Origin of the sequence: Microbulbifer sp. JSM ZJ756, from assembly GCF_044383805.1 — a bacterium.
Classification (GTDB): Bacteria; Pseudomonadota; Gammaproteobacteria; order Pseudomonadales; family Cellvibrionaceae; genus Microbulbifer; species Microbulbifer zhoushanensis.
This window is the reverse complement of the sequence record NZ_JBISER010000005.1, coordinates 230,686-288,356: the sequence shown is the minus strand read 5'-3', so window position 1 is coordinate 288,356 and position 57,671 is coordinate 230,686. Positions and strand designations below refer to the sequence as shown.

General features: G+C 61.3%; 44 protein-coding genes (2 of these 44 only partly in view). 29 read left to right on the top strand and 15 right to left on the bottom strand.

Features of this window, described 5'->3' with window-relative positions; translation table 11 throughout:
- From rlmH to ACH6CX_RS10590, 12 genes are all read left to right on the top strand, one after another.
- Positions 1-452, top strand: the 3' portion of a protein-coding gene (rlmH, locus tag ACH6CX_RS10645; protein WP_233006070.1) for a 23S rRNA (pseudouridine(1915)-N(3))-methyltransferase RlmH. 25 nt of this gene lie to the left of the window's left edge; only the last 452 of its 477 coding nucleotides appear in the window; its start codon lies beyond the left edge, outside the window; the stop codon is at positions 450-452.
- 129 nt (positions 453-581) lie between these two features.
- The gene (gene mrdA, locus ACH6CX_RS10640) at positions 582-2,471 is read left to right on the top strand and encodes a penicillin-binding protein 2 (RefSeq protein ID WP_233006069.1); all 1,890 of its coding nucleotides are present in this window, start codon (positions 582-584) and stop codon (positions 2,469-2,471) included.
- Complete coding sequence (gene rodA, locus ACH6CX_RS10635) at positions 2,464-3,609, top strand: rod shape-determining protein RodA (RefSeq protein ID WP_233006068.1); 1,146 nt, start codon at positions 2,464-2,466, stop codon at positions 3,607-3,609. Before mrdA ends, rodA begins: the two co-directional genes overlap by 8 nt.
- A 91-nt stretch (positions 3,610-3,700) precedes the next feature.
- Positions 3,701-4,690, top strand: coding sequence for a lytic murein transglycosylase B (gene mltB / locus ACH6CX_RS10630; protein WP_233006067.1), 990 nt, complete (start codon positions 3,701-3,703; stop codon positions 4,688-4,690).
- A gap of 178 nt (positions 4,691-4,868) precedes the next feature.
- Positions 4,869-5,750: a septal ring lytic transglycosylase RlpA family protein gene (locus ACH6CX_RS10625; protein WP_305080411.1), complete on the top strand. Its 882-nt coding sequence runs from the start codon at positions 4,869-4,871 to the stop codon at positions 5,748-5,750.
- A 90-nt stretch (positions 5,751-5,840) separates the two neighbouring features.
- On the top strand, positions 5,841-7,004 hold the full coding sequence (locus ACH6CX_RS10620) for a D-alanyl-D-alanine carboxypeptidase family protein (RefSeq protein WP_370636792.1): 1,164 nt from the start codon (positions 5,841-5,843) through the stop codon (positions 7,002-7,004).
- 182 nt (positions 7,005-7,186) lie between these two features.
- On the top strand, positions 7,187-7,468 hold the full coding sequence (locus ACH6CX_RS10615; protein ID WP_237064066.1) for a YbeD family protein: 282 nt from the start codon (positions 7,187-7,189) through the stop codon (positions 7,466-7,468).
- Positions 7,468-8,184, top strand: coding sequence for a lipoyl(octanoyl) transferase LipB (gene lipB, locus ACH6CX_RS10610; protein ID WP_396675387.1), 717 nt, complete (start codon positions 7,468-7,470; stop codon positions 8,182-8,184). Before ACH6CX_RS10615 ends, lipB begins: the two co-directional genes overlap by 1 nt.
- Positions 8,177-9,175 (top strand): lipoyl synthase, encoded by a 999-nt coding sequence (lipA, locus tag ACH6CX_RS10605; RefSeq protein ID WP_233006063.1) that lies wholly within the window; start codon positions 8,177-8,179, stop codon positions 9,173-9,175. The genes lipB and lipA overlap by 8 nt, the downstream gene beginning before the upstream one ends.
- Before the next feature lie 366 nt (positions 9,176-9,541).
- The gene (locus ACH6CX_RS10600) at positions 9,542-11,707 is read left to right on the top strand and encodes a prolyl oligopeptidase family protein (protein WP_396675386.1); all 2,166 of its coding nucleotides are present in this window, start codon (positions 9,542-9,544) and stop codon (positions 11,705-11,707) included.
- A gap of 215 nt (positions 11,708-11,922) precedes the next feature.
- The gene (locus ACH6CX_RS10595) at positions 11,923-13,653 is read left to right on the top strand and encodes an AMP-binding protein (protein ID WP_233006061.1); all 1,731 of its coding nucleotides are present in this window, start codon (positions 11,923-11,925) and stop codon (positions 13,651-13,653) included.
- Between the two features lie 205 nt (positions 13,654-13,858).
- Complete coding sequence (locus tag ACH6CX_RS10590; RefSeq protein WP_237064062.1) at positions 13,859-15,688, top strand: DUF885 domain-containing protein; 1,830 nt, start codon at positions 13,859-13,861, stop codon at positions 15,686-15,688.
- A 73-nt stretch (positions 15,689-15,761) separates the two neighbouring features.
- Here the strand turns inward: ACH6CX_RS10590 and ACH6CX_RS10585 are convergent, their stop codons facing one another.
- Positions 15,762-16,511: a 4'-phosphopantetheinyl transferase gene (locus ACH6CX_RS10585; protein WP_233006059.1), complete on the bottom strand. Its 750-nt coding sequence runs from the start codon at positions 16,509-16,511 to the stop codon at positions 15,762-15,764.
- Positions 16,512-16,692: 181 nt separating this feature from the next.
- Positions 16,693-16,992, bottom strand: a complete 300-nt coding sequence (locus ACH6CX_RS10580; protein ID WP_233006058.1) for a DUF1540 domain-containing protein — start codon at positions 16,990-16,992, stop codon at positions 16,693-16,695.
- A 182-nt stretch (positions 16,993-17,174) separates the two neighbouring features.
- Here ACH6CX_RS10580 and ACH6CX_RS10575 point away from each other — a divergent pair, with 182 nt between their 5' ends.
- Positions 17,175-20,630 (top strand): PAS-domain containing protein, encoded by a 3,456-nt coding sequence (locus tag ACH6CX_RS10575; protein WP_396675385.1) that lies wholly within the window; start codon positions 17,175-17,177, stop codon positions 20,628-20,630.
- On the opposite strand, the gene ACH6CX_RS10570 is transcribed toward ACH6CX_RS10575, so the two are convergent.
- Together ACH6CX_RS10570 and acs are read right to left on the bottom strand one after the other, a co-directional pair.
- Positions 20,596-21,306, bottom strand: coding sequence for a response regulator transcription factor (locus ACH6CX_RS10570; protein WP_233006056.1), 711 nt, complete (start codon positions 21,304-21,306; stop codon positions 20,596-20,598). The genes ACH6CX_RS10575 and ACH6CX_RS10570 overlap by 35 nt on opposite strands.
- Before the next feature lie 209 nt (positions 21,307-21,515).
- On the bottom strand, positions 21,516-23,474 hold the full coding sequence (gene acs, locus ACH6CX_RS10565; RefSeq protein WP_237064059.1) for an acetate--CoA ligase: 1,959 nt from the start codon (positions 23,472-23,474) through the stop codon (positions 21,516-21,518).
- Positions 23,475-23,725: 251 nt separating this feature from the next.
- Between acs and ACH6CX_RS10560 the strand changes: the two genes are divergently transcribed.
- Genes ACH6CX_RS10560 through ACH6CX_RS10550 form a run of 3 tightly spaced genes read left to right on the top strand, consistent with a single transcriptional unit; the run spans position 23,726 to position 27,144 of the window.
- Entirely contained in the window at positions 23,726-25,057 is a 1,332-nt protein-coding gene (locus ACH6CX_RS10560) for a DcaP family trimeric outer membrane transporter (protein WP_237064058.1), read from the top strand.
- A gap of 53 nt (positions 25,058-25,110) precedes the next feature.
- Positions 25,111-25,428: a DUF4212 domain-containing protein gene (locus tag ACH6CX_RS10555; RefSeq protein WP_233006053.1), complete on the top strand. Its 318-nt coding sequence runs from the start codon at positions 25,111-25,113 to the stop codon at positions 25,426-25,428.
- A 9-nt stretch (positions 25,429-25,437) separates the two neighbouring features.
- Positions 25,438-27,144 (top strand): sodium:solute symporter family protein, encoded by a 1,707-nt coding sequence (locus ACH6CX_RS10550; RefSeq protein WP_233006052.1) that lies wholly within the window; start codon positions 25,438-25,440, stop codon positions 27,142-27,144.
- A 131-nt stretch (positions 27,145-27,275) separates the two neighbouring features.
- Here the strand turns inward: ACH6CX_RS10550 and ACH6CX_RS10545 are convergent, their stop codons facing one another.
- From ACH6CX_RS10545 to ACH6CX_RS10535, 3 genes are all read right to left on the bottom strand, one after another.
- Positions 27,276-27,791, bottom strand: coding sequence for a GNAT family N-acetyltransferase (locus ACH6CX_RS10545; RefSeq protein WP_237064056.1), 516 nt, complete (start codon positions 27,789-27,791; stop codon positions 27,276-27,278).
- 49 nt (positions 27,792-27,840) lie between these two features.
- Positions 27,841-29,829, bottom strand: coding sequence for a choline BCCT transporter BetT (locus ACH6CX_RS10540; protein WP_233006050.1), 1,989 nt, complete (start codon positions 29,827-29,829; stop codon positions 27,841-27,843).
- Positions 29,830-29,934: 105 nt separating this feature from the next.
- Positions 29,935-31,920, bottom strand: coding sequence for a choline BCCT transporter BetT (locus ACH6CX_RS10535; RefSeq protein ID WP_233006049.1), 1,986 nt, complete (start codon positions 31,918-31,920; stop codon positions 29,935-29,937).
- A gap of 116 nt (positions 31,921-32,036) precedes the next feature.
- Between ACH6CX_RS10535 and arfB the strand changes: the two genes are divergently transcribed.
- The 4 genes from arfB to ACH6CX_RS10515 are packed head-to-tail and all read left to right on the top strand — an operon-like array spanning position 32,037 to position 34,562.
- Positions 32,037-32,453 (top strand): alternative ribosome rescue aminoacyl-tRNA hydrolase ArfB, encoded by a 417-nt coding sequence (arfB, locus tag ACH6CX_RS10530; RefSeq protein ID WP_237064055.1) that lies wholly within the window; start codon positions 32,037-32,039, stop codon positions 32,451-32,453.
- Positions 32,454-32,505: 52 nt separating this feature from the next.
- On the top strand, positions 32,506-33,561 hold the full coding sequence (locus ACH6CX_RS10525; RefSeq protein ID WP_233006047.1) for an Ldh family oxidoreductase: 1,056 nt from the start codon (positions 32,506-32,508) through the stop codon (positions 33,559-33,561).
- A gap of 9 nt (positions 33,562-33,570) precedes the next feature.
- Positions 33,571-33,972: a GFA family protein gene (locus ACH6CX_RS10520; RefSeq protein ID WP_237064054.1), complete on the top strand. Its 402-nt coding sequence runs from the start codon at positions 33,571-33,573 to the stop codon at positions 33,970-33,972.
- Positions 33,973-33,983: 11 nt separating this feature from the next.
- Entirely contained in the window at positions 33,984-34,562 is a 579-nt protein-coding gene (locus ACH6CX_RS10515) for an HD family hydrolase (protein WP_233006045.1), read from the top strand.
- Positions 34,563-34,599: 37 nt separating this feature from the next.
- Here the strand turns inward: ACH6CX_RS10515 and ACH6CX_RS10510 are convergent, their stop codons facing one another.
- Positions 34,600-35,226, bottom strand: coding sequence for a DUF2799 domain-containing protein (locus ACH6CX_RS10510; protein ID WP_233006044.1), 627 nt, complete (start codon positions 35,224-35,226; stop codon positions 34,600-34,602).
- A 313-nt stretch (positions 35,227-35,539) separates the two neighbouring features.
- Between ACH6CX_RS10510 and ACH6CX_RS10505 the strand changes: the two genes are divergently transcribed.
- Positions 35,540-36,982, top strand: a complete 1,443-nt coding sequence (locus ACH6CX_RS10505; RefSeq protein WP_233006043.1) for an amidase — start codon at positions 35,540-35,542, stop codon at positions 36,980-36,982.
- The gene (locus tag ACH6CX_RS10500) at positions 36,979-38,175 is read left to right on the top strand and encodes a pyridoxal phosphate-dependent aminotransferase (RefSeq protein ID WP_233006042.1); all 1,197 of its coding nucleotides are present in this window, start codon (positions 36,979-36,981) and stop codon (positions 38,173-38,175) included. Before ACH6CX_RS10505 ends, ACH6CX_RS10500 begins: the two co-directional genes overlap by 4 nt.
- Here ACH6CX_RS10500 and ACH6CX_RS10495 read toward each other — a convergent pair.
- Both ACH6CX_RS10495 and ACH6CX_RS10490 read right to left on the bottom strand, forming a co-directional pair.
- A complete protein-coding gene (locus tag ACH6CX_RS10495) occupies positions 38,141-38,611 on the bottom strand; it encodes an STAS/SEC14 domain-containing protein (RefSeq protein ID WP_237064052.1) in 471 nt (156 codons plus the stop codon). The genes ACH6CX_RS10500 and ACH6CX_RS10495 overlap by 35 nt on opposite strands.
- A 264-nt stretch (positions 38,612-38,875) precedes the next feature.
- Positions 38,876-40,852 carry a S8 family serine peptidase gene (locus tag ACH6CX_RS10490; protein WP_305080409.1) on the bottom strand — a complete coding sequence of 659 codons (1,977 nt, stop codon included), beginning with the start codon at positions 40,850-40,852 and terminating at the stop codon, positions 38,876-38,878.
- An 815-nt stretch (positions 40,853-41,667) separates the two neighbouring features.
- Here ACH6CX_RS10490 and ACH6CX_RS10485 point away from each other — a divergent pair.
- Positions 41,668-44,259, top strand: a complete 2,592-nt coding sequence (locus tag ACH6CX_RS10485; RefSeq protein WP_233006040.1) for a TonB-dependent siderophore receptor — start codon at positions 41,668-41,670, stop codon at positions 44,257-44,259.
- Positions 44,260-44,362: 103 nt separating this feature from the next.
- On the opposite strand, the gene ACH6CX_RS10480 is transcribed toward ACH6CX_RS10485, so the two are convergent.
- From ACH6CX_RS10480 to can, 4 genes are all read right to left on the bottom strand, one after another.
- Positions 44,363-45,136, bottom strand: a complete 774-nt coding sequence (locus ACH6CX_RS10480) for a glycerophosphodiester phosphodiesterase (protein WP_237064050.1) — start codon at positions 45,134-45,136, stop codon at positions 44,363-44,365.
- Between the two features lie 146 nt (positions 45,137-45,282).
- Positions 45,283-45,795 (bottom strand): flavin reductase family protein, encoded by a 513-nt coding sequence (locus ACH6CX_RS10475; RefSeq protein WP_233006038.1) that lies wholly within the window; start codon positions 45,793-45,795, stop codon positions 45,283-45,285.
- Between the two features lie 137 nt (positions 45,796-45,932).
- Positions 45,933-47,597 (bottom strand): FAD-dependent oxidoreductase, encoded by a 1,665-nt coding sequence (locus ACH6CX_RS10470; protein ID WP_233006037.1) that lies wholly within the window; start codon positions 47,595-47,597, stop codon positions 45,933-45,935.
- Positions 47,598-47,736: 139 nt separating this feature from the next.
- On the bottom strand, positions 47,737-48,393 hold the full coding sequence (can, locus tag ACH6CX_RS10465; protein ID WP_233006036.1) for a carbonate dehydratase: 657 nt from the start codon (positions 48,391-48,393) through the stop codon (positions 47,737-47,739).
- Positions 48,394-48,859: 466 nt separating this feature from the next.
- Here can and ACH6CX_RS10460 point away from each other — a divergent pair, with 466 nt between their 5' ends.
- Entirely contained in the window at positions 48,860-49,381 is a 522-nt protein-coding gene (locus tag ACH6CX_RS10460; RefSeq protein ID WP_237064048.1) for a GNAT family N-acetyltransferase, read from the top strand.
- 50 nt (positions 49,382-49,431) lie between these two features.
- Here ACH6CX_RS10460 and ACH6CX_RS10455 read toward each other — a convergent pair whose 3' ends face one another.
- On the bottom strand, positions 49,432-50,658 hold the full coding sequence (locus ACH6CX_RS10455) for an MFS transporter (protein ID WP_237064046.1): 1,227 nt from the start codon (positions 50,656-50,658) through the stop codon (positions 49,432-49,434).
- 284 nt (positions 50,659-50,942) lie between these two features.
- Here ACH6CX_RS10455 and ACH6CX_RS10450 point away from each other — a divergent pair, with 284 nt between their 5' ends.
- The 5 genes from ACH6CX_RS10450 to ACH6CX_RS10430 form a co-directional block, all read left to right on the top strand.
- Positions 50,943-52,778, top strand: a complete 1,836-nt coding sequence (locus tag ACH6CX_RS10450; RefSeq protein WP_237064044.1) for an IucA/IucC family siderophore biosynthesis protein — start codon at positions 50,943-50,945, stop codon at positions 52,776-52,778.
- Positions 52,779-52,938: 160 nt separating this feature from the next.
- Positions 52,939-53,907, top strand: coding sequence for a GNAT family N-acetyltransferase (locus ACH6CX_RS10445; protein ID WP_237064043.1), 969 nt, complete (start codon positions 52,939-52,941; stop codon positions 53,905-53,907).
- Positions 53,908-54,013: 106 nt separating this feature from the next.
- Entirely contained in the window at positions 54,014-55,723 is a 1,710-nt protein-coding gene (locus tag ACH6CX_RS10440) for an IucA/IucC family siderophore biosynthesis protein (protein ID WP_237064041.1), read from the top strand.
- Between the two features lie 12 nt (positions 55,724-55,735).
- A complete protein-coding gene (locus ACH6CX_RS10435) occupies positions 55,736-57,046 on the top strand; it encodes a lysine N(6)-hydroxylase/L-ornithine N(5)-oxygenase family protein (RefSeq protein WP_237064039.1) in 1,311 nt (436 codons plus the stop codon).
- A gap of 235 nt (positions 57,047-57,281) precedes the next feature.
- Positions 57,282-57,671 carry the 5' portion of a hypothetical protein gene (locus ACH6CX_RS10430; RefSeq protein ID WP_237064037.1) on the top strand. The gene runs 333 nt beyond the window's last position, so 390 of the gene's 723 nt are visible here — the first part of the coding sequence; it begins with the start codon at positions 57,282-57,284; the stop codon falls past the right edge of the window.

Below are 57,671 nucleotides of genomic sequence, written 5' to 3'. Positions count from 1 at the left end.
GCGGAAAGATGCCGGGCTGGGTGCAGGAGGGCTACAGCGAGTATGCCCGCCGCCTGCCGCGGGAGATGACCCTCGAGATGGTGGAAATCCCCCTGGGGCAGCGGGGCCAGAAAAACTCGCCGGCGCTGGTCGAAAAGGCCCGGCGCAAGGAGGGGGAGTCCATGCTGGCCGCACTCGGCCCGAGAGAGCATGTGGTGGCGCTGGACGTGAAGGGCAAGCCCTGGTCCACCGAGCAGCTGTCCCGCCAGCTGGCGGACTGGCAGATGCTGGGGGAAAACGTCAGCCTGCTGGTCGGCGGCCCCGACGGGCTTGCTGACGAGGCGCTCGCGCGGGCCCGCCAGCGCTGGTCGCTCTCGCCCCTGACACTGCCGCACCCGCTGGTGCGCGTGGTGCTCGCGGAGCAACTATATCGTGCGTGGACCCTGCTGACCGGTCATCCCTACCACAAGTGACCCGACAACCGCGGCTGGCCTGTCTGGGCAGTGATGACCACTGCCCATTAATCGCTGGTCAGTTGTGATAATGTATGCAAAATAGACAATTTTTGCGCCACTTAGCCTGAGTATCGCCAGCGAATTCCCATGGTCGAAGATCTGCAACTCAAAGACCGCCACACCGAGCAGCGGCTGTTCCGCCATCGTATGCTGGTGGCGCTGGCGGGTGTGGTGGCGTTGCTTTCTGTGTTGGTGGCGCGCTTCTATCACCTGCAGGTGGTCAATTACGAGGACTACCGCACCCAGTCGGACGAGAACCGTATCCAGGTGCGTCCGGTGCCCCCCACCCGCGGCCTGATCTACGATCGCAACGGCACCATGCTGGCGGACAACCGGCCCAGCTATACGCTGTCCCTGGTGATGGAGCGGGTCTCCGACCTGGATGCGTCCCTGGAACTGATCGGTCGCCTGGTGCAGCTCGACGAGAGTGACGTCAAGAAATTCCGCGACCGCCTGGAGCGCCGTCGGCCCTTCCAGCCAATCCCCTTGCGCTTTCGCCTGTCCGAGCAGGAAATTGCCCGCATCAGTGTCAATGAGTTTCGCCTGCCGGGGGTGTCGGTGGAGGCGGAGCTGGTGCGCTATTACCCCCTCAAGAAGCTGTTTGCCCACAGTGTCGGCTATGTCGGGCGTATCAACGACCGGGAGCTGTCCAGCTTTACCGAGGAGGACGTGCGGCGCTACCGCGGTACCCAGAGTATTGGCAAGGTGGGGCTGGAGCGCTCCTATGAGGATGTGCTGCTCGGGGAAGTGGGCTATGAGAATGTGGAGACCAACGCCCGCGGCCGGGTCCTGCGGGTGCTGGAGCGCCACGATCCCAAGCCTGGCAGCGAGCTGACCCTGCACCTGGACGCCCGCCTGCAACAGGTGGCCACTGAAGCCCTGGGCGATAACCGCGGTGCTGTCGTGGCCCTGGATGTGAAGAATGGCGGTGTCCTGGCATTCGTCAGCCAGCCGTCCTTTGACCCCAACCTCTTCGTGACCGGCATCAGCTTCAAGGATTACCGGGCCCTGAGTGATTCCCTCGATGTGCCCCTGTTCAACCGTGCCCTGCAGGGCCAGTACCCGCCGGGGTCGACGCTCAAGCCGATGATGGGCCTGGGTGCGCTGGCCGCCGGTGTGATTGACCGCGAGACCGAGGTGAAGGACCCGGGATTCTACCGGCTGCCCAACGACACCCGGCTGTACCGGGACTGGAAGCGCTGGGGGCACGGGGAGAAGATCGACCTGATCCAGGCCCTGACCGAGAGTTGTGATGTCTTCTTCTATGACACCGCACACCGCTGGAGCATCGACGGTATGCACGACATCGCCACCCGCTTCGGCCTCGGCGCGAGGACCGGGATCGACCTCCCCATCGAGCGGCCGGGCCTGTTCCCGTCGCGGGCCTGGAAGCGCGGCGCCCGCGGCATGCCCTGGTTCCCGGGGGACAGCCTGAACGCCGTCTTGGGCCAGGGCTTTGTGCTGGCCACGCCGCTGCAGCTGGCGGTGATGACCGCCACCATGGCCAACCGCGGTACGCACTTCAAACCGCAGGTAGTAATGGCGATTGACGGTGTCGAGCAGCCGCCGGAAGTGCTGCACCACGTCGAGGCCAGCGAAGAGAACTGGGACCTGATTTTTGAGGGCATGGAGTCGGTGGTCTATCACCAGAAGGGTACCGGCAAGAAGGCCGGTGCTGACCTGGATTTCCGCGTCGCCGGCAAATCCGGCACGGCGCAGGTGGTGGGCATCGCCCAGGGGGAGCAATACGATTCCGAAGCATTGAAAGAGCGTCACCGGGACCACGCCCTGTTTATCGCTTTTGCCCCGGTGGATGATCCGCAGATCGCTGTGGCGGTGCTGGTGGAAAATGGTGAGACCGGTGGCGGCGTTGCCGCGCCGGTGGCGCGGGAGCTGTTTGCCGACTGGATATCGCGCCCGCTCGAGGAAACAGCACGCGCCCACACGAAAACCGGGGAGGAGGTGACCAGTGGCTAGTCGCGATTTCATGCACCGGCTGCCGGATTCCCACAGCAGCCTCAGCCGCCCGGTCAGCCTGTCGCGCCGCTGGCATATCGACGTACCCCTGCTGGTGCTGTTGTTGATTCTATGCGGTACCGGCCTGGTGGTGCTCTACAGTGCCTCCGGGGGGGAGTTTCACCATGTGCGCCGCCAGGCGATCTTTATGGGGGTCGCCTTCGCCGGCATGCTGGTGGCCGCCCAGATACCACCGGATATGTACCGGCGCTGGTCGCCCTGGTTGTATGTCATTGGCTGCTGCCTGCTGGTGGCGGTGCTCTATGTGGGGGTGGGGGCCAAGGGCGCGCAGCGCTGGCTGGAGATTGGCGGTTTCCGCTTCCAGCCCTCGGAGGCCCTCAAGCTGGCGGTGCCAATGTCGGTGGCGGCCTTCCTGCACAAGCGCACCCTGCCGCCATCACTGATCAGCATCGCCGGCGCCCTGGCGATTGCCGCCATACCGGCGGCGCTGATCGTCCAGCAACCCGACCTGGGTACCTCGATCCTCATCGCAGCCTCCGGTGTGTTCGCCCTCTACCTGGCCGGCCTCAGCTGGCGCATGATCGGCGGCGCATTGCTGGCGCTGCTGATGGCAGCCTGGCCGATCTGGCAGTGGGGCCTGCGGGATTACCAGCGCCAGCGCATTCTCACCCTCTTCAACCCGGATGCAGACCGGCTTGGCGCCGGCTGGAACATCTTCCAGTCCAAGGCTGCGATCGGTTCCGGCGGCATCTACGGCAAGGGGTATATGCAGGGAACACAGTCGCAGCTGGATTTCCTGCCGGAGAGCCATACCGATTTCATCATCGCGGTACTCTCCGAGGAATGGGGCATGCGCGGTGCTTTGTTGCTTCTCCTGCTATACGTGCTGATCATTGCCCGGGGGATCTATATTAGTTTTATGGCCCAGGATGTATTCGGGCGATTGTTGGCGGGGAGTATTACGCTGACTTTCTTTGTCTATGTGTTTGTGAATATCGGCATGGTGACCGGATTGCTGCCAGTGGTGGGGGTGCCCCTGCCGCTGGTGAGTTACGGCGGCACTTCAGTCATCACCCTGATGGCGGGCTTCGGTATCCTCATGGCCATAGGCACGGAAAGGCGACGGGTGTCGTTTTAGTGCCGTCAGCTGCCATCATTGTGGGTGGTCTGCTGTAGTAAATAAAAACTTGGACGTAGAGAAGCACTATATGAGAACAGGAGCGGTTGTTTTGAAGTGGACCACAGGATTACTGGCAGGGATGGGGCTCGTGCTCGCCGCATGCGCGCAGGAGCCCGGCCATGCGGACAACCCGGAGGCGCAGGCCTTTGTCGATTACATGGTGTCCGAACACGATTTCGACCGCGAGGAAATGTCCCAGCTGATGCGCGAGGCCAAGCGCAAGGATTCGATCCTCAAGGCTATCCAGCGCCCGGCGGAAAAAGCCAAGCCCTGGTATGAATACCGCAAGCTGTTTGTCACCCCGCGGAGCATCAGCGGTGGAGTGGATTTCTGGGACAAAAATGCCAATGCACTGGCCGAGGCGGAAAAGCGCTACGGCGTGCCGGCGGAGATGATTGTCGCCATTATCGGCATCGAGACCCGCTACGGTGGCAATATGGGCGGTTATCGTGTGCTGGACGCCCTGGCGACCCTGGCCTTCAACTATCCACGCCGCTCCAAGTTCTTTACCAAGGAGCTGGAAAACTTCCTGTTGCTGACCCGCGACCAGAACATGGATCCCCGCGAACTCAAGGGCTCCTACGCCGGTGCCATGGGCTTCGGCCAGTTTATGCCCTCCAGTTACCGCGCCTATGCGGTGGACTTCAACAACGACGGCAGCGTCGATATCTGGCGCGATACCGAGGATGCCATCGGCAGTGTCGCCAACTACCTGGCCCGCCATGGCTGGTTGCCGCTGGAGCCGGTGACTGTGCTGGCCAACCCGCGCCCGAATGCGGACATGACCATCGTCAACGACTCACTTGAGCCCAAGTGGACCGTCGGCCAGCTGGCGGAGAAGGGGTTCCCGGCGACTACCCAGGTCGAGGACGATATGGTGGCCAATGTTTTCTCACTGCAGACCGAAAACGGTAAGCAATTCTGGATCGGGCTCAAAAACTTTTACGTCATAACACGCTACAATCGCAGCCGCCTGTACGCCATGGCCGGTTACGACCTGGCCCAGGAAATCGTCAAGGCGCGCGGCGGCCGTTCCTGATCGCGCGAGTGCCGAATGGCCCCGAATCCCGCTTCCTTCCGCCTGGAACTCGCGGGATTCGTGTATTTAGACTGAACCAAATAACCAGAAAAGAATCAATTTGACCTGATTTTCTTCTTTGCCTGTTCAAATCCAATAACTAGTGGGTGTGCGGTTGGGCACCGTATGTGGGGGGACCATGATTCTTACCAATTCGCGAATTGCGGCGATGATTGCCGTGCTGGCGCTGGCGGCGTGTAGCCACCAGGCCCAGAAGCCAACACGCAAACCGGTTCCGGGCCCGGCGCCGGATACGGTCAAGGACAGTGGTCCGCCGCAGCCAGTGGATATGCTGGCGGCGCCGGAACCGACCCCGGTCCGGGAGCCCATCGGTAAGGCGGGCAACAAATCCCCCTATGTGGTGAACGGTGTCAGGTATTCGGTGTTGCGAGGCGTCAAGGGCTATAGTGAGCGCGGCCATGCGTCCTGGTATGGCACCAAGTTCCACGGCCGTCGTACCGCCAATGGCGAGGTGTACAATATGTACGCCATGTCCGCGGCGCACAAAACCCTGCCGCTGCCCAGCTATGCCAAGGTAACCAACCTCGAGAACGGTCGCAGCGTGATCGTGCGGGTCAACGACCGCGGACCGTTTGTGCCGGGCCGCATCATTGATCTTAGCTATACCGCGGCACAGAAGCTGGGGTATATCGACAAGGGGGTGGCCCGGGTGGAAGTGACGGCCATCGACCCGCAGACCCTGCCGGCCGCGAATGAGACGCTGGTCCGTGAAAAGGATGTGGCCGCCAGGGAAGCCCTGGCCCAGGATGCCAGCTTCAAGCTGCCTGATAATACTTTCCTGCAGGTGGGCGCGTTCAGCGACGCCACCCAGGCTAATCGCATACGCGGGCAGGTATCGGCTGTGGTCGACTATCCTGTATCGGTCAGTCCGGTTCGGGCTGACGGCACAACGCTCTACCGGGTGCGTATCGGGCCCATTGCCCAGCAACGCGCGCTGGTGGCGCTGCGCGAGTCGGTCGAGGAGAACCGTCTCGGCACCCCCCAGGTCGTTTACGACTGAGCGGCATATGGGCCCAGTGGGGGTCGCCGCGAACAGCCGGGCCGGAAGAGCGGCCCGATTTGTATGGATATCCAACTGACATGAGGAATAATGAGACTTTCAGCCATGCTTAAGCGCCTTTTTGCCAGCCTGCTACTGACGTTGACCACCGGCGTAGCCGTTGCTGAACAGCCGCTGATTCCCGCGCCGCCCCAGCTGGCCGCGACCGCCTACCTGCTGGTTGATGCCCACACCGGGCAGGTGCTGGTGGAGCACAATGCGGACAAGCAGGTGCCGCCGGCCAGCCTGACCAAGATGATGACTGCCTATATCGTCTCGGAGGAGATCGAGAAAGGCAGCATCAAGGAAACGGACCTGGTCCCCATCTCGGAGAAGGCCTGGAAGAAAGGCGGCTCCAAGATGTTCGTCAAGGTCGGTGACAAGGTGCCGGTGATCGACCTGCTGCGCGGTGTTATCATCCAATCCGGTAACGATGCCAGTATCGCACTGGCGGAATACGTGTCCGGCAGCGAGGAAGTGTTTGCCGAGGTGATGAACCAGCAGGCAGAGCTGCTGGGGATGCGCGATACCAGCTTCAAGAATGCTACCGGCTGGCCGGCCGAGGGGCATATGACCACGGCGCGTGACCTAGCGACGCTGGCACGGGCACTGATCAATGATCACCCCGAGCACTACCAGATCTACTCCGAGAAATATTTCAGCTACGCCGGTATCAACCAGCCCAACCGCAATCGCCTGTTGTGGCGCGACAATGCAGTGGACGGTATCAAGACCGGCCACACCGAGGCCGCCGGATTCTGCCTGGTGGCATCCGCGCAGAAGCGGGGCATGCGCCTGATCTCCGTGGTACTGGGAACCGATAGCGATGACAAGCGCGCTGCCGAGTCCCAGAAACTGCTGGCCTACGGCTTTCGCTACTACCAGACCCACAAGGTATACAGTGCCGACGATGTGCTGCAGAGCGAGCGTGTCTGGGGTGGCAAGGAGCCCCAGGTGGGCATCGCGGTGGAGAAAGATGTTTTCGTCACCATTCCCCGCGGTGGCGAGGAGAGCATCAAGGCTGACCTGATCATCGATGGCGAGCTGGAGGCACCGATCAAGAAGGGCCAACAGCTGGGCAAGGTGGTCGTGACCCTTGATGGTGAAACGGTCGCAGATGTTCGTGCCGTTGCCGCGGAAGAGGTGGAGCAGGCCGGGTTCTTCAAGCGTATGTGGGATGCCCTGAAACGCTTCGTGATGAGCTTCTTCGAATAACTCTCCTGTCCGCCCCCTGTGCCCCTGATGCGGGGCGCGGGGGCGGACATTTTCGCCGCCAACTGTGCGGTTCCCGCCAAATCCTGTGATCCCTGTCCACTCCACTCCCGGGGCTGTATAATCGCCGCCCGGCCGCTACTGTGTTTATTTAATGTGCAATTATGCGGCCCGGAGAGAGTGCAATGAGCCAAGATCAAAGCCAGCAGCCCCCGAAGATCGAATTCCCCTGTGAAGACTACCTGGTCAAAGTGGTGCGGGATTCCGATGATGAGACCCATGAATTTGTCCTAGAGGTGATGCGCCGCCATGCGCCGGACCTCGATGAGGACCGCGTCACGCTGCGGGAGAGTCGCAACGGTCGCTTTACCTCGATGACTTTCTATATCCTCGCCACCGGCGAGCCCCAGCTGCAGGCCCTGTTCGATGAGCTGAAGGCCCACCCCTCCGTCCATATGGTGATGTGATGACCAGGGTTTGTAACCTCGGGCGCCGCGACTACGAATCCGTCTGGCGCGCCATGTCCAGCTACACCGATCGGCGCGACGAGAACAGCGCAGACCAGATCTGGTGTGTCGAGCACGAGCCGGTATTCACCCAGGGCCAGGCCGGCAAGGCCGAGCACCTGCTCAATACCGGGGATATCCCGGTGGTGCAGGTGGATCGCGGCGGGCAGGTGACCTACCACGGCCCGGGACAGCTGGTGGTCTATCCGCTGCTGGACCTGCGCCGGATCAAGGTGGGAGTACGGGACCTGGTCTCGGGCCTGGAGCAGGCGACAGTGGCCATGCTGGCCGAGTACGGTATTGTTGCGGCACCCCGTGCCGATGCCCCCGGTGTCTACCTCACGGATGGGCCGCGGGCGGGCAGTAAGATTGCCTCGATCGGCCTGCGCGTGCGCCGCGGCTGCAGTTTCCACGGCATTGCCATCAATATTGATATGGACCTGGCGCCCTTCCTGCGGATCAACCCCTGCGGCTACGCGGGCATGCAGATGGTGCAGATGGCCGAGCTGATTCAACCGACACCTGCCTGGTCGCAGATAGCGGATATTTTCGTGCGCGAACTGCTTCGTGCACTCTCGCTGCCGGCAGCCGACTGGCAACCGGTAGACGAGCAAATTTTTGCGCGTGCAAGCGCCCCTGAAAAGGGCAAAGAGGAGCAGGAAACGAGTAATGGCTGACGATTCCAGAACTGAGAAGCCCGACCTGGTACCGGTAAAACGGACCCGCCGACTGAAGCAGGGCGAGAAACTGCGGGATGGCGAAAAGGTTGAGCGCATCCCGGTCAAGGTGATTGCCAGTGACCAGGTACTGCGCAAGCCGGACTGGATCCGGGTGAAGGTGCCGGCTTCGAAGGAAGTGGACCGGATCAAGAAAATCCTGCGTTCGCAGAAGCTGGCCACCGTGTGTGAGGAGGCCAGCTGCCCGAACCTGCACGAGTGCTTCAGCGGTGGTACCGCTACCTTCATGATCATGGGCGAGATCTGCACCCGCCGTTGTCCTTTCTGCGACGTCGGCCACGGCAAGCCCAATCCGCTGGATCCGGAAGAGCCCAAGCACCTGGCCGAGGCCATCGCGGCCATGAGCCTGCGCTACGTGGTGATCACCTCCGTGGACCGAGACGACCTGCGCGATGGTGGTGCCCAGCACTTTGCGGAATGCATTCGTACTGCCCGTGAGCACTCCCCCAACCTGCAGGTGGAAATCCTCACGCCGGATTTCCGCGGCCGGATGGATGTGGCGTTGGATATCCTTGAAGCCGAGGCCCCGGATGTGTTCAACCACAACCTGGAGACGGTGCCGCGCCTCTATCGTGAGTCCCGCCCGGGCGCCAACTACAAGTGGTCCCTGAAGCTGCTCAAGGAATACAAGAAACGTCGCCCGGATGTGCTGACCAAGTCCGGCCTGATGGTGGGCCTGGGTGAGGAAAAGGAAGAGATTTTCCGGGTACTGGATGATATGCGCGAGCACGACATCGATATGCTCACCATTGGCCAGTACCTCCAGCCCAGCAAGGAACACCTGCCGGTACAGCGTTACGTGCACCCCGACGAGTTCGAGGAATACCGCCGCTATGCGGAGCAGATCGGCTTCAAGCATGCGGCCTGCGGTCCCCTGGTGCGCTCCTCCTACCACGCCGACAAGCAGGCGCACGGCGAAAAGGTGGGCTAGGTCCCACCGCCGGCGTCTCGATTGAGGGCGGTGCCCAACCGGGCATCGCCCTTTATTTTTCCCCGCTCCATCAACCATGCTGCCGAGCTGTTCCATGGCTGCAGGTTTCCCCCGCACACACTCTCCCTTTCAGCTGTTCACTCCGGAATAACGGTTGACAGATTCCTTTGTCAGACGGCGGGCTGGCGGGGTATGCGGCTGCCAGTTGCTGTTTTCCCGGGTAAATATCCTGTCGCCCGGGGGCGGCTTGCTATTTATTGCCGGAAGCGGTTTGCTGTTTCCCTTGCTGTGGTGACGGAAGTCGCCGTAGCTGGAGGCAGGTTGTCCTGCCGGAATGTCCAATAAGAAGACGCGAGAAACTTACGCATGAGAAAGCTTACCTCACTGGCTGTTGTCGGCCTCCTCGCTGCCTGTTCCGGGGAGTCCCCGGGGGAATCACAGGTCTCGGCAAGCGAGAGCGTGGCGAACAATCCCATCGCCGATATTGTTTACCCGGAAACCAGGGAGGGCGAGGTGATCGATACCTATTTCGGTGCTGAAGTGGCAGACCCCTATCGCTGGCTGGAGGATGACCGCAGTGAGGAAACCGGGGCCTGGGTTGAGGCGCAGAACGCTGTCACCTTTGATTACCTGGAAAGTATCCCCTATCGCGAGACACTGAAGCAGCGGCTCGAGTCCCTGTGGAATTATGAGAAAGTGGGGCGCCCCTTCACCGAGGGGGAATACACATACTTCTATCGCAACGACGGCCTGCAGGACCAGTACGTGGTATGGCGCCGCAAGGGCGAAGGCGAGGCCGAGGTCTTCCTCGACCCGAATCAGTTCAGCGAGGATGGAACCACATCGCTCGCTACCCTGAGCTTTTCCCGGGACGGCTCTATCGCCGCATATGCCATCTCCGAGGGCGGCAGTGACTGGCGCAAGATCATTGTCATGGATGCCGAAACGAAAGAGGTCCTCGAGGAGCCGCTGGTGGACGTGAAGTTTTCCGGCATCTCCTGGAAAGGCAATGAGGGGTTCTACTATTCCAGCTATGACAAGCCAGAGGGCAGTGAGCTGTCCGCGAAAACCGACCAGCACAAGCTCTACTATCATAAATTGGGCCAGCCGCAATCCGGGGACCGCCTGGTTTTCGGAGGCAAGCCAGAACAGAAGCGCCGCTATGTTCAGGGTTACGTGACCGAGGACGACCGCTTCCTGGTTATCTCCGGGGCCCGTTCCACGTCCGGTAATGATCTTTTCATCCGCGACCTGACAAAGGAGTCGGCCCCACTGGTACCGGTGCTGGAGGATTTCGAATCAGATACCTACGTGATCGATAATGTCGACAGCAAGCTTTACCTGGTGACTAATCGCGATGCACCGAACAAGAAGATTGTGACTGTTGATGCGTCGGTTCCCTCCCCTGACAACTGGGTGGATTTTATTCCCGAAACCGGGAATGTACTGACTGCATCCACTGGCGGTGGCTACCTCTTTGCTGAATACATGGTCGATGCGTTGTCGAAGGTCTACCAGTATGACTACGATGGCGAGCGTGTGCGCGAGATCGAGCTGCCCGGGCCGGGAAGTGCCTCTTCCATCAGCGGTAAGCGTGAGGACGATGTCCTCTATTACTCGTTCACCAACTACAAGACACCCTCAACCATCTTTGCGCTGGATGCGGATGAAGGTGACTCCACTGTATTCCGGAAGTCCGGTGCGGACTTTGACAGCGATCGCTACGAGTCCACCCAGGTGTTCTATACCTCCGCGGATGGCACACGTGTGCCCATGATGATCACGCACAAGAAGGGGCTCGAGCTCGACGGCAAGAACCCGACCATCCTGTATGGCTATGGCGGCTTCAATATCAGCCTGACGCCATCATTCAGTATCGCCAACGCAGCCTGGCTGGAGCTGGGCGGCGTGTATGCGGTGCCCAACCTCCGAGGTGGCGGCGAGTACGGCAAAAACTGGCATAAGGCGGGCACCAAGCTGCAAAAGCAGAACGTGTTCGATGACTTTATCGCTGCGGCCGAGTTCCTGGTCGAGAAGAACTACACATCCAGCGATTACCTCGCCATTCGTGGTGGGTCCAATGGCGGGCTGCTGGTTGGTGCGGTTATGACCCAGCGACCGGACCTGTTCCGGGTCGCCCTGCCGGCGGTGGGCGTGATGGATATGCTGCGTTACCACACTTTCACCGCCGGTGCTGGCTGGGCCTATGATTACGGCACTGCTGAGGACAGCAAGGAGATGTTCGAGTACCTGAAGGGTTACTCGCCGGTACACAATGTGAAGGCGGGCGTGGAGTATCCGGCCACCCTGGTCACCACCGCAGACCATGATGACCGTGTAGTGCCGGCTCATTCCTTCAAGTTTGCCGCAGAGCTGCAGGCCAAGCAGGCGGGGGCGGCCCCGACACTGATCCGTATCGAAACCAAGGCCGGCCACGGGGCGGGCACCCCCGTTTCGAAGAGCATCGAACAGTACGCGGATATCTTCAGCTTTACCCTGTTCAATATGGGGATGAAATCGCTGCCAAATTAAGTTCACTTTTAAAGTGTTATCTGGAAGCCCGGCATTGCCGGGCTTTTTTTGCCCGGGTAAGTCACCCGCTGCCCGGCTGGGGCCTGCCGAACAGCTGCGACAGGCGCAAAAAATTATGCTTATACTAGCTTCTGGTCCTGGCAGAGGGACCGCAAAACAGCGATGAGGTAGCCGCAGAGTCACAACAAACACAATAACGATTGTGAGGTGCCGGTATGACCCCTGAAGAGAAGTACGCTGGCCTGCAGGGCCGGCAGCCCCTGGATATCCTCTACCAACGGGAGCGGGAGCAGCCCGACCGCATATACCTGCGGCAGATGCAGCAACGCCAGTGGCGCGAATACACCTGGGGCGAGGTCATGGACCGGGCTCGCCGTATTGCTGCATTCCTCGGTGAGCGGTACCAGCCCGGTGACCGGATCGCGATTCATGCCAAGAACTGCGCTGACTGGATCATCGTCGATATTGCCATCATGCTGGCGGGTATGGTCAGTGTCCCGCTATACCCGGGCCAGTCCACAACATCCATGCGCTATGTGCTGGAGCATTCCGAGTCACGGCTGATTTTCTGTGGTGCCAGTGACGACAATGAGGCCCTGAAGGAAGTCGCTGCGACCCTGCCTTCTGTAGCAATCCAGCGTTGTGAGATTGACTGTGATGAATCCCTGGAGCAGCTGGTGGCCGAGCACCGGGCCATAACCGACTGTCCCCTCTATCCCGATGACCAGGTCTTCACCATCATGTACACGTCGGGTACCACGGGTAACCCCAAGGGAGTCATGCATACCTGGTCGGCAATCTCTTTCGCCGTGCCGAATATGGTGCGTGGCTTCGGTTTTGATGAAAGTGACCGTTTTTTTTCCTACCTGCCGCTGGCGCATGCCGCCGAGCGGATCGTGGTCGAGTTCCACAGCCTTTATGCTGGGACCCCGGTACACTTTCCCGAGTCCCTCGATACTTTCCTTGCAGACCTGCAGCGTACCCGCCCGACCATGTTTTTCTCGGTACCGCGCCTGTGGGCCAAGTTCAAGGAAGGGATCGACGCAAAGATACCGCCACGCATCCAGCATCTGCTGTTACAGCTCCCCGGGGTCAATCGCTGGTTCCGCAACAAGGTGCAAAAGGGACTGGGGTTGGACCAGGCGCGAATGCTGGTAACCGGCGCTTCGCCGATTTCCATCGATTTGCAGAAGTGGTACCACCGCATGGGCATGATGGTCACTGATGGCTATGGCATGACCGAGAATTTTATTTATGGCTGCATTACCCACATGGGGGAAACGCCGGTTCCGGGCACAGTGGGCAAGCCGTTCTGGGACTGCGAAGTGAAAATATCCGAGCGGGGCGAAATCCTGTTTCGCAGTCGCGCACTGATGAAGGGCTACTACCTGGAGCCGGAGAAAACCGCCGAAGTGCTCCGGGACGGCTACTATCACACCGGTGATGAAGGCTATATCGACAGTGATGGGCTGCTGCACGTTACAGGCCGCCTGGCCGATTCCTTCAAGACCAGCAAGGGCAAGTTTATCCAGCCTCCCGAGCTCGAGGGCCGCTTCGGTGATAACCCGCTGCTGGGGCAGGTATGTGTTTTGGGGCACGGCATGGACCAGCCGGTAATGCTGGCGACCCTGTCCGAGCTGGCAAAAAAAATGGATCCGCACGAGTGTGCGGAGCAGCTGTCCCGGGACCTGGAAGCCGTCAATGAAACGCTGGCCTATCATCAGCGCATACGGGCGATATTCCTGGTCCGGGGCGACTGGACACCGCAGAATGAACTGGCCACACCCACGCTTAAAATCAAGCGTAAGGCCGTGGAGGCACAGTATCGTCCCTGGATCGAGGCGCACCCGACCGCCACCGGGGTGGTCCGGGAGCCGGTTGCTGCCCCGGCCGAACGTTCGCCCCGGGACAGTGGCTTCGAACGACCGGCCACGGACATCGACTAGCAAGGGCGTCCCGCTGTGATTCACTGGCGGGATCAGTGTATTCTCTCTGTGACTATAAAAAGAATCCGGTCGCAATTCCGCATCGTGGTGGTGTGAGTCCGATGGGGCATGAAATAGGCGTGTCCTGATATACAAGACCTGGATCGCTACCGGCTGGCCCCTGTGCCGAATGCGTGGCTGATCGAAAAGAACAGAGAGCCTTACTGTGAAAATCCTGAAAATAATCGGCGGCAGCCTGCTGGCACTGGTAGTGGCCGCCGGCTCCCTGGCTGCCCATGAATGGTATGCCGAAAAACCTTTCTCATTCCGTGTCTTTGTCGATCGCCAGCTGGTGAAAGTCGCGTTCGACAGCCCGGAAATGCTCACCTCACTGGGTTTCCTGGAATCCCTCGGGATCAAGGGGCACAACGCGGAGCTGGACGAGATCAGCACGGCAAAAACCGAGGCCATGTTTGCGGACTTCCGCCAGTTCCGGAAGACGCTTGACCGCTATGAGGGCCTGGACGAACAGCAGCAACTGACCCGGGAAATTGCCATCTACCTGGCCGATATGGTGACCGAGGCGGAAAAGTTTCGCTATCACACCTACCCGGTCAACCAGCTGTTTGGCGTTCAGAACGGCTATCCCAGTTTTATGGAGGCCCAGCACCAGGTACACGAGTTGGAGGACGCGGAGAATTACCTTTCGCGCCTGGAGGCTGTGGAAACCAAATTCGCCCAGTTACTGGACGACCTCCGCATTCGCGAGGACCGCGGCATCATCCCGCCGCGCTTTGTGATTGAACGGGTACTCGACGAAATGCGTGGATTTGTGAAAACGCCGGTGGAGGAGAATATTCTCTACACCTCACTGGCGAAAAAGATGGATGAGTCCACTGCCATCGCTCCCGCAGAGGCAGGTGCCATGCTCGAGAAGGCCGAAGCGCGGATCGAGTCCCATGTGTATCCCGCATACCAGGGATTGATCAGTTACTTCGCCAACCTGTCTGACCGCGCCGGCACCGACCATGGCTACTGGCACCTGCCGCAGGGGGAAGAGGCTTACCGGCTGGCCCTGAAGATGTTCACTACCACCGATTACAGCGCGGACGAAATTCACCGCCTTGGGCTGGCAGAAGTTGAGCGGATCCAGGGGCAAATACTGGAGATCCTGGCACAGCAGGGCATGGACACCTCCGACGGATTTACCGCGGCCATAGATGAGTTGAATGACCGTCCCGAATTTTATTACGAGGACAGCGATGCGGGGCGTCAGCAGATCCTGGCTGATTACCAGGAGATCCTGGATGAGATCAGTGCGGGCCTGGATGACGCTTTCCGCGTGCGTCCCCAGGCCGGGCTGGAGGTTGTCCGCATTCCCGAGTTTAAGGAAAAGACCGCGCCCGGTGCCTATTATCAACAGCCGGCACTGGATGGCAGCCGCCCGGGACGGTTTTTTGCCAACCTCTATGATATCGAGGCAACGCCAAAATTCGGAATGCGCACCCTGGCCTACCACGAGGGCATCCCCGGGCACCACTTCCAGATCGCGATTGCGCAGGAACTGGAAGGTATGCCGTTGTTGCGCCGTATGGCGCCGTTCACGGCCTACACCGAAGGCTGGGCGCTGTACGCCGAGCGGGTGGCCTGGGAGCTTGGTTTCCAGGACAACCCCTACGACAATGTCGGTCGCCTGGTAGCGGAGCTGTTCCGGGCGGTGCGCCTGGTGGTGGATACCGGCATTCACCAAAAGCGCTGGACGCGGGAGCAGGCGATCGAATATATGCTGGCAAATACGGGCATGGCAGAGAGCGATGTCACCGCGGAAATCGAGCGCTATATCGTCATGCCCGGCCAGGCGACAGCCTACAAGATCGGCATGATCAAGATCCTGGAATTGCGCGAGCAGGCCGAGCAACAGCTGGGTGATCGTTTTGATTTGCGCGACTTTCACGATGTGGTGCTGAAGAACGGCGCGGTGCCGCTGGATATTCTCGAGAAAATCGTGAACCGATATATCGCGGACACCCTGGCATCGGGCAGCGCAGCAGCCTGATCACTGGCCTCTTCCAGAACCGGGAGCCGGGGCAGCAGTTCCCGGTTCCGGTTTGGCATCCCGCACCCGGTGGCTAACCGGCTGGCCGGGATTCTGCACCATCGACCAGCCAGGTAAGGATGCCGCCGCCATGCCGACGGAAGCCGAGCCTGAATACCTGCCCCCGGTGTACTATTGCTGACAGGTCCCGCAGGGCTTCCAGTTGCAGCAGTCCTTTCGATGGGTAGGCAGTCGCCAGTCCCACATCGGTAAATTCAAAGTAGTCTCGCGCCAGCGGGTAGAGGGCTTTGAACAGGCTTTCCTTGGCCGAGAACAGCACAGTCGTTCCAAGCGCCGGGTCGCCGAATACTCTTGTCAGTTGCCCCGCCTCACCACCGGCGGTAATCGCTGCGAGCACTTCTGCGCACTGTCCCCGGGGGAGCACTGGCTCGTAGTCGATCCCGAGGATGGCAGGCGCAGGCGCAACGGTGCAGATTGCACGGCCGGCGTCGTGGGTGATGGAGCCGGTGAAACCCTCTGGCCACAGTGGTTGGCGCTGCTGACCCATGCCGACTGTGGTTTGCACGGATCCCAGGCGGCGCAGCAGGGTGCCGGCCAGGTAACGACCGGCGAGGAACTCAGCCCTGCGCCGGGGCACGGCTCTGGCGAGAGAGCGGGGAAAGGTGACCTGCAGGGTCTGGTAGAGCTGGTCATCGTAGGCCCCGGGGTCGAACCGGGTCTCGGCGCACAGCCCCGCCACGCCACTCAGGCCCGGCAACTCGACCGCTGTTATCGGGCCGGCAAATCGCCGTGATAGTTCGACCGGGTCGGCGGAATCCAGCATGCCTCAGCCATCCTTGCCATTTGCATTGAAGGTGTCCATATCCGCCAAGCGGCGGCTTTGACCACTGATTTCAACACAGATCCTGCGGAGGGGGAATTGCCTGCGGCGGAAGGGCCGCAGCGGCTGGGATGCAAGGTGCGGGTTTCCCACCCGGCCAGGTGGCCGGGTGGAATGGGGAGGTTCAGTGCCGGGCGCTGTAGGTCAGGCAATTGACCGAATTACCACTCTTGCCCACCTGGATACTGTCCGCGGAGCACTCGAAGTCATCGTTGTGGCTGCAGTCGGTCATCTTGCAGGCGCCGACCCCGGCGGTGCGGTCACTGTCGGTGTGCTGCGAGTTGTCGAAGAAGGTGTCACAGTCCGGATCCTGGCCATGGCCGATGGTAATGGCGCGGGCGTGGCAGGAATCATCGGTGTTGAAGGCGCACTGGGTGACAGCGCAGTTGGCGACTTCCGGCATATCGGTGGCAATTATCATCATGGCCTCGCTTGGCTGCTCCTGGGATGGATGGGGAGATATGTTGGAGACTAGCCCAGCGCCCGTGCTTGTCAACGGAACCCGGCGCCACCCTTGCGACCATCCGCTAATAGCGGGGGCCCCCGGGCTTCGGGTATAAAGGGAAAGATGTTTTAGGCGCACCCCTGTACTCGGTGGACTGAGATATGATCGGCAAACCCCTCCTGCTGTTGCTGGCCCTGGTATACGTGGCACTGCTGTTCGCGGTGGCATGGCGAGCAGACCGCCGGGGCAGTGGGAAGGGGCGCTACCGGCCACTGGTCTACGCCCTGGCGCTGGCGGTTTACTGCAGCTCCTGGACATTTTTCGGCGGGGTGGGCCAGTCGACAGCCAGTACCTGGAGCTACCTGCCCATTTACCTGGGGCCAATCCTGCTGTTCCTGTTTGGTGGATCCTTCCTGCGCCGGCTGCTGGTGGTTGGCGAGCGGCAGAAAGTCACCTCCATCGCCGATTTCATTGGCTCCCGCTATGGCAAGAGTCGCGGCCTGTCTGCGCTGGTGGCGCTGCTGGCAATCTTCGGGACTCTGCCCTATATCGCGCTGCAACTGCGCGCCGTCACCATGGCCTGGGATACGGTCGGCGGTGGTGCCGGCGGTGGCTTTGTGAACCTGGATACGGCCCTGGTCACCGCGCTGCTGATGGGGTTGTTCGCGGTGTTTTTCGGAACCCGCCACCTGGAGGGGCGCGAGCGCAACCGCGGTGTAGTGGCGGCGATCGCCCTGGAGTCGCTGGTGAAACTCCTGGCCTTCGCCGCAATCGGCGGGTTCGCCTGCTGGCTGCTGCTGGACGAGACGCTCGCGTCCGGCGCGGTGCTGGAGCGTCGCTGGGACCCTCTGGAACTGGATGCCGGTTTCCTCACCCAGACTTTACTGGCCACCGTCGCCATCATCTGCCTGCCGCGCCAGTTCCATATGGCGGTGGTGGAATACCAGGGACCCCGGGACCTGCAGGCCGCGCGCTGGTTGCTGCCGCTCTACCTGGTGCTGTTCTCGATCCTGATCCTGCCTATCGCCATGGCCGGCCAGCCGCTGCTTGCACAGGGACTGGCGCCGGATAGCCTGGTGCTGACCCTGCCCATGGCCGCCGACCAGGGCGCCCTGACCGCGCTCGTCTACCTGGGGGGCTTTTCCGCGGCCACCGGCATGGTGGTGGTGGCGGCGGTGACACTGGCGATCATGATTTCCAATGAGCTGGTGGGCCCGGTGTGGCTCTACCTGAGTCGCTATACACGGCTGTCCGCGGTTTCCTTCGGCAATTACCTGCGCCAGGTACGCGCTGCCAGCATCATGCTCCTGATGCTGATGGGCTGGGGGGTGCACCGCGCCATCACCGGACTGGATGCCCTGGCGCCCGTTGGCCTGCTGTCCTTTGCAGCCGCGGCGCAACTGGCCCCGGCACTGGTGGCGGGCCTCTACTGGCGGCGTGCCCATCGCAATGGCGTCTGGGCGGGCCTGTCCGCCGGCTATGCGCTCTGGTTCTACTGCCTGGTAGTGCCGGCGATCTTCCCCGGGGCGAGCCTGGTCGAGTCGGGCCCGCTGGGAATCAGTTGGCTGCGCCCGGAGCAGATGATGGGGCTCGCGGGACTGGACAGCCTGAGTCACGGTGTCTTCTGGAGCCTGCTGGCCAATATCTCGCTGTTTGTGCTGGTGTCAGGGCTGTGCCGGCAGGGCAAGCGCGATCGGCGCCAGGCGGAATTATTCGTGGGCAGCGGTGAAACGGTGCGGGATGAAAGTATCGAGCTGTCCCCCACCAGCATTCCCATGGGGCAGTTGCACAGCCTGATGAAGCCATTTGTCGGTGCCGGGCGCCTCGATGGGATATGGCGCGAGTTCGAGCAGCGTTCGGGACAGCGCCTGCTGCCCGACGACCAGGCCCCGCGATTTGCCGTGCGTGAGGCCGAAGGCGTCCTCGCCGGGGTGGTGGGTTCCGCCACCGCGCACCAGGTGGTGGAATTGCTGCGGCGCAACCGGCCCCTGAAAGTGGAGGATATCGCGCGCCTGGTGGACGGTGCCTCGGAGAAACTGCGTTTCAGCCAGGAGCTGCTGCAGACCACGGTCGAGACAATTAGCCAGGGAATCAGCGTGGTGGATGCGGAGCTGCGCCTGGTGGCCTGGAACCAGCAGTACATCGATTTGTTCGAGTATCCCCGGCGGTTGCTGTATATCGGTTGCCCGATCGAGCGCCTCTACCGCCACAACGCCGAGCGGGGACTCTACGGGGACAACCAGGGTGACCTGGATGCCCAGGTGGCGAGACGGTTGGACCTGTTGCGCCACGGCAGTGCCCACCGGTTCGAGCGCCGCCTGCCCAATGGCGTTATCGTCGAAGTGCGGGGAACGCCGATGCCGGGCGGTGGTTTCGTAAGCACCTTCACCGATATCAGCGATTACCGGGCGGCGGTGGATGCACTGGAGGAGAACCAGCGTACCCTGGAACACCGGGTGGCGCAGCGCACTGCTGAACTGGCGGACCTCCATGCAGCCAAGTCCCGCTTCCTCGCCCACACCAGCCATGACCTGCTGCAGCCCATCAACGCGGCCCGGCTTTTTATCGCCTCGGCCCAGCAGAAAGCCGGGCGCCAGGACTGGCCAGAGGCCATGCACGATATCGCCGGTATCGACGGTGCCCTCAATTCCGCCGAGCAGTTGATCGGCGCCCTGCGGGAAATCAGCCGGCTGGACTCGGGCAAGCTGACGCCCAACCGCGAACATTTTCCGCTGGCCGAGTTGCTGGGGGGGCTGGCGACCGAGTTCGCGGCCATTGCCGCAGACCGCAACCTGCAGTTCCGGTATGTGGCCTGCAGCGCCTGGGTCTACAGTGACCGGCAGTTATTGCGGCGTATCCTGCAGAATTTCCTGGGTAATGCGCTGCATTACACCCGCCGCGGGCGCGTATTGCTCGGTGTGCGCCGCCGCGGCGGCGAGCTGGAGATCCAGGTCTGGGACACGGGGCCCGGTATTGCCCCGCAGGAGCAATCGCGGATATTCGACGAGTTCGTGCGCCTGTCGACGGCCGAGCGCGGTCCCGACAAGGGCCTGGGACTGGGGCTGGCAATTGCCAGCCGCAGTGCCAGCCTGCTGGGGCATGCCATTGACCTGCGCTCCACACCGGGCCGCGGCGCCATGTTTTCCATCCGGCTGCCCCTGGGGAGTGTCTCGACTGGTCGCCGGCCCGGGCGGGAGCCGGGCGCCAGCGCCGGGCCCGGCGGACTTGGGGGGCTGCGGGTGCTGTGTATCGATAACGAGGATGCGATAGTGCGGGGCATGCAGAGCCTGCTTGAGGGCTGGGGCTGCCGGGTATCTGTAGCCCATTCCCTGGAGGCGGCGTTTTCCATCAGTGCGGCGTCCCCGCCTCCGGAGCTGGTAATTGTCGATTATCACCTGGATAACGATGAAACCGGCGTGGACGCTTTCGAGGGACTGGTCGAGGTATGGGGGGAGCGCGTGCCGGGGATACTGATCAGCGCTGATATTTCGGGACAGGTGCGAGACAGCGCGCGGGTTGCCGGGTTGCACTACCTGCCCAAGCCGGTAAAGCCGGCGGCGTTGCGTAACCTGGTACGGCGGGTCAGGCGGGCTCAGGTTGCCGAGGAGGTGGATTGAACTGGCCCGGCTGCTCGACGTCCAGGCTGTTGAGGGCCAGCACCGCCTGGGTCCGCGAATTGACGCCCAGCTTGCGGAACAGCGCGGTCAGGTGTGCCTTCACCGTCGCCTCGGTTACATTCATCTCGTAGGCGATCTGCTTGTTGAGCAGGCCCTCTCCGAGCATGGTGGCGACGCGGAACTGCTGGGGGGTCAGCGCGGCAACCACATCCGCTACCGCGTCGCTGTCCGATTCCTGCCTTGCGCACAGACTGGAAATCCCCTCGGGCAGCCAAATCTCGCCGGCAAGCACCTCCCCGATGGCCTCGGCAATGGTCTCTACCGGGGCTGACTTGGGCAGGAAACCGCAGGCACCGTAGTCGATCGACCGGCACATCACCTCCGGCTTCTCATTGGCGGACACCACCATGACCGGCAACTGCGGGTACTGCCCGGCCAGGAAGGCCAGGCCACTGAAGCCATGTGCCCCCGGCATATGCAGGTCGAGCAGCAGCAGGTCGCAGTCGCCGTGCCCGGCCACACATGCCTGCAGGGATTCCATATCGTGCGCCTCGTGCAGCTCCGCTTCGGGGAAGATCTGGCGGATGGACTGGCGCAGCGCACTGCGGAACAGTGGGTGGTCATCGGCGACGATAAACTGGCGCCTGTGCCGATGGGAATCGGATTGAATGCCCATAACTCCCTCATCATCGTGCGGGCTCTCGCGGAGCCCTTTGTCATTTTCATTATTGTAACGCCGGGTGCGGCTCAGTTTACGACGGGACGGGGTCTGTTGGCTCGGTTATCTGTGAATGTGACACTCCTGGTGGCCATAGCCAATTGCCCGCACCGGCGCCGTGAGGGCCGGTACAGGCGTCAGGGGCAACGGGGCCGCCGGGCCAGTCCTCAGGCCGGTTCGGCCAGTTGCGCGTGGTTCTCGATCAGCTGCTCCACTACTCCCGGGTCCGCCAGCGTGGAAATATCCCCCAGCTGGTCGCACTCGTCAGCGGCGATCTTGCGCAGGATCCGCCGCATAATCTTGCCGGACCGGGTCTTTGGCAGCCCGGGCGCCCACTGGATGATATCCGGTGTCGCGATGGGACCGATCTCTCGGCGCAGCCAGTCACGCAGGGCTATGCGCATCTTCTCATCCGGCTCCACATCACTGTTCAGGGTTACGTATACGTAGATGCCCTGGCCCTTGATGTCATGGGGGAAACCCACCACCGCGGCCTCTGCCACAGCGGGATGGGCCACCAGTGCGCTCTCGATTTCCGCGGTGCCCATGCGGTGGCCCGAGACATTCAGCACGTCGTCTACGCGGCCGGTGATCCAGTAATAGTCGTCTGCATCCCGCCGGGCGCCGTCGCCGGTGAAGTACATTCCCGGGAAGGTGCTGAAGTAGGTATCGACAAAGCGCCGGTGATCCCCGAACACGGTGCGCATCTGCCCCGGCCAGCTGTCCAGCATCACCAGGTTGCCCTCGGCAGCCCCTTCCAGGATGTTGCCATCGTTGTCCACCAGCGCTGGGCGGATGCCAAAGAAGGGGCGGGTGGCGGAGCCGGGCTTCAATGCCGTGGCACCGGGCAGGGGCGTCAGCAGGGCGGCGCCGGTTTCCGTCTGCCACCAGGTATCCACAATCGGGCATTTGCCGCAGCCGAAGCTGCGGTGGTACCAGCGCCAGGCCTCGGGGTTGATAGGTTCGCCCACGGTCCCCAGGAGTCGCAGGGAGGAGAGGTCGGCGCCCTCCGTGGGCCTGTCACCCTCGGCCATCAGGGCGCGGATGGCAGTGGGGGCAATGTACAGGATATTGATCCGGTGCTCGTCGATTACCTGTGCCACGCGGCGTACATCCGGGTAATTGGGGACTCCCTCGTACATCACCGTGGTGGCGCCGTTGGCCAGCGGCCCGTAGATAATGTAGGTGTGGCCGGTGACCCAGCCGATATCCGCGGCGCACCAGTAGCGCTCGCCGGGACGGTAGTCGAATACATATTCGTGGGTCAGGGACGCATAGGTGAGGTATCCGCCGCTGGTGTGCAGGACCCCCTTGGGCTTGCCGGTGGAACCGGAGGTATAGAGGATAAACAGCGGGTCCTCAGCGCCCATTTCCTCGGCCGGGCATTCGTCGTTCTGTGCCGTCAGCAGCTCTCCATAGTCCACGTCCCGGCCGGGCACCATGTCCACCGGGTCGTCGGTGTAGTTCACCACCACCGCTGTTTCCACAGTGGTTTCCCGGCACAGGTCGATGGCCCGATCCACGTTCTCCTTCAGCACCACTGAGCGGCCACCGCGCCGGCCGGCATTGGCCGTGACAATCACCCGCGACTGGCCGTCGTCCATACGCCCTGCCAGCGCTTCAGGGGAGAAGCCGGCGAAGACCACCGAGTGGACCGCGCCGATCCGGGCACAGGCGAGCATGGCCACCGCCGCCTGCGGGATCATCGGCATGTAGATGGTGACCACATCCCCGCGCCTTACCCCCAGGGACTTCAGGCCGTTGGCGAAGCGGCATACCTCATTGTGCAGTTCCCGGTAGCTGATCTCACGGCTGTTGCCGGGCTCATCGCCAACCCACAGGATGGCGGTATCGTCGCCGCGCGTGGCCAGGTGGCGGTCCAGGCAGTTTGCGGCCACGTTCAAGGTGCCGTCGGCGAACCAGCGGATGTGCAGGTCATCGCGGGCAAAGGAGACATCCTTTACCTGTGTGAACGGCTTCATCCAGTCGAGCCGCCGGGCCTGTTCGCGCCAGAAGCCCTCGCTGTCCTCGATCGAGCGCCGGTACATTTCGAAGTAGCCCTGTTCATCCAGCAGGGTCCTGCCGGCATAGGAATCGGGTACGGGGTAGAGCGTTGGTTCTGTCATCTTGCGCTGCCTCGCTGGGTTCAATGATGGGAATATTCTGGATTGCATCGAATTCTGTCACCGGGGCGCACATCGGCGTATTAGACAAACGTCGAAACCCGGGGAAAATATAAAGGAAGGGCCTGATCCCAACTTAGACATTGGTCTAATTCGGTGGGTGACTTAGACCAATGGTTAATACCCTCTGTCGCCAGGACAGGGTTTGATTGCGAACGGTAGCCGTCCATTCAAACAGCGATGAGGGAGAGGTTATGACCATAACAACACGGAAAATCATGGCTCGCCTCTCGGCGGGCATTCTTGTCTCCTCTGCCGGTGGCCTTGCCAGTGCCGCAGCGGAACCCCTGACCAACGAGGAACTGCAGCTGCGCATCCAGGAGCTGCAGGCGCAGGTGCAGAACCTGGCAGAAGAGGCGCAAGCGGCCCGGCAGCGCCAGGCTGTGGATATAGCGGAAGATCCCGAACCCACGCGTCCTGCGGACGGCGAAACCGAGCTGCAGTTCGGCGGATTCGTCAAGCTCGACAGCGCCGTCAGCGACTACTCCGACGGCGACTCGGCCACGGCGGGTATCGGTGAGGACTTCCTGGTGCCATCCACCATTCCGATCGGGGGAGAGGGCGGGGAGGCCAAGTACCATGCCCATGCCAAGTCGACCCGGCTGTTCGTGAAGACCCGCACCAGGTTCGGTACGGGCCAGGTAAACACCCACCTGGAAATCGACGCCATGGGCAGTGCCCAGGGCGACGAGCGTATCAGTAACTCCTATTCCCAGCGCCTGCGCCACGCCTATGTGGACTGGGATATCGACGGCAGGCGCTCACTGCTGGCGGGGCAGACCTGGTCCACCTTCTTCAATGTGGGGGCCCTGCCGGAGGGCATGGACTTTGTCGGCCCGGTGGGCACCATCTTCGAGCGCCAGCCGCAGCTGCGCTACACCCACAGTATCGGAGACGGCAGCCTGCAGCTGGCGGCAGAGAACCCGGCCACCACACTCTACAACGGCACCGAGAACCCCTACGACGACAACAGTACGCCGGATGTGGTGTTGCGTTATAACAACAACGCCGGTGGATTGAATTACTCGATTGCCTCAATGAGCCGTGAACTGGCCTACGAAAATGCGGTGGGCCAGGAGTCGCGCCGGGGCTACGCCATCAGCCTGTCGGGCAAGTATCCGCTCGGGGCCGACGACATCCGCTTTATGTACAGCTACGGCAACGCCCTCGGGCGGTATATGGGCCTGAACGGCTACCGCGCGGGAATTATCGATGCGGATGGTGATATCGAGCTGATCGACCAGTCCGGCGGTTTTGTTGCGCTGCGGCATTTCTGGAGTGAGCGGTGGCGCTCCAACCTGGTGCTTTCCATGACCAGTGCTGACAATCCCGACTTTGTGGGGGACACCACTGCCTCGGAGTATCGCAGCGCCCACCTGAACCTGCTCTATTCACCGTTGCCCGGAATGACCCTTGGCGGTGAGTACATCTTTGCCAGCAAGCAGGTGGAAAACGCCAGCGGGACCCTGGTCGACGATGAGGGTGACTTGCAAAGGCTGCAATTTTCCGTCAAGTATGGGTTCTGAGGCATAAGCCCCATGTACCCGGAAAGCGATAACAATAAACCTGGAGATCAATCATGAGCTTTGAAAGCGAACAGCATGCAGAGGATTACTGGAAAGAAAACCTGCGCATGATGCTCACCCTGCTGAGTATCTGGTTTGCGGTGTCCTTCGGCTGTGGAATCCTGTTTGTCGATGAGTTGAATGCAATCCGCCTCGGCGGCTTCAAGCTCGGCTTCTGGTTCGCCCAGCAGGGTGCCATTTACGTATTCCTGGCGCTGATCGTTGTCTATGTGGTCAAGATGAACAAGCTCGACCGCAAGTACAACGTGCACGAGGATCACGAGGAACCGGAAGAATTCGAGGAAGCCCTCGAAGAAGAGTTCACACACTAGGAGCGGGTCATGGATATTCAAACTCTCACTTTCATTATCGTGGGGCTGACCTTTGCCGTGTATATCGGCATTGCCATCTGGTCCCGGGCCGGCTCCACCCACGATTTCTACGTCGCCAGCGGCGGTGTCAACCCGGTTGCCAATGGCATGGCCACGGCGGCCGACTGGATGTCAGCGGCTTCGTTTATTTCCATGGCTGGGCTGATCAGCTTTATGGGCTACGACGGTGCCGTCTACCTGATGGGCTGGACCGGTGGCTACGTATTGCTGGCACTGTGTCTGGCTCCGTACCTGCGTAAGTTCGGCAAGTTTACCGTGCCGGCATTTATCGGCGACCGCTACTATTCCAATACCGCGCGAACCGTGGCGGTCATCTGTGCGGTGTTCGTCTGCTTTACCTACGTGGCGGGCCAGATGCGTGGTGTCGGGGTGGTGTTCTCCCGCTTTCTTGAGGTGGACATCACCGCCGGTGTGATCATCGGCATGGCGATCGTGTTCTTCTATGCCGTTCTCGGCGGCATGAAGGGCATCACCTACACCCAGGTGGCCCAGTACTGCGTACTGATCTGTGCCTACCTGGTGCCGGCGATCTTTATCTCCATCATGATGACCGGCCACGTTATTCCCCAGATCGGTTTTGGCGCCGAGCTGAATGACGGCTCGGGGACTTACCTGCTGGATAAGCTCGATGGCCTGTCGACGGAGCTGGGCTTTGCCGAGTACACCTCGGGGACCAAGAGCACCATCGATGTCTTCTTTATCACTGCGGCGCTGATGGTGGGTACTGCCGGGCTGCCGCATGTGATAGTGCGTTTCTTTACGGTTCCCAAGGTGCGCGATGCGCGCAAGTCCGCCGGCTGGGCACTGCTTTTTATCGCCCTGCTGTACACCACCGCGCCGGCCATCGCCACCTTTGCGCGGGTCAATATGATCGACACCATCAATGGTCCGGAAGCGCAGGGTACCGCCTACGAGGAGGCCCCGAGCTGGATCAGTAACTGGGAGAGTACCGGCCTGATCAGCTGGGAGGACAAGAATGGCGATGGCAAGATGTTCTACTCCGGCGATGAGCGCAACGAGATGAACATCGATCGCGACATCATGGTCCTGGCCAACCCGGAAATTGCGGACCTGCCCGCCTGGGTAATTGCGCTGGTGGCCGCCGGTGGTATCGCCGCCGCGCTGTCCACTTCTGCGGGCCTGTTGCTGGTGATCTCCACGTCGATCTCCCACGACCTGCTCAAGCGCAACCTGATGCCCAATATCTCGGACAAACAGGAATTGATGTACGCGCGGATTGCCTCGGGGGTGGCCGTCTGTATTGCCGGCTACCTGGGTATCAATCCACCGGGCTTCGTGGCGCAGGTGGTGGCCTTTGCCTTCGGGCTTGCGGCATCGTCGTTCTTCCCGGCGATTATCCTGGGCATCTTCAGCAAGCGGATGAACAAGGAAGGGGCGATTGCCGGCATGGTTTCCGGTATTAGCTTTACCGCGGCCTATATCATCTACTTCAAGTTCATTAACCCGGCGGGCAATATCCCGGAGAACTGGTGGTTTGGTATCTCACCGGAGGGCATTGGTACCCTGGGTATGCTGTTGAATTTCGCAGTGGCTATCACAGTTGCCCGCTTTACCGCCGATGCACCCAGGGATGTGCAGGCCATGGTTGCGGATATTCGCTTCCCGAAAGGAGCTGGTGCCGCAAGCGCTCATTGATAACGCGCCCGGGTGAGTGGGCCGGTAACCGGCCCACTCAATCCAATCCCACTTCTCTTCACCATCCATGGCGGGCCCGGGATACTTCCGATAAAGGCCCGCTTTTTTGTGTGCCTGCAATACCCGCTGGCCTAGGTGCCGGGTTTCCGCCACTCCATGACCAGCACTTCCTGGTCCTCCCCGGGATAGAGTGTCTTCCCGAGCGGTTGCAGGCCGAGTCTTTCCAGCAGGCGGATGGAAGGCCCGTTATCCGGGTTGACGATGCCTTTTATCACGGCTAGCCCGAGCTTGTTGCGGGCGAGTTCGATTACTGCCCCGGCCGCTTCCTGGGCATACCCCTGGCCACGATACGCTGGCAGGAAGGCGAAGCCGATATCCGGGTGATCGAGCCATTGCCGTTTTACCAGCCCGCACATGCCGATATCCGTGCCGTCGCGCAGCATGACCCGGTACATGCCAAAGCTGTTCTGGCAATAGGAGGGCAGCAGCGTCTCCCGCAGGTATCCGCGAGCCTGGTCGGCGGTACGGATCCCACGGTCGGCGACGTTGCGGATAAAGTCCGGGTCGTTGAGGACGGCGAGGACCGGGGCGGTGTCGTCTCCGGTAAACTCGCTGAGTAACAGCCTGTCAGTCTCGAGAATAACCATGTGGGGCTCCCTTGAAAGGAAGCCATTCTGCACGAGCAGGGGACGCCTGTCAGCGCAGGGTGTGCAGGAACTGCAGGTGGCGCTCGTACTGGGACAGCACATCGGTCAGCAGCTGGTCGCGGGTCCAGCCCATCACGTCGTAATCCTGGCCGCCCTCACGCAGGTGGACCTCGGCCCGGAAGTACTTGTCGGGGGAACCGTCGTCGTGACTGTCGTCTAGCTCCGCGTCCGGGTTGCCGGCATTGGGCTTCAGGTGCGCCTTGGGGTGGATACTATAGAGGAAGTCCAGCTCCTCCCCCTGCATCACCTCCAGCTGCACGACCGCGTTGTCGAGTTCCGAGACCTGCGCGGAGAAACCGTTTTTCTCCATCTGCGTGGCAAAGTCCTGCAGAGCCGGGCGGCCTACCTCGGCGATATATTCGTGCACCTCGCGCAGGGAGGGGAGCTGCACCAGGTTTTTCAGGCGACGCTCCCATGACACCGGGTTCCGGGCGCTGACCGGGGCAACCGGTGCGCTCTGGGCGTCGCGTTTGGCGGTATCGGTGCGCAGAGCCTTGATCAACCCATAAAGGGCCACCAGCAATATCAGCGAGAAGGGCAGGGCGCTGGTGATGGCCGCAGTCTGCAATGAGGCGAGGCCGCCTGCCAGCAGCAGGGCAATGGCGACCACACCGATAATGCCGGCCCAGAAGATCCGCTGCCATACCGGGGTGTCGTCGCGGCCGTGGGATGAGAGCATATTCATTACCAGGGCGCCGGAATCGGCCGAGGTGACGAAAAAGATCACCACCAGGATGATGGCCAGCATCGACAGGAAACCGGACATGGGGAACTGCTCGAGGAACTGGAACAGTGCCAGTGACTGGTCTTTCTGGATCGTGTCGGCCAGCGACTGCAGCCCTTCATCCCGGATCATGCGAATGGCTGAATTGCCGAATACCGTGAGCCAGATGATGGTAATCAGGGTGGGCATCAGCAGGGTGCCGATGGCGAACTCGCGAATGGTGCGCCCGCGCGATATACGGGCAATAAACAGCCCCACAAAGGGCGACCAGGACATACACCAGCCCCAGTAGAAGATGGTCCAGCCACCGATCCAGTCGGTGGGAGCATAGGCGTAGAGATTGAAGGTGCGGTTGACCAGCACTGATAGGTAGCTGCCGACATTCTGGACGAATGCCTGCAGCAGGTAGACGGTGCTGCCCAGGACCAGCACGGTGACCATCAGGATAGCGGCCAGGCCCATATTCAGCTGCGAGAGGCGCTTGATACCGGCATCCAGTCCCACCACCACGGAGATCGTCGCCAGCGCGGTGGTCACCACGATCAGGATGACCTGCACACCTTCCCCGACCGGCACACCGAACAGGTGGTTGAGGCCGGAGTTCATCTGCAGCACGCCGAAGCCCAGGGTAGTGGCCACACCGCAGACAGTACTGACAATCGCAAATATATCGACGGCGTGGCCAATGGGCCCGTGGATACGCTCGCCGATCATGGGGTAGAGGGCCGAGCGGAGTGTCAGGGGCAGGTTATGGCGATAGCTGAAGTAGCCAAGGATCAGTGCCACGCCGGCAAAAATTGCCCAGACGTGCAGGCCCCAGTGGAAAATACTGAGCACCAGTGCCTGCCGCGCCGCCTCGACAGTGCCGGTGTCGGCATCCGGTGGGTTTAGGTAGTGCATCACTGGTTCGGCCACCCCGAAGAACAGCAGGCCGATGCCGATACCGGCGGAAAAAAGCATTGCCAGCCAGGAGGTGAACCCGTATTCCGGCTTGGCGTGTTCGGGCCCCAGCTTGATATCCCCGAGGCGGGAGACGCCCAGTACTACCACGGTGATCAGCAGGATGGCGACAATCAGGACGTAGTACCAGCCCATGTAGTCGACAATGGCGACCTGCATGGCCTTGAAGCGTTCGGTTGCATCATCGGGGAAAAAGACCGCGTAGGCCACCAGCAACAGCAGTATGCCGGTAGAGGTATAGAACACCGGGGGATCGAAGCGGGCCTTGCCCTCATCGGTGGTGCGGAGCTTCATAAACGTCAACCGGATGTGAAACTGTCTGCCAGCCCCCGGGCCGGGGGCCGGACATCATCTTTCCAGCATAGTCCGGGGACGCTCCGTCACGCCCCGTGGCTCCCGCTAGCGCAGGGTATGCAGGAACTGCAGGTGGCGCTCGTATTGCGACACCATGTCAGTCAGCAGCTGATCCCTGGTCCAGCCCATGACATCGTAGTCCTGGCCGCCTTCGTAGAGGTGGACCTCGGCACGGAAATAGGTGTCCGGGGAGCCGTCATCCAGGGTATCGTCCAGCACCTTGTCCGCGTTGGTGGCATCGGGCTTGAGTGTGGCCTTGGGGTGCAGCCCGTAAACGAAGCTGGTTTCTTCACCCTGGTGAACCTCAATCTGCACCCACTCGTTCTCGCCCTCGGTAACCGTGGCCTCGTAACCATTTTTCTTCATCTCTTCCGCGAATTCGTGCAGGGCAGGCTTGCCGGTTTCCCGGATAAACTCGCGCACTTCCTCCAGCGATGGCAGCTGCAAGGCATTTTTCAGGCGACGCTGCCATACCACGGGGTTGCGTGCACTGATCGGGGAGACCGGTGCCGACTGGGTAATGCGCTTGACTGTATCGGTGCGCAGACCGGCAACGAGCCCGTAAATGGCCACCATCAGGATTACCGAGAACGGCAGTGCACTGGCGATTACTGCTGTCTGCAGTGAACCCAGGCCACCGGCGAGCAGCAAGGCGACCGCCACTGCGCCGATCAGGAAACACCAGAAAATCCGTTGCCATACCGGGGTATCGTCACGCCCATGGGAGGAGAGCATATTCACCACCAGCGCGCCGGAATCAGCGGATGTAACGAAAAACACCACGACCATGATCACGGCCACAAAGGAGAACACGCCGGAAAAAGGGAACTGCTCCAGGAACTGGAACAGTGCCACCGACTGGTCCTTTGCAACCACTTCGCCCAGCTGGGTAAGCCCCTCGTCCAGGATCATGTGGATCGCCGAGTTGCCGAAAAAAGTCATCCACAGGAGGGTTACCGCGGCGGGCACCAGCATCGCTCCCACGACAAACTCACGGATCGTGCGACCACGGGAAATCCGCGCAATAAACAGACCCACAAAGGGGGACCAGGACATCCACCAGCCCCAGTAGAGAATAGTCCAGCCGCCGAGCCAGTCGGTGGGGTTGTAGGCGTAGAGGTTGAAGGTCTTGCTCACGATCACCGACAGGTAGCTGCCGAAGTTCTGCACAAAGGCCTGGAGCAGGTAGACGGTGCTGCCCAGCAGCAGCACCATCACCAACAGGATGCCGGCCAGGGTCATGTTCAGCTGCGACAGGCGCTTGATGCCCGCATCCAGGCCCATTACCACCGATATGGTGGCCAGGATGGTGGTCACAATGATAAGAATGACCTGGACGCCGCTGCCCACCGGTATGCCGAAGAGGTGATTCAGGCCGGAATTGATCTGCAGGACGCCGTAGCCAAGTGTTGTGGCCACACCACAGACCGTGCCGACAATGGCAAAAACATCCACCGCGTGGCCGATCGGGCCATGGATGCGTTCACCGATCATCGGGTAGAGAGCGGAGCGCAGCGTGAGCGGCAGGTTATGGCGATAGCTGAAATACGCCAGGATCATGGCCACGATGGCGTAGATGGCCCAGGCGTGGAAACCCCAGTGGAAAAAGGTCAGCACCATGGCTTCGCGAGCTGCCTCAACCGTACCGGTGCCTCCCACCGGGGGGTTCAGGTAGTGCATGACCGGTTCGGCAACGCCGAAGAACAGGAGGCCGATACCCATACCGGCGGAGAAGAGCATCGCGAACCAGGAGCCAAACCCGTAATCGGGCTCGATATGTTCCGGTCCCAGCTTGATTTCCCCGAGCTTGGAGAGGCCGATTACGATCACACTGACCAGGATGATCGCTACCACCATGACGTAATACCAGCTCATGTTGGTGACGATCCATGCCTGGACATCCTTGAACAGGGAGGTCGCATTATCCGGGAAGAAAACCGCATAGGCGACAAGGAGCAGTAGCACGGCGGTGGCAGTGTAGAATACCGGCGGGTCATAATGCCCCTGGGTCCGGGGTTTGTTTTCGGTCATAGTGCGGATACCACCTTACGTTGCCGACACATTGAAAGGTTAAATTTTGCGCCCGCCGCTCTCAGCATAGACAATAAAACTATTTATTAAGGCGCCTTATAAGAAACAAGTCTGACATGTTAAAAGTTTCTAGCAAAATCGCGATTCCGCTCGAGGAAATTGACATGCACGCTGTGCGCTCGCAGGGCGCGGGTGGGCAGAATGTCAACAAGGTGGCCAGTGCCATTCACCTGCGCTTTGATATCCGTGCCTCCTCGCTGTCGGAAGAAGTCAAGGAGCGCCTGCTGAACCTGCAGGACCAGCGCATCACCGCTGATGGGGTCATCGTGATCAAGGCCCAGCGCTTCCGTACCCAGGAGAAAAACCGCGCGGATGCGCTGGAGAGACTGGCGGCGCTGGTCGGGAAAGCGACGCGACGGCGCAAGAAGCGCCTGGCGACCAGGCCGACCCGTGCGTCGAAAGAGCGCCGCCTGAAGCAGAAGACCCGTCGCGGGCAGGTGAAGTCACTGCGCGGGAAAGTAAGTGATCACTGACGGTCGGGGCGACTACATTGATTAACCCGTATAAATGAAACAGGAGCATTCCATGGACACCCGCTACTCCGCCGCCGAACTTCATGAATTCGCCACCCGGCTGTTCCAGGCAGCGGGACTGGCGCAGGAACGCGCCGCGGTAATGGCCAATATCTTCCTGCAGGCAGACCTGCTGGGATTCACTACCCACGGCCTCAACCGGGTGCCGCACAACCTGGATTGGCTGCAGAGCGGTGAATCCCGGGCGAAAGGGGAGCCGGTGGAGCTGTCTGATCGTGGCAACTGCTTCAACTGGGATGCGAATTTCCTGCCGGGTCCCTGGGTGCTCTCACAGGCCGTCGGCCTCGCACTGCAGCGGGTCGAGGAACACGGCGTGGTGACCGCGACCATTCGCCGCAGCCAGCATATTGCCTGCCTGGCAGCCTACCTGCCGCCGGTGATCGAGGCGGGTTGCGTGGCTATTCTCACCTGCTCCACCCCGGCGGAGAATACCGTCTCGCCCCAGGGAGGGCGCGCGCCCCTGTTTTCTGCCAACCCGCTGGCGTTTGCCGCACCTGCCGGGGAGTACCCGCTCCTGTTTGATATCAGTATGTCGGTGACGGCCGGCGGTTACGTGGCCCGCGCCGCGCGCGAGGGCAGGAAGATGCCCCAGGCCTGCCTGAAAGACAGTGAAGGCCGCTTGTCCGATGACCCGGCGGCATTCCAGGATGGTGGCAGCATCCTGCCGGTGGGCGGTGCCGACCACGGTTACAAAGGTGCTGCCCTTAGCGCAATGCTGGAAGTCCTGTCCATGGGGCTGGGTGGTTACGGCCGCGCCGACGAGACTGCCAGTGGTGACGATGAGGCCAACTCGGTGTTCCTGCAGATAATTGATCCGCGTGCCTTCGGGCCGCAGTCCGACTTCTTGCGCCAGACCCGAGCCCTGTGTCACTTGTGGGAAAACAATCCCAGTGACGGGGGCGGGGAGGTTCGGGTGCCGGGCCAGCGTGCCTGGCACGCGCGGACTGAGCAGCTGCGCGATGGGGTATCACTTTACCCGTCGATCATGGAGGATATCCGGCCCTGGGCGGAAAAACTCGGTGTCGCCATACCGGAGCCCATTGCCTGAGGAGCAGGCATGAAAATGATCAGGTCTATTGGTGGAACAGCAATCAACCCTGTCCATCTTGCCCGCTGCCATTGCGGCGCGGTTGAACTGGAATTGCAGTTACCGGATGGGGTCGTGGACCCGCGGCGTTGCGACTGCTCCCTGTGCCGCCGCCGCGGGGCCATCATGGCTTCGGTACCCCTGGCCGCAATCCGCATCCGCAAGGGTGAGGCGGACCTGCGCCTCTACCAGTTCAACACCCACACGGCGAGGCATTATTTCTGTGGCCGTTGTGGCATTTACACCCATCACCAGCGGCGTTCCAGCCCGGGAGAGTATGGTTTTAATGTCGGTTGCCTCGACGGGGTAAACCCGGCGGACCTGGAGGAAGTACCCACCAATGACGGTGTCAACCACCCCGCAGACAGGTAAAGGCTGACTGGATGCATGCGATAGAACGTGTCCTCGACTTTATTGTTGAGATCGAAAAACTGAAAAGCGTTACGCGCAAGACTCGCCCGGTGGGCCTGGAGCGCTACGAGAATTCTGCCGAGCACAGCTGGCACGTCTGCCTGTCTGCACTGATGCTGAAGGATTATGCCGACGATCCGATCGATATCGACCGGGTGATCCGCATGCTGCTGATTCATGACCTGGGTGAGATCGATGCCGGTGACAAGATCATTTATGCCAGTGAAACTGCCGAGCAGAAAAGCCGTGAGGCAGCCGGTGTCCGCCGGCTGCTGGACCTGTTGCCGGAGGGGCGCGGGGACGAATACTTTCGCCTGTGGGAGGAGTTTGAGGAGGGCGCCACCGCCGATGCCCGCTTTGCCCGCGCCGTGGACCGGGTGCCGCCGCTGCTCCACAACCTGCATGGCGGCGGCCACTCCTGGCGCAAGCACCAGGTATCGAAAGAGCGCGTGATGGATTTGAACAGCCGCATCGCCCTGGGCAGCAGGGCGCTCTGGGAGGAGATGGAAAAGCGCCTGCGGGGAGCGGCCGAGGATGGCCTGCTGAAGTAACGGGTTACTGCGGCAGGCTTCCCCGGCAGTTGGGCGTTTACCGGTAGGGCGAGCGGCGCTGGACCTCCTGGTACTCCGCCTCGCGCAATGCCAGTTCGTGTTCCAGGTCCTCGATCTCTATACCCAGTTCGGTATGGCGTTCCTTCAGCCGGGCGATGTCCGCCAGCAGGGTGATGCGCTCCTCGCGGGTAGCCTCGTCACTGATCAGGCGGGCGCTCATGCCGGTGATATCGTCGAGGATATGCTCGCGCTCCTCGGCGCGATCACCGATGGCACCGGCGACGCTGTTGACCGCACTGCGGGCCACATAAATTTCCCTGCCGGCTTCATAGGCGTGCAGGAACAGCCCTTCCAGGTCCGCGGGGCACACACCGTTGTAGTTGCCCCCGGCGCGGCCCAGGCGAAACCCGCGCATTTCTGTACAGTAATGCTCCAGGCCCTCGTTGCGGCCGGCGCGATAGGCACTGGTATCCGGCTGCACCCCGTGTTCCGCACAGGCCTCGCGGCGCCGGCCCAGCTGGGCGACAGGCTGGCCGGCGGCGCCGTCCTCGAACCCGATGCCGTGCCAGTCGGCTACCAGGCATTCCTCTTCACTCATAGTGGCGCAGCCACCGAGCCACAGCGCCAGCAGGCTGGCGAAGGTTATCCGTATCAGTTTGTTCACGATTGCTTCCCGTTCGCGATGATTACTGCGCCTAAGGTACCGCATTCATCCTGTCTGTAGCCTGAAGCCGACACGGAAATCGTGAGACGCATCACAAATTCGGCGAGAAGCAAGAGAGGGCATGCCGCATCCGGCAGTCGATGCATGAGGATTTCCCCGCCCCGGAAGGGATCTTGTTTGAGTACCTCTGTCCCAGTTGATGCCAGTGAGAAAATCGGGGCGCCATAGTCCACGAGAAGACGCCCGAATTGGCGCCAACTGGTACTAGGATTGGATGGCAATACAGAAGAAGCACAAGCGAGAGGATCCGCGGATGAACGAATTCGTCGGTATGACCGCCCTGCAACTACTGGAAGGGTATCGGAACAAGTCATTTTCCCCCGTGGAAGTTACCGGTGCACTGCTGGAGCAGATTGAGCGCTGCAACAGCGCAGTGAACGCCTATAACCTGGTGGACCCGGAGACCACGCTGGAATACGCACGTGCCTCGGAGCAGCGATACCAATCCGGGGCGACCCGGGGGGTGCTCGACGGTGTACCGGTGGCAATCAAGGACGTATTCCTCACACCCATGTGGCCCACCCTGAAGGGCTCGAAAACGGTCAACCCGGAATCCACGCTCAACAAGCAGGCCCCCTGTGTGGCCGCGCTGGACCGCAACGGTTACGTGCCCCTGGGCAAGACCACTACACCGGAATTCGGCTGGAAAGGTGTAACCGATAACCCAATCGACGGCGTTACCCGCAACCCATGGCATACCGACAGGACCGCCGGAGGCTCCAGTGGTGGCAGCTCGGCGGCGGTGGTACTGGGTATGGGGCCGCTGGCACTGGGAACCGATGCTGGCGGCTCGATTCGCATTCCCGCGGGTTTCTGTGGCCATGTGGGCCTGAAACCCAGCTTCGGTGAGGTGCCGCACTGGCCCGCCAGCCCGTTCGGGACCCTCGCCCACGCGGGTCCCATGACCTGGACCGTGGCCGACTGCGCGCTGATGATGAACGTGCTGAGCGAGGCCGATGACCGCGATACCAACGCCATCCCGCGCCGCAATATCGATTACCTGGCGTCGATACAGGGCGAGCCGGAAGAATTGCTCAAGGGCCTCAAGATCGCCTTCAGTGCCACCCTGGGTTATGTGAGCGTGGACCAGGAAGTGGAAGAAAGCGTGCGTGAGGCCGCCCATGTACTGCAGTCACTGGGCGCGCAGGTGGTGGAGGTGGCCCCGGGTTTTGACGATCCCCTGGCCTCGTTCGGTCACCTGTTTTACGGTGGCGCCGCCAATGCCCTGCGCGACCTGGGCAAGCGCCAGCGCGCGCAGATGGATCCGCAGCTGGTGGCGGTATCGGAAAAAGCGGCGCAGCTTTCAATGCTGGATTACCTGGGGGCGGTGAATGAGCGCATGGCATTGTGCGAGCGCATGGTGGCCTTCCACCGCAAGTACGACCTGCTGCTCACCCCGACCCTCCCGATCACCGCCTTCAAGGCCGGGCGCGAGGTGCCAGAGGACTGGCCCAGCACCCGCTGGCCTTCGTGGACGCCCTATACCTATCCCTTCAATATGACGGGCCAGCCGGCGATCTCGGTACCCTGTGGTTTTGCCGGCGACGGCCTGCCGATTGGCTTGCAGCTGGTGGGGCGGCGATTCGAAGACGCCGCGGTGCTGCGCGCCGCGCAGGCCTACCAGCTGGCGCGGCCGCTGACCGACCGCCGCCCGGCATTGTTCCACGAAGGTGCTGAAGCTGGAGTGCAGGTATGAGCCGGCTGGATTTCGATTTCTATGAATCCGAGGATCCGGTCTGGAACCCGGCACTGCTGACCATCCCGGTGCCGGGAATCCGCAAGATGGTGAACCTGGCGTCCACCATGGACGACGTAATCCACCTGTCCATTGGCCAGCCCGATGCGCCGGCGCCGCCCCATGTGATCCAGGCCACGGTGGATGCGCTGGAGGCGGGGCAGACCGGTTACACCATGGATGCGGGCCTGCCGGAACTGCTGGAGGCCCTGGCCGAGTACAATGGCGAGCGCTACGGCAGGGCCATCACGCCGGAGAATATCCTCGTAACCACCGGCGCCACCGAGGCCATCTACCTGGCGCTGACTGCAGTTTCCGCGCCGGGGCGGGAATTTATCGTGCCGGACCCCGCGTTTATGCTGTATGCACCGCTGATCCGCATGAACGGCGGCGAAGTCCGGCATATTCCCACCCGCGCCGAGAACAATCACCAGCTGGACCCGCAGGAGGTGATTGACGCGATCGACACCAACACCCACGCGATTGTGCTCAACTCCCCCAGCAATCCCACTGGCACGGTTTACCCGCGGGAGACGGTGGAGACCATCGTGCAGGAAGCGGCCTACCGGGGCATCTACGTGATCAGTGACGAGGTTTACGATCACCTGGTTTACGACCGCGACTATGCCGGGGTGCTGTCCTGCTGTTCCGACCTCGACCACGTGATGATCATCAGCAGTTTCTCCAAGACATTCAGTATGGCGGGTATGCGTATCGGCTGGTTGATTGCCAGCCAGGGCGCGATCCGCAAATTGCGCCGTTACCATATGTTCACCACCACGGTGGCCAACACCCCGTGCCAGTGGGCCGGGGTGGCCGCATTACGCGGCGACCGCGGTTTTATCAAGGATATAATCAGTACCTACAAGGCGCGCCGGGATCGGCTGGTACAGCTGGTGGAGGAAACCCCGTTCCTGGAGGGGTATGTACCGGACGGGGCCTTCTACCTGTTCCCGGCGCTGCCGGAAGGGGTTAACGGCAATAACGTGGCCCTGCGGCTGTTGCGGGAAACCGGTGTCTGTACCATTGCCGGTGACACTTTTGGCGAGTCCTGTCGCAACGCCCTGCGCATCAGCTATGCCACCTCCATCGACCAGATAGAGCGGGCGTTCGAGCGGATCATTCCGTGGATGGAGAAGCAGGATTTTGGTTGAACCCAGGCTGTAAATTCGCTTTTTTCGATATTCTACCCGGCCGGTTTGGTTGTTCATGCCGGCTGCATGACCCGCCGGCCAACCAGGCCTCCGCTTCGTCTTCCTCATCCAGGTCAAACCCCTTGATATCCAGGCCCGGGAATAGCTTCCCCTCCAGCTCACTGGCAGTCTGTATCCAGTCGGCATCGGTGATTACTGCCGCACGCTCAAAATGTGTCATTGCGCGGAGTAACTCCGGCAGGCGTGAGAACTTGATGACCATGGCCCCGAAGCTTGGCAAATGAAAGTCCCGGATCCGGTACAGCATCCTTCCGTTTTCAAGCTCCCTGGACAGCGCGACGAATTCATCGAGTGCTTTCTCCATTCCTGCGCCGTTCAGGTCGCCCGAGAACTCGATATCGATCCGGTTTGGCCCGGTGCGTTTGATGCTGAGCATTTTTCTCTCCCTTTGTTGGCGGCCGGTCCTGGGTTTCGCAGGCCACACTCGACAATCTGGTACCAATATATTGCCGATGCAGGATCCCTCGATATTGACCTGGATCAACCTGGTTGATGGTTTGCAAACGCCGGTTGGAAACCTGGCAGTACTGCCTTGCAGTGACTTGTTACAGTGCTCCCGTTTTCCCGGACAGCGGCAGGCAGCCATAAAAAAGGGGCGCCCTGCGCCCCTTGTTGTCTCATGTACTACCAGTCTGGCCTGTCAGTTGCTGAACCAGTAGGCATCCAGTTGCATACCACTGGCACCGCGGCGGGAATTCAGGCCGATATGCCAGGTGCCCGCGGCCGGGTTGCTGATGGTGCAGGTCTCGTCGTTGCCACCACCTGCGTCACGGCAGTCGTAGTTCCTGCGGGTCGGCTCGGCCCCGAAGCGCAGGTACAGGTCGGCATTGCCGCTGCCACCGGTTGTTGATACATCCAGGCTGGTGGCGCCGGCCGGCACGTCGATGGTGTAGTACTGCCATCCGTCCGCGGCGACGCTGACGCCAGTGGCGGTGAAGCCGTCGCTGGTGGGCTCTGTGCCGCCGTCGCTGACAGTCACAGCCTGGGTGCTGTTGCCGGTGGCGCCATCATCGTCGGTGACGGTCAGGGTGACCGAGTAGGTACCCGCAGCACTGTAGGTGTAGGTGGGGTTCTGGTCTGAGGACGAGCCTCCGTCACCAAAGTCCCAGCTGTAGCTGACAATGGTGCCGTCGCTGTCAGAGCTGGAATCGGTAAAGGTCACGAACAGGTCGCTGGCACTGAAGCTGAATCCGGCCACCGGCGCCTGGTTGGTGGGGGTGCCACCGCCGCCGACCGCGTCGATCGCCGCGCTCGCATCAATAATCCCCGCACCACAGCCGCCGCTACAGGCCCCGGGCAGGGGACGCGCGGTAGACTTGAGGATGCTCTCCACTTCGGAAGGGGTGAGGCCGCTATCGGTGGCATACATCAGGGCCGCAGCACCGGAAACATGCGGTGCTGCCATCGAGGTGCCCTGGTAATAAACATAGGTCTCGTTACCGGGGCTGGTCTGGCCGTCGTTGAGGGTGGAAGCCACCCCGTGGGTGGAATCGTACTGCAGGTCGCCTCCGGGGGCACTTACATCCACAGTGGAGCCGTAGTTGGAATAGTAAGACCGGGCACCAAAGCGCTCGGTAGCTGCTACGGAAATGACGTTGTCGCAGCTGGCCGGGCGATAACCTGAGGCATCCGCATCGCTGTTGCCGGCACTCACGACAACGGTTGTGCCATTGGCTACCGCGACATCGATAGCCGCCTGGTAGGTGGAGTCACAGGAGCCACTGCCGCCCAGGCTCATATTGATTACCTGCGCCGGGTTGCTGTTCACCGGTACGCCGGACACACTGCCGCCGGAAGCCCAGACAATACCGTCGGCGATATCGGACAGGTAGCCGCCGCATTTGCCCAGTACCCGCACCGGCACTACCTTCGAATCGAAGGCTACACCAGCAACGCCCTTGCCATTGTCTGTAACCGCGGCAACGGTTCCGGCCACGTGGGTCCCGTGCCAGCTGCTGGGCTGGTCCTGCGGCGGGCTCAGGAAACCGCACTCGCTGAAGCTAACCGCATCGCCGGGATCACTGGGATCGGCGTCGCGACCGTCGCCATCGTTGGAGACGAAGGTATCGTCGATAAAGTCGTAGCCCGGCAGGATATTGGCGTCCAGGTCCGAGTGGTAGACATAGCCGGTATCCAGCACCGCGACAGTGGCACCGGTGCCGGTCTGCTTGTCCCAGGCGGCGGGCAGGTTGATGCCGCCGGTGGCCTCATAGTAATGCCATTGAAGATCGTAGTAAGTGTCATTGGGCACGAACTGTGGCTGCATCAGCGCATCTTCCTCAACCGACACCACGTTGGGATCGGCTTCCAGTTTTGCCATCAACTTCTGCAGCTGCCCCGGTGCCATACGCTGGCCGAGTTGGTAAACCTGCCGGTCGCGCAGGGCAAGCCCGCGCACATGGGCCAGGCTGGTATTGGCCCGTGCACCATAGGCTTTGGCCCGGGCGGGCCAGTCACGCTGCGCTGTGTCCTTGTACTGAACGATGATGCGCTGGGGCATATTGGAAAAATCTGTGACGTTACTGCCGGTTACCGCAAGAGTGCCGCTTGAGGCTGCGCCCAGGGTGAGGGCGGCAGTGAGCGCGGCGAGACGAGACCCCTTCAGAATGGATTGCATTCTTATTCTTCTCCCGAATTGGTAAATGGAGTGATTGAAAAGCGCGTGGTGCGGGGTCGCCGCTGGCGATCGCGCCCCCGCGCCCCCAAAACCGGGGTGGTATATGCTCCTGGATACCTCACTTCAGGACACAGTAAATTCGGTTCCGGAAGTTAAAACATTTTCCAATACTGGTGGGTATGCAAGGGAGCTGTCCCGGAAACGAGACCCCGCTCACGGGAGTGTGTCGAAGGAGCTGACAGCTCCCCTGGAGGAATGATGATAGAGCCGGCAGCTGCGGTAGAAGTTGCCCGAAGAGAGATACTGCGTCCGGGAGTATGTGACTGCCGTTTCTCAAGTCCTTTGAGAAACCCCATTCATCAATAGTGAGCCATTGCCGGGCTCGGTGTGAGACTGGCCGAAACTGGTAAGTGCCAGGAGTTCACAATATTGTGTCTTTGCTGACAATTGGTGAACTCTGTTTGTGTTTGTGAAAGCTACCTGTACCAGTCGGTCCGACAACTGGGCGGACGCCATTGCGAGGTCGGATTTGCTGGGAGGAGGCATCTCTTCAAAAACCGCTAAAAACGATAATAAAACATACGCTTGGCGCGAAATTCAGTCTCACCTGTAACAAATTATCCGGTGAAGCGGCCGGTGTTTTGTCAATTGTCCTGAAGCATTGCCCGTACTGCCACGTTTGCATACTCTGGCTGCACATAAAAAGTGCGTCTACCGTACGTAGTTGCACAAAAAATAAGCATCGCGCGCCTTCCTGGGGTATCAGATGGCGGGAAGCTCGATGGAATAACCATAAGAGAGAGGACGGGCCCATCATGAGTAGATATTCATTCAAGCCGTTGTCACTGGCGATTGCCGCCGCCCTGGCGGTGCCGGTTTCCGGGGCTTTCGCCCAGGAGCAGGAAGAGTCCACGCCCGGTGCCGACAACCGGGTTATGGAAGAAGTGATTGCCACCGGTACGCGGCGGGAGGGCACATTGCCCACCGAGACCCTGTCTCCGGTGGATGTGGTTGGTGGGGGCGACCTGGCCGACCAGGCGAGCTTTGACCTGACCGAGTCGCTGTCCAAGATTGCGCCTTCATTCAATACCCAGCGCTTCCCGATTGCCGACGGTACCGCATTTATCCGCCCGGTGACCTTACGTAACCTGTCCCCGGACCAGACCCTGGTGCTGGTGAACGGTACCCGCCGGCACCGCTCGGCGCTGGTAAACCTGCAGGTGGCCCCACTGGGTACTGTTAACCAGGGTGCCCAGGCGGTGGACTTCTCTGCCCTGCCGTCTGCCGCAATTGAGCGTGTGGAAGTACTTCGGGATGGCGCCTCGGCCCAGTATGGCTCCGATGCCATCGCGGGCGTGGTTAACGTGATCCTGAAAGACGATGCCGAGGGCATTAATGTAGCGGCGCAGACCGGTGAGTATTTTGAGGGCGATGGCACCCGCAACAGTGTTTCCGTAAACGCCGGTTTCGGTCTGGGCGATCGTGGTTTTGTGAACACGACCATCGAGCGCTCTACGGCTGACAAGACATGGCGCGGTGCGGCCCGCCCGGATGCGGAATTTGTCGGCAGTGTTGTCGGTGAGGACCTGGTGCCGCTGGAAGGCCTCGGCCAGCGCTGGGGCGACCCGGAAGTGGAAACCACGAAGCTATTCGTGAACGCCGGCTACGATCTCAGCGAGAGCGTCGAGCTGTACGGCAACCTCGGGTACTCTGACAACGAGACCATTTCGGATTTCTTCTACCGCGGACCGGTGCTGGAGCCGCAGTATGAATTCGCTGCCCGCGGCACACTGCAGGTAGACGGGGATGGCGACTTTATGCCCGATCCCGCACCGCAGTCGCTCATCGACAGCATTGTCGGCCAGGGGCTGACCCCATCCGACTACCTGGTGGCCGATGCCTCGAGCCCCAGTGGCTACGTGCTGCGCAACCCGATTTACTCCATGTTTCCCGGCGGCTACAACCCACAGTTCGGCGCCAATATTACCGACCTGTCAGCGGTATTCGGTGCACGTGGCGAGCTGGCTTCCGGCCTGAGCTGGGATGTGCGGGCTCGCACGGCGGAAAACGAGGTTTCCTACGTACTGAAGGACTCCATCAACCCGAGCCTTGGTGCACTGTCGCCGACGTCTTTCAATCCGGGCACACTGACCCAGGAAGAGACCAGTGTGAATGCCGACTTTGTGCAACCGGTTGATATAGCGGCCTTTGCGTCGCCCCTGAACGTGGCTTTCGGTATGGAGTGGCGTCGCGAGACCTACAAGATAGGTGCCGGTGACGAGGCATCGATTGTATCCGGTCCGACCGCCGCACAATTTGGCGTGGGCTCCGACGGGTTCCAGGGCTTCCCGGAAGAGGCTGCCGGAAGTTACGACAGCGACAGCGTCGCAACTTATGTGGACCTGGAAACGGATATCACTGACCAGCTGACAGTGGGTGCGGCGCTGCGCTACGAGGATTTTGACCAGTTTGGTTCTACCTCGGACTGGAAACTCTCCGGCCGTTACGACTTCAGTGAGGCTTTCGCGCTGCGGGCTACCATGAATACCGGTTTCCGTGCGCCGACCCCGGGCCAGGTGAATACGCTCAATGTCACCACCACTGCAGATGCCAGCGGTAACCTGATTCCGAACGGTACCTACCCGGTCAATCACCCGGTCGCTGAAGCTCTCGGCGCGGTGGCACTGAACCCGGAAGAGTCCACCAGCTTTACCATCGGTGCCGTGATCAACCCGCTGGACAACACCAGTATCACTATCGATTACTACAACATCGACATCCAGGACCGACTGGCACTGCGCAATAACACCATTGGCGCAGACGAGGTAGCCCTGCTGTCGAACGCCGGAATCGAGGATGCCGCACTGCTGCAGGGAAGTAATGCCAACTTCTTCGTAAACGCCTATGATTCCGAGGTCAGTGGCATCGACCTGGCGATCACCAGCGACTTCGAAGTTGCCGGCAACCTGCTGGTGGTGGACCTGCGCCACAATCACAACCAGCAGGAAGTGACCGATGTTGCTGCCAACACGATCAATGACCTGCGCGTTTACGACCTGGAAAACCAGGTGCCCAGCGACCGCACCACGCTGACCTTCGACTACGACACCGGCGGCCTGGTGAATGGTTACCTGCGTTTCAATCGCTACAGCGACTGGGAATCCACCGGCGGCCTGTTTGAGTCTGGCCCGGCTACGTATAGCGGCGAGCTGCTGACTGACCTCGAGGTGACCTTCAACCTGGCAGACAACTACAAGGTGGCTGTCGGCGGTGAGAATATCTTTGATGTCGAGGCTGATGAGGAAGCGGACCCGACGCTGCAGTTCCTGGGAGTGCAGCAGTCCCTGACCTCGCCGTTTGGCTTTAACGGAGGCTTCTGGTACCTGCGGGCCAGCGCGCAGTTCTGACCCGTTCCCGGGCAACCAACAAAAAAAGCCGGCGCTTGCGCCGGCTTTTTTTGTTTCTGTCCAGCTGCTTTTGCTTCAAAGCAGCTGTCGGTGCATATGCTTGTCAGAGTGGTCCGGCGGGGCGGGAATCCTGTTCTTCCTCATTGAGGAACAGGACTTCTGCAGTGCGGGCAGCATTGTAGTTCATCACCAGCTGCGGTTCGTCGGTGAAAACGCCATCGGCGCCCATGGCGGCGACCAGGTGCAGGTCGTCGAGGTTGTTGACCGTGAACACATAATTGCGCAGCCCGCGACGCTTGCCGTCGGCAATCAGCTCGGCATCGACGAAATCCAGGCTCAGGTGCATGGAGTAGGCCTTGAGCGGCTCGGCACAGGCGGCCAGGTCCAGGGGGATACTGCCCAATAACACGCCGCGGCGGACTTCCGGGATCATCTGCAGGCTCTCATAGAGCTGGCGGTGATCGAAGGAAGATACCAGGTACTGCTCGAAGCTGGCACCGGTGTCGCGGACAAAGGATTCCAGTTCCTCTGCCACCAGCGCGGCGCAGCTGGGGCCCTTGATTTCAATATTGAGCTGGCAGTGGTTGCCCACGGTTTCCAGCACCTCGCGCAGGGTGGGTACGCGCCCCCCACAGGGCAGCAGTTTTTCGCGCAGGGCATTGGGGCAAAGGTCGGTGAGCAGTTCGCTGCCGGCAATCAACCGGCCCAGGCGCCGGTCGTGCTTGACGAGCAGCTGGCCACCGATATTCCAGATATCGATCTCGATACCGTCCACGTCGAACTCCAGTGCGTGCTCGATGGCCTGCAGGGTGTTCTCAGTGGCTTTCTGCCGGTAGCCGCGGTGGGCGAAGCAGAAGAGAGAGCCGGGTGTCTGCATAGGTCGCTGCTCAAAAAGTGCTCACTTTACAGTTTGCCCCTGAATTATGACGTCAAAATGACAGGGCAACCAAGCGCGGGAAGGGTCTTAAATGCAGTTTTGGCGGGTGGTACGCCCCCGGCGGAGCCGGGGGCGCCAGTGGCCTGTCAGTCTCCGGCCAGGGCGCGGTAGCGGCCGCGGTGGAAAACCAGAGGCTCGCCGCCCGAGGCGGTGAAATCGGTCACTTCGCCCAGCAGGATGGTGTGATCACCGCCCTCGATACACTGGGCCAGGCGGCACTGGAACAGGGCCGCACAGTCGTCCAGCAGGGGAACCTGGTGCGGGCCCGGCCGCCACTGCACGTGGCCAAACTTGTCGGCACCACGGCCGGCGAAAAGGTTGGAGATATGCTGCTGGTCGGACTTGAGCACATGCACCGCAAAGTGCCCCTCGGCGGTAAAGGCATCGTAACCCAGGGACTGCTTGTCGATGCTCCACAGCACCAGGGGCGGGTCCAGCGATACGGAATTGAAGCTGTTCACGGTCATGCCCACAGGTTGCCCGGCCGCGTCGGTGGTGGTGACCACGGTCACGCCAGTGGCGAACAGCCCCAGGGTGTCGCGCAGGGCGCGGTCCGGCTGGGTGGCGGGAGAGGACGCTGTGGTGCTGTCTGTGGTCATACCGTCGTTTAAAAATTGAGCAAATTTAAGGTTGGCGGCCATTCTACGCGAAAATCTGGCTTATTGCGCGTTTTGCATCCTGCGGAAAAACGTTGCCCCCCGGATAGCCCCCCGCGGGCGGCTATCCGGGGTGTGACTTACTGGTCAGCCTGCATCAGCGGTGCACACCGGGATACCAGTTCATCCCGCGCAGCGATGCGTGATCCCGTCAGTGCAAAGCCCAGTAGCTGGCCGCTGTTGTCGCGGAATTCCGCCTGCACACCATCACTGTCCGCCTGCACGTGCCATTCGCCCTCGGCCCCGGAACGCGGCGGGCACACGGTAGTGGGTCGCAGGGTCGTCTTCACCGCCACCGGGATGGCGCCGTAGCGTACGGCTTCAGGTTCGCCACTGAGGGTCTTTGCCAGCGCACGTGCACAGGCCATCAACGGTGCCACGAAGTAGAGCTGGTGGCCCTCGACCTCGGCGCAGTCACCGAGGGCAAACACGCTGCTGTCACTGGTACGCAGGTGGCGGTCCACCCGGATGCCCCGGTCCACGTCCAGTCCGGCCATTTCCGCCAGTCCGGTATTGGCCTGCAGGCCCAGGGCCGCGAGGGCAATATCCACCTCGAGGGTCTTGCCATTGTCCAGTTCTGCTCGCAGCCCGCTACCCTGTCGATCCAGTCGGGTGAGGCAGCTCCTGGGATGGAAGCGCACGCCGGCACTTTCCAGCTTGCGCCGCAGGTCGCGGCCGGCGGTCTCCGGCAGCAGCGTGGCCAGGGGCCAGGGCAGGGGATCGACCACATTGACCTCGTAGCCCGCCTGCACCAGGTCGTTGGCGAATTCACAGCCGATCAGCCCGGCGCCCAGTAACAGTACCCGGCGCCTGCCGGCCAGCGCGGTGCGGAAACCGTGGTAGTCGTCGAGGCTGTTGACGCGGAACAGGCGGGCCAGGCCATCACCCTCGATGGCGGGCAGCGGACGGCAGCTGGCACCGGTGGCCAGAACCAGCTTGCCGTAACGCAAGGTCGCCTGGTGGCTGCCGTTCACCGGTGCCACGGTCAGGGTTCGCGTGGCCGTTTCGATATTGTTTACATGGGTGTGTACCAGGATTTCGGCATCCAGTTCCCGCGCCATCTCCTCCGCGGAGCTGTTGGCCAGCTGCTGGGGTGTCTTGCCATGGGCCAGTGACGCGGACAGCAACGGCTTGGAGTAGAAAGTGCCATCGTCTGCGGTAACCAGCACCAGCGGTGTGGTGCGATCCAGCTTGCGGAATTCACGTGCCAGGTTGTAGCCAGCCAGGCCGGTGCCGATGATCACCAGGGGCTCGGCGTTGCCGTCGATGGCCGGGGTCGGTGCCGCTTCGGGCTCCGGTGCTTCCGCGCCATCGGATACCAGCACCATATCGAATTCTTCCTTACCCACGCCGCACTGCGGGCAGCACCAGTCTTCGGGTATATCTTCCCAGCGGGTGCCCGGGGCAATGCCGTCTTCCGGCCAGCCCCTGGATTCATCGTAAACCCAGCCGCATACCATGCATTCCCAGATGCGGGTACCCGTCGGCACCTGTGCTGAGGATTCTGCTTTTGCCGGGCCGCTGTGGGTGGTGGATACGGCTGCTGTACCGGGGGCAGGTTCGGCGGCGGCCTTCACCTCGAGCATCACAAACTCTTCCTTCGCCGCGCCGCACTCGGGACAGCTCCAGTCTTCCGGGATGTCCTCCCAGCGGGTACCCGGGGCGATGCCGTCCTCCGGCCAGCCCTTGGATTCGTCGTAAACCCAGCCACAGATCTGGCATTCCCAGACACGGTATTCAGTCATTGCTCCCCCGACTAATTATGCGTGAATGCGGTATGCGGCCCGGACCGAGATGGAAAAACAGGCAGGCACTACCGTCCTCGCCGTTCCTGGCCCGGCGAGGTAAGCGTGGCAGTGTAAGGAAAATCGCGGGCTAAGTCTGCTACTCGACGTCGCGCTGGGCGATATTGGTCAGCGCGCTGTGATAGACCTCGGCAATCTCGCCGGGGTGGGTTACGGATATGCCCAGGTCGTGCACCAGTCCGTCCCGCAGGCCGTAGACCCAGCCATTGACTGACAGTTTCTGGCCCTTGCGCCAGGCGTCGCGAACGATGGTGGTCTGGCAGACATGAATGACCTGTTCAAGTACGTTCAGTTCGCACAACAGGTCGATCCGCTCTTTCTGCTGGAACAGGTCGATCAGGGTGTGGTGTTTTTCCCGCACGTCCTGGATATGGCGCAGCCAGTTATCGATCAGGCCCAGCTGCTGGTTTTCCAGGGCCGCCTGGACGCCGCCACAGCCGTAGTGGCCGCAGACGATGATGTGCTTGACCTTGAGGATCTCCACCGCGTACTGCAGCACCGACAGGCAATTGAGGTCAGTGTGCACCACAACATTGGCGACATTGCGGTGTACGAACAGCTCACCCGGCAGCAGGCCGACGATCTCATTGGCGGGAACACGGCTGTCGGCGCATCCGATCCACAGGTACTCGGGCGTCTGTTGCCTGGACAGTTTGACGAAAAAGTCCGGCTTTTCCCGCCGCGTAGCCAGGGACCATTGTTGATTGTTTTTTAACAGGTGCTTGAGCGGGTGCAATATCGTTTCCCAGTATGAATGCGGGTTGACCCTTTGGTCGGACAGTGCACAGAGCATATCCGGTTTACCCCGGCCGGCCAAGTTTTGGGAGTACCGTCCCGGGGCGTCGTCTGCGGTCCCGCGTATCTGGTAAGCTGCCTCCCAGCCGACCGGTATTATCTGGCCCTAGCAGGCGCTGGCCGGTCTGGAACAAGAGACTTTTAACTGGGGTTTCCTGATTATGGCCCGTCGTCGTCCCGCCCGGCTCTCCCTGCGCACCCGCCGCCGCGCCTTCCGCGCCACGCCCCTCTGTCGCCACCGGACCCGGGTGCGATGGCTGTTGAAGCAGCGGACCCGCATACGCAGCTATAAGCGGTTGTTTCCCGAAGATGAAAAAAATGGCCGGAAAGAAGGGGATTCCAGCTCCTGAAATGGCGCCGGGCCTGCCTCCTGAAGACATTCATCGAATCTGCAACTGGAGTGGAGTATGACCACCGACCAACCCGAAGTCGCCAAAGCACCCGACCTGTCTGTGGGCATTTGCCTGGCGGATTACAGTGACCCGCGCCACGGGGCGGATATCGTCGCATTGATGGACCACTATTCCCGCGATCCCTTCGGCGGGGGTGAACCGCTCAGTGAGCGTTGCCGCGCAGAGCTGGTGGAGAAGCTGGGCAAGTTTCCCGGGGCTTTTACTGTGCTTGCCTACAGTGAGGGGCGTGCGGTCGGCCTGGTCAACTGCTTTACCGGGTTCTCGACTTTCCAGTGCGCGCCCCTGGTGAATATTCACGATGTGGTGGTTCACCGGGATGCCCGCGGCGCCGGCATCTGCGCTGCCATGCTCGACCTGGTGGTGACAGAGGCACGGGTGAGAGGCTGCTGCAAACTGACAATGGAAGTGCTGGAAAAGAACCTGCCGGCGCAGACCGCTTACCGCAAGTCTGGTTTCAAGCCTTATATCCTCGACGAGGCGCACGGGGCGGCGCTCTTCTGGGAGCGTTATCTCTGACATCAATCCACTCAAGTGGATCTGGTCCTGAGCCCGGTTATCGTAGCCGCTTATTTTGCGGGCTGGTGCGAGGGTTTCTCACTGGCCCGCCTGTGACCCTGTGCCAGTTTGAGCAGTGTGATTACCGCAATCAGCACGGCGCCCAGCAATAAGCCCGAAAGTGGGGCCTGCGGCATCGCCTGGTAGATCCAGCCGCCCACAGCAAAACCGAGGGTATATCCGCCAGTGTGCAGTAGTGACAGGCTGCCGAACTGCCGCCCGAAGCCCTGGCTGCCCTGCGCAGCAAGCAGTGTCGTGTAGCCGGGTATCAGCAGCGCAGCACCTGCCACCACCAGGAGTAATCCCGGGAAAGCCGGCCAGCTTCCCAGGCTGAGGTTGGCAATGGCGGCACCCGCCGCGAATAGCAGGGCCCCGAGCGCCAGGGCAGTGCGGGGCCCGCGCAGTCTTTTCCCCAGTGTCCACTGAACCAGTGCGCCACAGCCGGCGGCAGCGACCAGGATTAGCGCGGCGGTGGAAGAGGCGTTGCCCGCCTCATGTCCATAATAATCCATCAGCACCGGACCCAGTGCCAGTTGCAGCTGGCCGATTGAGGCCGTGCCCAGAACCGCAAGGGCAAACAGGGCCATCGGTAGCCCGGTGTTCCGGGGCGCCACCGGCAGCACCCCGGGAGCGCGACTCCCCCGCCCGCTGCCAGTGATTACCATGAGGCCGATCAGGGGCAGCAGTGCAAGCCAGCCCAGAGTCCAGATTTCCCCGCTTCCGAGTGTTGCTATTACAAGCAACGGGCCGAATCCCCGACCGAGGTTGGCTGCTGCAGACACGGAAGACAGGGCTGCGAGTTCCCGGCCGGGACGGGACAGATCGACTGCCCAGGCCTGGCAAGCAGGATAAACCCCGGCGGCGCTGATACCGTAGAGAATCCGGCTCAACCCGAGTAGCAGCATTGCGGTGGCGCCATTGATTTCCCTGGCAGCCAGCAACAGCAGCAGAGTCACGAACGATGCCTGCGCTATCAGTGTCCCGAACAGGCTGAGCAGGAGGACTGGCCGGCGGCCGTAACGGTCGCTCGCGATTCCCCAGGCCCGGCTTGATGCCATCAGGGACAGCGTCCCAACCGCGACAAGGCTGCCAATAGCGGCAAGATCAAGGCTGCACTGCCGGGCAATGACCGGAACCAGTGACAACAGGATAACCTGTGCAGCCCCCTGGCTGGCGACCACCACGTAAAGTCGCCAGGAATGCGGCTTCGCACCTGAAGCATTCACACCAACTTTCATTCCAATCTCGCCTTCCTCTCTGTCAGCCACCTGATTCCATGGCACCGGTCCTATCCCCGGTTGGGGATCGGTGAATTTTTCTCATTTGGCGGTTGCAACGCGGCTAAAGTATCTTCATGCTTTTAATAATGCAAATGATTCGTATTTGAATTTATTTGCCTTTGTCGGAGTATCGGCCCGGGTTGGGTGGATTCGGCATTCCCCGCTGAGCAGAGAATCCGTGGGGATTGCACCGGAGTATCGCCGGAATCGGTGCGCGAACAGCGGAATACAGGAGTCAGTCCATGGGAGAGGCCTTACAGCACCTGTTGGGACAGCGGGAAATGGCAGGGCAGGGAACAGTTACGCAGACAGGGGCTGCTCCGGCGAGTGAGTGCCGGGATGCCGAGAGGCTGTCTGCCAACAGCTTTTTCAACGCGCTGCTACGTGAGAGTGGGGTGGGACAGTGGCATGAGACCGCGGCTGGACTACCCGCGGCCGTAACGCCTCCCGCAGTCGCGCTCGAGCTGCCGCAAAGCGCTGCGCGCCTGTGGCTCAGTGTCCGCTACCGCAGCAGGGCTGGTCGGCACCAGTTCGAGCTGCCATTGCTGGTAGAGCGCGGGCAGGGCCAGTGCGAAGTAATTTCCCTCACGGATGCAGCGGAACTCGTTGCGGGGGAACAGGGCTTTTTCCCCGATGCAGGGCCGGATTCCCGGCGCGAGTTCGTCCGGCGTACTGAAGAGAGCGTGCGCAATATGTCCCTGGCGATTGAGGCGCGGCGCGAGGAATTTACGACGATATTCTCCGCACCGCTGGACTTTGCCGATGCGGAGCAGGCACTCCTGTGCGGTCATGCCATGCACCCGACGCCAAAGAGTCGAGAGCCGCTTACGGACTCTGAAGCAATGCAGTACGCGCCTGAATTTGGCCGGGGCTTTCCCCTCCAGTGGCTTGCTGTGGCAGCGGAACGCCTTGGGGGTGGCAGCGGAAGCAGCGACACGGCCGATGAGTTTGCCTGCAGCCTATGGCACGAGGAGTTTACCGGCCAGCCCTTTCCCGAGGGGTTTATCCCATTTCCCGCGCATCCGTGGCAGTGGCAGCAGCTGCGCCGGGATGCCCGGGTCGCTGCGCTCCTGCAGAGCGGCGATATCCTGCAGCTGGGTTCCGGCACCCGGCCGTGGCGGGCTACTTCCTCATTGCGGGCTTTGTACAGCGAGGACAGCCCTTTCATGCTCAAGTTCTCACTCAGCCTGCGCCTTACCAATTCCGTGCGCACCCTGCTACCCAGGGAAATGGCCCGCGGGCTGGAAGTGCCCCGGGTGCAGCGCACACCGGTGGGGCGGGAGTTCGCCGAGCGCTACCCGCATTTTGCAGTGTTGGCGGAACCCGCTTACCTGCTGTTACTCGACCGGGACGACCAGCCTGTAACTGAGAGCCTGGTGATGTTCCGGGAAAACCCTTTCCTCGGTCATGCTGCCCGAAATACCAGTCTTCTCGCGACCCTGACCCAGGACCACCCGGGGAGGGCGGACTGCCGGGCGGCACAGATGATTTATCGCCATGCCAAGACGCAGGGAATACCTGTCGCTAATGCTGCGCGCGAATGGTTCGGGCGGTTCCTGGATGTGATTGTTGAACCCCTGCTGATTGCCCAGTCTGATTACGGGCTGTTGTACGGCGCCCACCAACAGAACCTGATTATCGCATTCGAGGGCGACCTGCCCCGAGCCGGGTACTTCCGTGATTGCCAGGGCAGTGCCTATAGCCCACTGGGTAAATCCCTGTTACGGCCCTACCTGCCGGATCTTGCAACGGATACCGAGAACCTGCTCAACGAGACCATGGCCAACCGGTTGTTCGTTTATTACCTGGTTGTGAACAGTTGTTTCGGCCTGATTGGTGCGCTGGGTGCTACGGGCGTGCTGTCTGAGGTCGAACTGCTGCAGCAACTGCGCACGCGCCTGCAGGCCCTTGCCGACGGCCCACGCCGGGATACCAGTTGCCTAGATTACCTGCTCGGCTCGAAGCAACTCTGGGCCAAGGGAAACTTCCTGTGTGCCATGCGGGGCATGAATGAGACCACTACGGAAGATCCGCTCGCCATCTATCACACCATGGATAACCCGTTGCTGGCCCCGTGACTGGGCATGGCGGCGAAAGGACTCCGGTAACTGACCACAATTTCCACCCGATACAAGATTCATCGATAACGACAGGGAACTTGCAATGAAGAGGCAACGGGTACTTAACGAACTGAGTGTACCGACTACATATGGGGGAGCGGATGGTGACTGCGGGCAATTGCCTGACGGTCGTGCCTGGTCTATCCGTGGCAATCAAATTGATGGCGAACTCGGGTCCGGGCGGGAACTGGTAATCAGCATGGACCTGGGCCGGGGGGAAGCTCGCCTTGATATCCCGGGAAGCGAAGCGTCTCAAGTCGAACTGGATTCGCTGGCTCCATGGATGGAATGGCTGTTCGCAAGCGACGGGGCCCTTGAGCGCATTGTCCCCGGCAGCAACCTGCGGGCCGCTGTCCCTGGGATCCACGGTGTGATTGAACGGGCTGAATTTTTCCAGTCGCAAGGAGACTGGTACCGGGGAGTGAATGGAGGGAGCGTACCACTGCAATGGGTACAGGGAGAAGGTGAGGGGGGGCGTCATCCCCTGCGCCGGGAAGTGCCTGCCGGTGAGGTATTTCGGCGGCACTGTTATTCCCTGGGAATGGACTTTACCCTGCGGCGTGTTGATCCGGCCCTGGATACAAAGCGCTTTGTGGACTGGATGAACCAGCCGCGGGTGGCAGAGTTCTGGGAGGAACAGGGTGATGCAGGAAAGCAGCGCCGCTATATCGAAAGCGTGCTGGCAGAACCGCACAAGGATCCAATGATCGCAGCATTTGATGGTCGTCCCTTCGCCTATTTTGAACTCTACTGGGCAATGGAAGACCGGCTGGGGGCATACTACGATGCGCAACCGTATGACCGGGGATTACACCTGCTGGTGGGGAACCCGGAATTTCTCGGGCGCCGTTTTGCCCATGCTTGGCTCGAATGCATTTTCCATTTCATGTTCCTCGATGATGATCGCACCCAGCGTCTCGTCGGCGAGCCACGCGCCGATAATCACGGCATACTCAAATATATCGAACATATGCCCGGCTGGCGCAAAGTGAAGGAATTTGATTTTCCCCACAAGCGTGCGGCGCTGGTCATGGGAGAGCGCGGTGCTTTTTTCCGCGGCATGGCTGGAGGGGGTCGCTGTGACTGAAGCGAATTCAGGGACGGCCCCGACACAGCCCACAGAGCATGACTGGGAACGTGCGAACACTGCGCTTATTGCCAAGTCATTGGCAGAACTCTGTTATGAGGAGGTAATGTCAGCCGAGCAGGTTACGCCTGGCAAGTACCGTGTTGCGCTCGCTTCGGGTGCGCATTATGAGTTTGCCGCTCGTGAGACTATCTGGACCTGGCTCGATATCGATTGCGCCAGCGTACAGCGTAGTTACAACGGCCAGCGCACCGCAGCGACGGACGCGGCCCAGTTTTTTGTCGATGCCGGTGAAGACCTTGCTTTGAGCGCGGCCACACTGGGCAACCTGTTGCATGAAACCGCCAATACGCTGGCTGCAGATACTGCTCTGCTGGAGTCCCGTCGTGGAATAACAGCGGGTGCCCTTGCAAAGCTACCGGACGAAAAACTCCAGTGTCTCCTGGATGGTCATCCCAAGGCGATCGTCAACAAGGGCCGTATCGGCTGGGGCGCGGGAGAGTTTGCCCATTACGGTACCGAGTCGGGGGCGGGTGTGGGCCTGGTCTGGTTGGCAGTGAAACCGGGCGTGGCGGTTTTTGGGAACCACCGTGACTGGGATTTTGCATGCCTGCTCGAGCAGAGCATGGATAAGTCAGAGTTACAGCGCCTTGCCAGGGGGTGCCGGTCTCACGGGATAAACTGGGATGAGTACCTGCCCTTGCCGGTTCACCCGTGGCAATGGGAGCGGCACATCCGCCATAACTACGGCGGGATGATTGCCCGTGGTCAGATCCGGTACCTCGGCACTTTTGGCGATGAATACCTGCCGCAGGTTTCCCTGCGCACGCTCTCGAACCTGAAGAGACCAGCGGCCCTGCACCTGAAGCTGCCGCTCACGGTTCTGAATACATCCTGTTACCGCGGTATCCCCGGCCAATATATGGCCTGTGGTCCGGCACTGTCGCAGTGGATGCAGGCACTATGTGAAGAGGACCCTCAGCTGAAAATGCGGGAAACGGGCGTGATGCAGGAAGTGGCAGGGATCCACGTGCCCCATCCACATCACGAACAGGTTGCGGGAACTCCCTATCGCTACCGGGAAATGCTCGGCGTTACCTGGCGGGAGAGCCCGGTTTCACACTGCGGTACGGGGGAGCGTTGCCTCATGGCCGGAGCCCTATTGCAATGTGATGACCACGGCAGGTCAGTCGCTGGTGCACTGATCGAGTCCTCCGGACTGGGGCCGCGAGACTGGTTACAAAAGCTTTTCGACAGGGTGGTGGTGCCGCTTTACCACCTTCTCTGCCGTTACGGGGTGGGCCTGGTCGCGCACGGGCAGAACCTGACCCTGATGCTGCGCAATGATGTCGTAAACGGTGTCCTGCTCAAGGACTTCCAGGGCGACCTGCGCCTGGCAGAGGGGCGCTTCCCCGAGCGGGACGGACTGCCACCGAGCGCGGACCAGGTGCTGTCGCGACTGCCGGCGGCACACCTGACGCACGATCTATACACCGGTCATTTTGTTTCAGTGCTCCGCTATCTGTCTGCACAGTTGGAGCGGGAAACTGGGCTGGAGGAACTGGATTTCTACCGCTCCCTGGCGGGAGTACTACGTCGCTACCAGGAAGAAGCGCGAAGTAACTGGCCGGATATGGATGAGCGGTTTGCCAGCTTCGATATCTTCCGGCCAGCCATGGAGCGGGTATGTATCAACCGTGTGCGGCTGCAGCAGGGGTATGACGACACCGGCGATAGACCCGTGCCCGCTATCGGTACGCCGCTGGAGAACCCCCTGTGGCTCGCAGATCACCAACCTTCAGAACAAGGATTTTAACGAGGCCCAAGCATGGATACTCCCCTAGACCTGGCCGGCATCGGGGCCGGTCCTTTCAACCTCTCCGTGGCTGCTTTGTTGCACCGGCAAGCGCTGGCCTATCGTTTTTTTGACAGTAAAGCCAGCCATTCCTGGCATCCCGGGTTGATGTTGCCAGGCGCCGAGTTGCAAACTTCCTATCTCAAGGACCTGGTAACACCGGTTGACCCCACCAATCCCTACAGTTTTCTTGCGTACCTGGTTGCCAAACGGCGCTTCTATGATTTCCTGAACGCAGACCAGCCGGCGATTGGGCGACGCGAGTTTGCCGATTACCTGGCATGGGTGGCCGAGCGGCTGGCGGGGTTGAACCGGTTGCAGATGGGCAGCTGCGTAGAGCGGGTAATGGACCGGGATCACTGGTTTGAGCTGGAAATGGACGTGGCGGGCAAAAGCCGGCTCGTGCGGGCACGCAATCTGTGTGTTGCCGCCGGCAAGGAACCGTACATACCGGACTGCGCGCGGCCATTGCTCTCGGACCACTGTTTTCACGCGCTGGAAACCGCCCTTCGGCAACCTGCGGTGCAGGGACTGCGGGTCGCGGTCGTTGGCGGTGGCCAGACAGGGGCGGAGTTGGTTCTCAACCTGTTGGACGGTCACTGGGGCCACCCCCGGCGGGTGCTATGGATCTCCCGTCGCGAGAATTACCTTCCACTCGATGAAACGCCTTTTACTAATGCGTGGTTTAGCCCCGACTACGTGGATGTATTCCATCGCCTGTCGGGGGTGCGCCGTGAAGAAATCGTCGAGGCCCAGAAACTGGCCTCTGACGGTATCTCGACAACCACGCTGAAGGCGCTTTACCGGCGCTTCTATGGATTGGTGCACCTGGAGGGGAAGGGCGACGGCATCGCGCTTCTGCCGGGACGCGAGCTATGCGAACTTTCACGCACCGGCAGTTATGAGCTGGGCCTTTATAACAGCCTCGAGGGGGCTCCCGAACATTACCGCGCAGACCTGGTAATCCTCTGCACCGGCCTGCAGGAAACCATTCCGCACTGCCTTGAGCCCCTGCGGGAGCGTTTCTTGCTGGATGGGCAGGGAAGACTGGTCCTCAATCGTGCGTTTGCGGCGGACCTCCGTGGTGCCACCGGGCGGCAGGTATATATCCTCGGTGGCGGCCGCTACACACATGGGATCGCAGAGCCACAACTCAGCCTGGCGGCATGGCGGGCGGCGCGGGTTGTCAACGACCTGGTGGGAAGTAGTCTCTACGATACTGGCCAGGCGGGAGGAATAATGCAGTGGTCGATGGCAGGGGAGGAGGCATCTGCGGTGGCCTGAGCCGGCCCTGTCGCGTCCGAGCCGATGCCCCGGCCGCGACAGGATTACATTTATCCCGGTAGTTCCGATAGCGATGCGGCCTGCCGGAAGCATGCACCATGCTGGCGCAAATACTATTCAGGGTCCCCTGTCGCGCCAATCGCGGCGTTTTTCTCCCTCCTTGTGCAATACTTTTTCATGCATTAGTCCCGTGTATTCACAGGGTTGTGTTCACAGGACGTTGAGGAGGTTGAAAATGCGATTGAAGTCCAATCTGGCGCAGGGACGCTACTACTACAGCTGCGATGGCCGGGAGATGCCGGTGCGGGATTACTGGCAGCTGGGCCGGGATGAGGCGGATCGCCAGGTGCTGATCAGCCAGCGCCTGGTGGGGTCCGAGCGGTTTGGCCTGGAGGTCGGTGCGGTGCTGGACCGGGGCCTGGTGACGGAATGCGAGCTGAGCTGGCGCGATGAGGTCGACGAGGTGACAGCCCGCTATCGACTGCTGGGCGAGGGGCCCGGGGCGCAGATGCTCGGCAACGATATCGAGGCACACTGGAGCGGACCCAATGGTCCCCAGGAGGCTCGGGTCGGGGGCCGTTCGCGGCTGCTGTTTCCGCTGATGCGAATCTTTATGGGGCCGTTA

Bases quoted from the DNA above. Each gene is read 5' to 3' on its own strand.
- ACH6CX_RS10550 (WP_233006052.1), top strand. From the start codon at position 25,438: ATGGATATTCAAACTCTCACTTTCATTATCGTGGGGCTGACCTTTGCC.
- ACH6CX_RS10475 (WP_233006038.1), bottom strand. From the start codon at position 45,795: ATGACCACAGACAGCACCACAGCGTCCTCTCCCGCCACCCAGCCGGAC.
- ACH6CX_RS10560 (WP_237064058.1), top strand. From the start codon at position 23,726: ATGACCATAACAACACGGAAAATCATGGCTCGCCTCTCGGCGGGCATT.
- ACH6CX_RS10580 (WP_233006058.1), bottom strand. From the start codon at position 16,992: ATGATGATAATTGCCACCGATATGCCGGAAGTCGCCAACTGCGCTGTC.
- lipA (WP_233006063.1), top strand. From the start codon at position 8,177: ATGGCTGACGATTCCAGAACTGAGAAGCCCGACCTGGTACCGGTAAAA.
- lipB (WP_396675387.1), top strand. From the start codon at position 7,468: ATGACCAGGGTTTGTAACCTCGGGCGCCGCGACTACGAATCCGTCTGG.
- ACH6CX_RS10490 (WP_305080409.1), bottom strand. From the start codon at position 40,852: ATGCAATCCATTCTGAAGGGGTCTCGTCTCGCCGCGCTCACTGCCGCC.
- ACH6CX_RS10525 (WP_233006047.1), top strand. From the start codon at position 32,506: ATGGACACCCGCTACTCCGCCGCCGAACTTCATGAATTCGCCACCCGG.
- ACH6CX_RS10450 (WP_237064044.1), top strand. From the start codon at position 50,943: ATGGGAGAGGCCTTACAGCACCTGTTGGGACAGCGGGAAATGGCAGGG.
- ACH6CX_RS10540 (WP_233006050.1), bottom strand. From the start codon at position 29,829: ATGAAGCTCCGCACCACCGATGAGGGCAAGGCCCGCTTCGATCCCCCG.
- ACH6CX_RS10545 (WP_237064056.1), bottom strand. From the start codon at position 27,791: ATGGTTATTCTCGAGACTGACAGGCTGTTACTCAGCGAGTTTACCGGA.
- ACH6CX_RS10625 (WP_305080411.1), top strand. From the start codon at position 4,869: ATGATTCTTACCAATTCGCGAATTGCGGCGATGATTGCCGTGCTGGCG.
- ACH6CX_RS10470 (WP_233006037.1), bottom strand. From the start codon at position 47,597: ATGACTGAATACCGTGTCTGGGAATGCCAGATCTGTGGCTGGGTTTAC.
- ACH6CX_RS10575 (WP_396675385.1), top strand. From the start codon at position 17,175: ATGATCGGCAAACCCCTCCTGCTGTTGCTGGCCCTGGTATACGTGGCA.
- ACH6CX_RS10600 (WP_396675386.1), top strand. From the start codon at position 9,542: ATGAGAAAGCTTACCTCACTGGCTGTTGTCGGCCTCCTCGCTGCCTGT.
- ACH6CX_RS10480 (WP_237064050.1), bottom strand. From the start codon at position 45,136: ATGCAGACACCCGGCTCTCTCTTCTGCTTCGCCCACCGCGGCTACCGG.
- ACH6CX_RS10620 (WP_370636792.1), top strand. From the start codon at position 5,841: ATGAGACTTTCAGCCATGCTTAAGCGCCTTTTTGCCAGCCTGCTACTG.
- ACH6CX_RS10595 (WP_233006061.1), top strand. From the start codon at position 11,923: ATGACCCCTGAAGAGAAGTACGCTGGCCTGCAGGGCCGGCAGCCCCTG.
- ACH6CX_RS10520 (WP_237064054.1), top strand. From the start codon at position 33,571: ATGAAAATGATCAGGTCTATTGGTGGAACAGCAATCAACCCTGTCCAT.
- ACH6CX_RS10585 (WP_233006059.1), bottom strand. From the start codon at position 16,511: ATGCTGGATTCCGCCGACCCGGTCGAACTATCACGGCGATTTGCCGGC.
- mrdA (WP_233006069.1), top strand. From the start codon at position 582: ATGGTCGAAGATCTGCAACTCAAAGACCGCCACACCGAGCAGCGGCTG.
- ACH6CX_RS10495 (WP_237064052.1), bottom strand. From the start codon at position 38,611: ATGCTCAGCATCAAACGCACCGGGCCAAACCGGATCGATATCGAGTTC.
- ACH6CX_RS10505 (WP_233006043.1), top strand. From the start codon at position 35,540: ATGAACGAATTCGTCGGTATGACCGCCCTGCAACTACTGGAAGGGTAT.
- ACH6CX_RS10555 (WP_233006053.1), top strand. From the start codon at position 25,111: ATGAGCTTTGAAAGCGAACAGCATGCAGAGGATTACTGGAAAGAAAAC.
- ACH6CX_RS10615 (WP_237064066.1), top strand. From the start codon at position 7,187: ATGAGCCAAGATCAAAGCCAGCAGCCCCCGAAGATCGAATTCCCCTGT.
- ACH6CX_RS10440 (WP_237064041.1), top strand. From the start codon at position 54,014: ATGTCAGCCGAGCAGGTTACGCCTGGCAAGTACCGTGTTGCGCTCGCT.
- acs (WP_237064059.1), bottom strand. From the start codon at position 23,474: ATGACAGAACCAACGCTCTACCCCGTACCCGATTCCTATGCCGGCAGG.
- ACH6CX_RS10460 (WP_237064048.1), top strand. From the start codon at position 48,860: ATGACCACCGACCAACCCGAAGTCGCCAAAGCACCCGACCTGTCTGTG.
- arfB (WP_237064055.1), top strand. From the start codon at position 32,037: ATGTTAAAAGTTTCTAGCAAAATCGCGATTCCGCTCGAGGAAATTGAC.
- ACH6CX_RS10435 (WP_237064039.1), top strand. From the start codon at position 55,736: ATGGATACTCCCCTAGACCTGGCCGGCATCGGGGCCGGTCCTTTCAAC.
- ACH6CX_RS10500 (WP_233006042.1), top strand. From the start codon at position 36,979: ATGAGCCGGCTGGATTTCGATTTCTATGAATCCGAGGATCCGGTCTGG.
- ACH6CX_RS10455 (WP_237064046.1), bottom strand. From the start codon at position 50,658: ATGAAAGTTGGTGTGAATGCTTCAGGTGCGAAGCCGCATTCCTGGCGA.
- ACH6CX_RS10515 (WP_233006045.1), top strand. From the start codon at position 33,984: ATGCATGCGATAGAACGTGTCCTCGACTTTATTGTTGAGATCGAAAAA.
- ACH6CX_RS10535 (WP_233006049.1), bottom strand. From the start codon at position 31,920: ATGACCGAAAACAAACCCCGGACCCAGGGGCATTATGACCCGCCGGTA.
- ACH6CX_RS10485 (WP_233006040.1), top strand. From the start codon at position 41,668: ATGAGTAGATATTCATTCAAGCCGTTGTCACTGGCGATTGCCGCCGCC.
- ACH6CX_RS10570 (WP_233006056.1), bottom strand. From the start codon at position 21,306: ATGGGCATTCAATCCGATTCCCATCGGCACAGGCGCCAGTTTATCGTC.